Annotated in this window: 41 protein-coding genes, 3 pseudogenes and 1 CRISPR repeat array; of the genes and pseudogenes, 21 read left to right on the top strand and 23 right to left on the bottom strand. The window is 61.9% G+C overall.

The window, feature by feature from the left end:
- Positions 1 to 102: 102 nt before the first annotated feature.
- From J2W40_RS18495 to J2W40_RS18485, 3 genes are all read right to left on the bottom strand, one after another.
- Positions 103 to 1,014: an SDR family NAD(P)-dependent oxidoreductase gene (locus tag J2W40_RS18495; protein ID WP_310227429.1), complete on the bottom strand. Its 912-nt coding sequence runs from the start codon at positions 1,012 to 1,014 to the stop codon at positions 103 to 105.
- A 113-nt stretch (positions 1,015 to 1,127) separates the two neighbouring features.
- Positions 1,128 to 2,276 (bottom strand): FAS1-like dehydratase domain-containing protein, encoded by a 1,149-nt coding sequence (locus J2W40_RS18490; protein WP_310227428.1) that lies wholly within the window; start codon positions 2,274 to 2,276, stop codon positions 1,128 to 1,130.
- 17 nt (positions 2,277 to 2,293) lie between these two features.
- The gene (locus J2W40_RS18485; protein ID WP_310227434.1) at positions 2,294 to 3,859 is read right to left on the bottom strand and encodes an acetate--CoA ligase; all 1,566 of its coding nucleotides are present in this window, start codon (positions 3,857 to 3,859) and stop codon (positions 2,294 to 2,296) included.
- A gap of 152 nt (positions 3,860 to 4,011) precedes the next feature.
- Here J2W40_RS18485 and J2W40_RS18480 point away from each other — a divergent pair, with 152 nt between their 5' ends.
- Positions 4,012 to 4,824, top strand: a complete 813-nt coding sequence (locus J2W40_RS18480; RefSeq protein ID WP_310227427.1) for an IclR family transcriptional regulator — start codon at positions 4,012 to 4,014, stop codon at positions 4,822 to 4,824.
- Positions 4,825 to 4,902: 78 nt separating this feature from the next.
- Here the strand turns inward: J2W40_RS18480 and J2W40_RS18475 are convergent, their stop codons facing one another.
- The 5 genes from J2W40_RS18475 to J2W40_RS18455 form a co-directional block, all read right to left on the bottom strand.
- Positions 4,903 to 6,492 carry a Vgb family protein gene (locus tag J2W40_RS18475; protein WP_310227426.1) on the bottom strand — a complete coding sequence of 530 codons (1,590 nt, stop codon included), beginning with the start codon at positions 6,490 to 6,492 and terminating at the stop codon, positions 4,903 to 4,905.
- 1 nt (position 6,493) lies between these two features.
- Positions 6,494 to 7,909, bottom strand: coding sequence for an aldehyde dehydrogenase family protein (locus tag J2W40_RS18470; RefSeq protein ID WP_310227432.1), 1,416 nt, complete (start codon positions 7,907 to 7,909; stop codon positions 6,494 to 6,496).
- 149 nt (positions 7,910 to 8,058) lie between these two features.
- Entirely contained in the window at positions 8,059 to 9,843 is a 1,785-nt protein-coding gene (locus J2W40_RS18465) for a thiamine pyrophosphate-binding protein (RefSeq protein WP_310227425.1), read from the bottom strand.
- A complete protein-coding gene (locus tag J2W40_RS18460) occupies positions 9,840 to 11,216 on the bottom strand; it encodes an aromatic ring-hydroxylating oxygenase subunit alpha (protein ID WP_310227424.1) in 1,377 nt (458 codons plus the stop codon). The genes J2W40_RS18465 and J2W40_RS18460 overlap by 4 nt, the downstream gene beginning before the upstream one ends.
- Before the next feature lie 100 nt (positions 11,217 to 11,316).
- A complete protein-coding gene (locus J2W40_RS18455; RefSeq protein WP_310227423.1) occupies positions 11,317 to 13,146 on the bottom strand; it encodes a flavin-containing monooxygenase in 1,830 nt (609 codons plus the stop codon).
- Between the two features lie 169 nt (positions 13,147 to 13,315).
- Here J2W40_RS18455 and J2W40_RS18450 point away from each other — a divergent pair, with 169 nt between their 5' ends.
- From J2W40_RS18450 to J2W40_RS18410, 9 genes are all read left to right on the top strand, one after another.
- On the top strand, positions 13,316 to 14,161 hold the full coding sequence (locus J2W40_RS18450) for an SDR family NAD(P)-dependent oxidoreductase (RefSeq protein WP_310227422.1): 846 nt from the start codon (positions 13,316 to 13,318) through the stop codon (positions 14,159 to 14,161).
- Positions 14,162 to 14,163: 2 nt separating this feature from the next.
- The gene (locus J2W40_RS18445) at positions 14,164 to 15,039 is read left to right on the top strand and encodes an alpha/beta fold hydrolase (RefSeq protein WP_310227421.1); all 876 of its coding nucleotides are present in this window, start codon (positions 14,164 to 14,166) and stop codon (positions 15,037 to 15,039) included.
- Between the two features lie 248 nt (positions 15,040 to 15,287).
- Positions 15,288 to 18,716, top strand: coding sequence for a type II CRISPR RNA-guided endonuclease Cas9 (cas9, locus tag J2W40_RS18440; RefSeq protein ID WP_310227420.1), 3,429 nt, complete (start codon positions 15,288 to 15,290; stop codon positions 18,714 to 18,716).
- Between the two features lie 18 nt (positions 18,717 to 18,734).
- Entirely contained in the window at positions 18,735 to 19,658 is a 924-nt protein-coding gene (cas1, locus tag J2W40_RS18435) for a type II CRISPR-associated endonuclease Cas1 (RefSeq protein WP_310227419.1), read from the top strand.
- A 29-nt stretch (positions 19,659 to 19,687) separates the two neighbouring features.
- Positions 19,688 to 19,993, top strand: coding sequence for a CRISPR-associated endonuclease Cas2 (cas2, locus tag J2W40_RS18430; protein WP_310227418.1), 306 nt, complete (start codon positions 19,688 to 19,690; stop codon positions 19,991 to 19,993).
- A 72-nt stretch (positions 19,994 to 20,065) separates the two neighbouring features.
- Positions 20,066 to 20,563: a CRISPR direct-repeat array (repeat unit 36 nt; unit sequence ATTATAACCGCTCAGAGATCGCGGTCCAGCGGCAAC).
- A 487-nt stretch (positions 20,564 to 21,050) separates the two neighbouring features.
- The gene (locus tag J2W40_RS18425) at positions 21,051 to 23,726 is read left to right on the top strand and encodes a TonB-dependent receptor (RefSeq protein WP_310227417.1); all 2,676 of its coding nucleotides are present in this window, start codon (positions 21,051 to 21,053) and stop codon (positions 23,724 to 23,726) included.
- Between the two features lie 108 nt (positions 23,727 to 23,834).
- Positions 23,835 to 24,521, top strand: coding sequence for a DUF6250 domain-containing protein (locus tag J2W40_RS18420; RefSeq protein WP_310227416.1), 687 nt, complete (start codon positions 23,835 to 23,837; stop codon positions 24,519 to 24,521).
- Between the two features lie 19 nt (positions 24,522 to 24,540).
- Positions 24,541 to 27,258, top strand: a complete 2,718-nt coding sequence (locus J2W40_RS18415; protein ID WP_310227415.1) for an exo-rhamnogalacturonan lyase family protein — start codon at positions 24,541 to 24,543, stop codon at positions 27,256 to 27,258.
- A 2-nt stretch (positions 27,259 to 27,260) separates the two neighbouring features.
- Positions 27,261 to 28,583 carry an oligogalacturonate lyase family protein gene (locus J2W40_RS18410; protein WP_409050404.1) on the top strand — a complete coding sequence of 441 codons (1,323 nt, stop codon included), beginning with the start codon at positions 27,261 to 27,263 and terminating at the stop codon, positions 28,581 to 28,583.
- 81 nt (positions 28,584 to 28,664) lie between these two features.
- Here the strand turns inward: J2W40_RS18410 and J2W40_RS18405 are convergent, their stop codons facing one another.
- From J2W40_RS18405 to J2W40_RS18395, 3 genes are all read right to left on the bottom strand, one after another.
- Complete coding sequence (locus J2W40_RS18405; protein WP_310227414.1) at positions 28,665 to 29,444, bottom strand: SDR family NAD(P)-dependent oxidoreductase; 780 nt, start codon at positions 29,442 to 29,444, stop codon at positions 28,665 to 28,667.
- Between the two features lie 520 nt (positions 29,445 to 29,964).
- Complete coding sequence (locus tag J2W40_RS18400) at positions 29,965 to 30,336, bottom strand: hypothetical protein (protein WP_310227413.1); 372 nt, start codon at positions 30,334 to 30,336, stop codon at positions 29,965 to 29,967.
- The gene (locus J2W40_RS18395; RefSeq protein ID WP_310227412.1) at positions 30,333 to 30,998 is read right to left on the bottom strand and encodes an EI24 domain-containing protein; all 666 of its coding nucleotides are present in this window, start codon (positions 30,996 to 30,998) and stop codon (positions 30,333 to 30,335) included. Before J2W40_RS18395 ends, J2W40_RS18400 begins: the two co-directional genes overlap by 4 nt.
- Positions 30,999 to 31,138: 140 nt before the next feature.
- Here J2W40_RS18395 and J2W40_RS18390 point away from each other — a divergent pair, with 140 nt between their 5' ends.
- Entirely contained in the window at positions 31,139 to 32,140 is a 1,002-nt protein-coding gene (locus tag J2W40_RS18390; RefSeq protein WP_310227411.1) for an adenosine kinase, read from the top strand.
- A 39-nt stretch (positions 32,141 to 32,179) separates the two neighbouring features.
- Here the strand turns inward: J2W40_RS18390 and J2W40_RS18385 are convergent, their stop codons facing one another.
- Genes J2W40_RS18385 through tsaD form a run of 3 tightly spaced genes read right to left on the bottom strand, consistent with a single transcriptional unit; the run spans position 32,180 to position 35,741 of the window.
- A complete protein-coding gene (locus tag J2W40_RS18385; RefSeq protein WP_310227410.1) occupies positions 32,180 to 33,700 on the bottom strand; it encodes a lipopolysaccharide biosynthesis protein in 1,521 nt (506 codons plus the stop codon).
- 21 nt (positions 33,701 to 33,721) lie between these two features.
- Positions 33,722 to 34,693, bottom strand: a complete 972-nt coding sequence (locus J2W40_RS18380) for an NAD(P)H-dependent glycerol-3-phosphate dehydrogenase (protein WP_310227409.1) — start codon at positions 34,691 to 34,693, stop codon at positions 33,722 to 33,724.
- 13 nt (positions 34,694 to 34,706) lie between these two features.
- Positions 34,707 to 35,741, bottom strand: coding sequence for a tRNA (adenosine(37)-N6)-threonylcarbamoyltransferase complex transferase subunit TsaD (gene tsaD / locus J2W40_RS18375; protein ID WP_310227408.1), 1,035 nt, complete (start codon positions 35,739 to 35,741; stop codon positions 34,707 to 34,709).
- A gap of 44 nt (positions 35,742 to 35,785) precedes the next feature.
- Here tsaD and hemC point away from each other — a divergent pair, with 44 nt between their 5' ends.
- The 4 genes from hemC to J2W40_RS18355 all read left to right on the top strand — a co-directional run bounded on the left by hemC (position 35,786) and on the right by J2W40_RS18355 (position 39,152).
- Positions 35,786 to 36,712 carry a hydroxymethylbilane synthase gene (hemC, locus tag J2W40_RS18370; RefSeq protein ID WP_310227407.1) on the top strand — a complete coding sequence of 309 codons (927 nt, stop codon included), beginning with the start codon at positions 35,786 to 35,788 and terminating at the stop codon, positions 36,710 to 36,712.
- Positions 36,713 to 36,723: 11 nt separating this feature from the next.
- Positions 36,724 to 37,395 (top strand): uroporphyrinogen-III synthase, encoded by a 672-nt coding sequence (locus J2W40_RS18365; RefSeq protein ID WP_310227406.1) that lies wholly within the window; start codon positions 36,724 to 36,726, stop codon positions 37,393 to 37,395.
- A gap of 28 nt (positions 37,396 to 37,423) precedes the next feature.
- Positions 37,424 to 38,293, top strand: coding sequence for a hypothetical protein (locus J2W40_RS18360; RefSeq protein WP_409050403.1), 870 nt, complete (start codon positions 37,424 to 37,426; stop codon positions 38,291 to 38,293).
- A gap of 109 nt (positions 38,294 to 38,402) precedes the next feature.
- Entirely contained in the window at positions 38,403 to 39,152 is a 750-nt protein-coding gene (locus J2W40_RS18355; protein WP_310227404.1) for an esterase/lipase family protein, read from the top strand.
- 153 nt (positions 39,153 to 39,305) lie between these two features.
- On the opposite strand, the pseudogene J2W40_RS18350 reads toward J2W40_RS18355, so the two are convergent.
- Together J2W40_RS18350 and J2W40_RS18345 are read right to left on the bottom strand one after the other, a co-directional pair.
- A pseudogene (locus J2W40_RS18350) lies at positions 39,306 to 39,551 on the bottom strand (transposase); the annotation flags it as partial.
- Between the two features lie 58 nt (positions 39,552 to 39,609).
- The gene (locus J2W40_RS18345) at positions 39,610 to 40,389 is read right to left on the bottom strand and encodes an SDR family oxidoreductase (RefSeq protein ID WP_310227403.1); all 780 of its coding nucleotides are present in this window, start codon (positions 40,387 to 40,389) and stop codon (positions 39,610 to 39,612) included.
- 264 nt (positions 40,390 to 40,653) lie between these two features.
- On the opposite strand from J2W40_RS18345, the gene J2W40_RS18340 reads away from it, so the two are divergent.
- A complete protein-coding gene (locus tag J2W40_RS18340) occupies positions 40,654 to 41,214 on the top strand; it encodes an NADPH-dependent FMN reductase (RefSeq protein WP_310227402.1) in 561 nt (186 codons plus the stop codon).
- A 77-nt stretch (positions 41,215 to 41,291) separates the two neighbouring features.
- Here the strand turns inward: J2W40_RS18340 and J2W40_RS18335 are convergent, their stop codons facing one another.
- From J2W40_RS18335 to J2W40_RS18320, 4 genes and pseudogenes are all read right to left on the bottom strand, one after another.
- On the bottom strand, positions 41,292 to 42,065 hold the full coding sequence (locus J2W40_RS18335) for an enoyl-CoA hydratase-related protein (protein ID WP_310227401.1): 774 nt from the start codon (positions 42,063 to 42,065) through the stop codon (positions 41,292 to 41,294).
- Positions 42,066 to 42,074: 9 nt separating this feature from the next.
- Positions 42,075 to 42,849 (bottom strand): annotated as a pseudogene (locus tag J2W40_RS18330) (acetyl-CoA C-acyltransferase); the annotation flags it as partial.
- A gap of 159 nt (positions 42,850 to 43,008) precedes the next feature.
- Entirely contained in the window at positions 43,009 to 43,851 is an 843-nt protein-coding gene (locus J2W40_RS18325; protein WP_310227400.1) for an SDR family oxidoreductase, read from the bottom strand.
- A 20-nt stretch (positions 43,852 to 43,871) separates the two neighbouring features.
- Positions 43,872 to 45,683, bottom strand: a complete 1,812-nt coding sequence (locus J2W40_RS18320; RefSeq protein ID WP_310227399.1) for an acyl-CoA dehydrogenase family protein — start codon at positions 45,681 to 45,683, stop codon at positions 43,872 to 43,874.
- Between the two features lie 185 nt (positions 45,684 to 45,868).
- On the opposite strand from J2W40_RS18320, the gene J2W40_RS18315 reads away from it, so the two are divergent.
- The 5 genes from J2W40_RS18315 (at position 45,869) to J2W40_RS18295 (ending at position 50,439) form a co-directional block, all read left to right on the top strand.
- Positions 45,869 to 47,179 carry an acyl-CoA dehydrogenase family protein gene (locus tag J2W40_RS18315; protein ID WP_310227430.1) on the top strand — a complete coding sequence of 437 codons (1,311 nt, stop codon included), beginning with the start codon at positions 45,869 to 45,871 and terminating at the stop codon, positions 47,177 to 47,179.
- Complete coding sequence (locus J2W40_RS18310; protein ID WP_310227398.1) at positions 47,176 to 47,952, top strand: SDR family oxidoreductase; 777 nt, start codon at positions 47,176 to 47,178, stop codon at positions 47,950 to 47,952. Before J2W40_RS18315 ends, J2W40_RS18310 begins: the two co-directional genes overlap by 4 nt.
- 10 nt (positions 47,953 to 47,962) lie before the next feature.
- On the top strand, positions 47,963 to 48,745 hold the full coding sequence (locus J2W40_RS18305; protein ID WP_310227397.1) for an SDR family oxidoreductase: 783 nt from the start codon (positions 47,963 to 47,965) through the stop codon (positions 48,743 to 48,745).
- Between the two features lie 26 nt (positions 48,746 to 48,771).
- Positions 48,772 to 49,632 carry a 3-hydroxyacyl-CoA dehydrogenase family protein gene (locus J2W40_RS18300; protein WP_310227395.1) on the top strand — a complete coding sequence of 287 codons (861 nt, stop codon included), beginning with the start codon at positions 48,772 to 48,774 and terminating at the stop codon, positions 49,630 to 49,632.
- Between the two features lie 123 nt (positions 49,633 to 49,755).
- Positions 49,756 to 50,439 carry a GntR family transcriptional regulator gene (locus J2W40_RS18295; RefSeq protein ID WP_310227394.1) on the top strand — a complete coding sequence of 228 codons (684 nt, stop codon included), beginning with the start codon at positions 49,756 to 49,758 and terminating at the stop codon, positions 50,437 to 50,439.
- Positions 50,440 to 50,476: 37 nt separating this feature from the next.
- Here the strand turns inward: J2W40_RS18295 and J2W40_RS18290 are convergent, their stop codons facing one another.
- From J2W40_RS18290 to J2W40_RS18280, 3 genes and pseudogenes are all read right to left on the bottom strand, one after another.
- Positions 50,477 to 51,106: a cytochrome P450 gene (locus J2W40_RS18290; RefSeq protein ID WP_310227393.1), complete on the bottom strand. Its 630-nt coding sequence runs from the start codon at positions 51,104 to 51,106 to the stop codon at positions 50,477 to 50,479.
- Positions 51,058 to 51,531, bottom strand: coding sequence for a cytochrome P450 family protein (locus tag J2W40_RS18285; RefSeq protein WP_310227392.1), 474 nt, complete (start codon positions 51,529 to 51,531; stop codon positions 51,058 to 51,060). The genes J2W40_RS18290 and J2W40_RS18285 overlap by 49 nt, the downstream gene beginning before the upstream one ends.
- A 455-nt stretch (positions 51,532 to 51,986) precedes the next feature.
- Positions 51,987 to 52,091 (bottom strand): annotated as a pseudogene (locus J2W40_RS18280) (IS5/IS1182 family transposase); the annotation flags it as partial.
- Between the last annotated feature and the right edge of the window lie 149 nt (positions 52,092 to 52,240).

The following is a 52,240-nucleotide window of genomic DNA, read 5'->3' as shown; positions in this document are numbered from 1 at the left end:
ATCAAAGGCAAAATCAAACGAGCAGGGTGGAACGATGCATTCCTTCTCTCAATGCTTGGTCATATGCGATAGCCCTGCCCTACAAGGGGAGGATGAAGGGTTTTACCCCGCTCGCGCCATGGCGAAACAATAGCGGAGATGGTCCATATGGCCGTCCGGCACTGGCGCGAAGTGGAGGGCGTTGTTGGGGGCCCGGATGGTGTCGAGATTTTCGGCGACCTGTTCGATGGTCCAGTCGGGGCGGAACATGCCTTTGGTTTCCATCGTATAGGCGCGGGCGACGCGGCCGGCCATGGCGATGAGCATTTCGCCGGTCACCGCGCAATCCTCATGCGTCAGATAGCCGACGGTGGGGGCGACGAGGTCCGGGTCCATTGGTGGGTAAGCGCTGGTATCGAGGCCGTCGGCCATGCGGGTCACGGCGCCCGGCAGGATGATGTTGCTTTTGATATTATGCGCTGCGCCTTCGATCGCGGCGACGTTGGACAGGCCGGTCATCGCGGCCTTGGCCATTGAATAATTGACCACGCCCGCATTGCCATACAGCCCGTTGAGGGAGCCGGTCAGGACGATGCGGCCATAATTGGCGGCGGTCATGTGCGGGAAGGCGGCGCGCACGACATGGAAGGCACCGCGCAGATGGACGTCGAGGACCGTCTCGAAATCGGCGTAGCTCAGCTCATTGAGCGAGCCGCGCCGGACGATGCCCGCATTGTGGATAAGGATGTCGATGCGGCCATAATGGGTGATGGCGGTGTCGATGATTGCCTGGCCGCCCTGCGGCGTTGCGACGCTGTCGGTCGAGGCGACGGCTTGCCCACCGGCGGCGCGGATTTCTTCGACCAGCGCCTGGGCTGGCGCGGTGTCGGTGCCCTCCCCCTGCATCGATACGCCCGGATCATTGACGATGATCGTTGCGCCGCGCGCTGCCAGCAGTAGCGCATAGGCGCGGCCAAGCCCCCGGCCTGCCCCGGTGATGACGGCGACCCGGCCGTCGAAGCGCATCTCGTCCATTTTGCGGTCCTCTCTTATCGTTCCGCCCGATCCTAGCGGCGGGCGCGCAACGCAAAAGGGCCGCCGCTGCATATCGCTGCGGCGGCAGCCCCCTCTCCTACCCCCTCAAGGGATCAGGCGGGCTTGCTGGGCAATTCGGCGATTGAGGTGCCGAAGGCGGAGACTTCGCCGCGATGGGTGGTCGCCTGCTGTTGGATTTCGACATATTTCTTGCCGTCTTCCTCGAACTTGCGGATCACGCTGCCGTCGATGTAGATCGCGTCGCCATCGGGATTGTGGCGGCGAATCTGGCACTTGCTGCGCGTGAGGAAGCCATCGTCACCGATCCAGTTGGTGATGTGGTGGGTCAGCCAGCTGCACCGTTCCGGGCCATAATCATAGGCGCCAGGCGCGCCGACTTCGAGCGCGAAGGCTTCGTCCCAGTGAACGCGCTCAGGGCAGTCTGGCACGTTGAAGCGGTTGCGGATGCCAAGGCCGGGATGTGCCTGCTGCATCTGGTTGGCGAGCTTGTTGGCGCGGATATAGAGGCCGCCCCAGCCCTGCGCGTAGCAGATGAAGCCTGTGACCGTCATCGGTCCCTTCATCATGCGCGGCAGTTCGTCGCCGACTTGCACATCTTCCCAATAGCGGGGATTGGCGCCGCGAATTTCTTCCTCCTCATAGAGGCGGGTAAATTCGGCCAGTTCCTCTTCGGTATATTGCTCCACGCGGCCACGCGCTTCGGTATATTTGGTGCCGCGTTCGCGCGCTTCGTCGCGGTCGGTGCGGAAGACCCAGCTGTCGCCTTCGGCAACCTTGTCGCCCGACTGGTTGAAGAAATCGACATGGTAGATCTGCTGGAAGGAACGCCCGGCGAACTTGGTATTATGTTCGACCAGATCCTTCAAATAGGCTTCGGTGCGGATCGTGTCGTTGCGCAGCACTGGCTTGTGCCAGGTCCAGTCGGCCCCCGCCCACATGGCATGGACACCCGACAGGCCGCCGCAATAGCCCGAAATGATCCGGCTGGTGGTGAACAGGAAACTGGGTAACGCGACGACCGAGCCGTACTTTGTCTTTTCGGCATAGGCCGGATCGCACCACAGCGGGTTATCATCGCCAATGCCATGGGCATAGTGGCGGATCGCGTCACGGGTCGCTTCATAATTCCATGGTTCGACCGTGTTTTCGATCTTGACGCCGATGCGCTTACGCAGGTCGTCCAGACCTTCTTCGGTGATCTTGGGGAATTTATTGGTGGGGGCTTCCGCCAATGTTGCCATGTCTTTTCTCCTAATGGTCAGTTGACGAGATCGGCGGCTTTTGCGGCCTCGCGGTCTCGAAGGATTTTGCGGTGGACCTTGCCGGCCGGGGTCTTGGGAAGGTCGGTGACGAATTCCACGACGCGGGGAAATTCATGCTGGGCGAGTTTTTCGCGGGTGAAGGTCTGGAGTTCCTTCACCAAGGCGTCGCTGCCATCGACATTGGCGATGACGAACGCCTTGACCACCTGGCCGCGCTGCGGATCGGGGACGCCGATCACGGCACATTCCAGCACCACGGGATGTTTGAGCAGCGTGTTTTCGATCTCGACCGCGCTCATTGTCCAGCCGGCCGAAATGATGACGTCGTCGGCCCGGCCGCAATGATAGAAATAGCCGTCTTCGTCGATCTTCGCGCGGTCCTTGGTAGTTTCCCACTTGTCGCGCCGCCACAGCATCAGTTCGCCAATTTCGCCGGGGGCGGACGGCGTGCTGTCGGGGCGCTGGACTTGTAGTTTTTGGCCGGGCACCGCTTTGCCGAGCGCGCCAGGCTTGACCGTGAAATCGTCCGCGCCCGGATAATTGACCAGCACCACGCCGATTTCGGTCGTGCCGTACATGGAGCAGGCGGGCACCTTGAAATAGGTTTCGATGAAGTCGAGCGTCGCCGGGTCGATCGGTTCGCCGGTGTAGGATAGCTTCTTGAAGTGGAAGGCAAAGTCCTCCGCCTTGCCGCTATTCTTCATCATGCGATAATGGGTCGCGGCGGCCGACATGTTGGTGATCTGGTAATCGTCCAGCGCTTGCATGAGGCGGACGGGATCGAAGCGGCCGGCGAAGGTGCCGGTGGTCACGCCCAGCCCCAGAGGGGCGAGCGTGCCATGCCACAAGCCATGACCCCAGGCGGGCGAGGAGGGGCAGAAAAATTCGTCGCCCGGCCGGATGCCGGTGCCGTAGAGCGCGGCGAACATCAGCGTCACCAGCGCGCGGTGGCTGTGCCTGACCGCTTCGGGCAGTTCGCGGGTGGTGCCGGACGTATATTGGAATACCGCCAGGTCATTCGCCCTGGTCTTTGACGTGTAAGTCGCGGGATATTTTTCGATTTCGTCGAGCAGGCCGTCATCGGCAACGACGACGCGCGGGCCGTTCATGCTGCGGGCGAGGTCTGCCTTTTCGCTGTTGGTGATCAGGATGGTCGGCTTGCAGTCGTCGACGCGCAGGCGCAGCGCATCGGGACCGAACAGGGTGAAGAGCGGCACCGAGATCGCACCGGTCTGCATCGCGCCGAACAGGCAGACATAGAAGGGCAAAGAGGGTTCGAGCATGAAGGCGATGCGTTCGCCCGGTTGAATGCCCTCCGCATCGAGCCAATGGGCAAAGCGCGCGGCACCGGCGGCGATCGTGTCGAAGCTGAGAATTTCATCGCGGCCATCGGCGTGGGCGATGCGGACGGCGGCGCGGCCGCTGCCATCGGCGTGGCGGGTGATGCATTCATGCGCGATGTTCAGATGATCGCGGTCGCCGTCGAACAGATCCCAGGGCGCGTCGGACGTCGCACGCGCCTGCGCATCGGCATAACTGCTATAGTCGGTGAGTTTGGCCATCCGTCCCGTCCATTCACTCTGTCGAATGGCGGAAGAGCCGCCTTCGTCATGATGGCCCTGCATGTCATGGCGGATCATGCATTGTAAATCGCGAACGATGTTCTATATATTGAACACTCTGCTCCATCGCCGGAGCGATGGAGGCCTGTTGCATGAGTGACCCGATCCGCGCGCGTTCCCCCTCCCCCGTCCGCAAGGTCGCGGCGGCGGTGAAGGATAGTAAGGCCCCCGCCATAACCCGCGCGGCGGCGATCTTGCGGTTATTGGGACGGAGCGACCGGCCTTTGGGCGTGCAGGCGATCGCCAAGGAATTGGGGCTGGTCCCGTCCACCTGCCTCTATGTTCTGCGCGCGCTGGCGGAGGAGGAACTGGTGTCGTTCGACCCGGACACCAAACGCTATGCGCTGGAGGCGGGGGTGCTGACGCTAGCGCGGCATTGGTTGCGGCGCGATCCGTTCAACGATCTGGCGCAACCGCTGCTCGACCGGCTGGCGCAGCGTTTTGGGCTGACCATGTTGGGCGTGCAGGCCGTGGGCCTCGACCATATGATCGTCGTCGCCATGGCGCAGTCGGGCAGCGGGTTTCAGCTCAGCACCCAGGTCGGCAGCCGCTTTCCCGCGCTGATCAGCGCGACGGGGCGCTGCATCGCGGCGTTCGGCGATTATCCTGAGACGGTGTTGAAGGCGCGGTTCGACCAGTTACGCTGGGACGATCCGCCTGCCTTTGACGATTGGATGGCGCAGTTGCGCCAGACCCGCGCGCAGGGTTTTGCGGTGGATGAGGGGCAGTATATTGCAGGCGTGACGGTCGTGTCCGCGCCGGTGTGGAAGGGCGCGGGGCGGCCGGTTCATGCGCTGGTGGCGATCGGGATTGGTGCGGCACTGGGGCGGGAATTGGGGGCGTTGCAGGACGCGCTGGTGGAGGCGGCGGGGGCTTTGTCCGGGCAGTTGGGTGGTGGGGCGTAACACATATCCGTTCGTTTCGAGCGAAGTCGAGAAACGGAGCGCGCAGGTTTCTCGACTTCGCTCGAAACGAACGGAGGTTTATGCAATCGGCCTTAGGGCCAGGACGCTGCCTTCGGCGTCGCCCGACAGGTAGAGCGTGCCGTCCGGTCCTGCGGTCAGGCCACAGAAATTGATCATCGGTCCGGCCATGTCGCCGATGGGGCCGAGATATTTGGGGGTGATGCCGACAGGGGCGCCCACTGGCAGATGGGTTGCGATGACGGTCTGCGCACCGCTGGCGGGATCGAATGCGATTAGCGATTTCGTCTGAGTATCGACGACATAGAGGCTGCCGTTGCTGATCGTGATGCCTTCGGGGCGACCCAGCCCTTCGGCGACCGTCGTCGGCTTGCTGCCCTGTCGCAGCCGAACGATACGCCCCTTGCCCGCTTCGGCGACATAGGCGGTATCGCCATCCACCGCGACACCCATTGGCTGGTCGAGGCCGTTGGCGATTACGCGCACTGCGCCATGTTCGGCGACATGGACCTGACCCCTGCCCTGTTCGGCAAACACGATAGCGCCGCTGGCATTGACCGCGATGCCCATCAGCCGGTCATGGCCGTGGGAGAGGAAGTCGCTGGCCCCCTCACCCGGCCGATAGCGTGCGACGTCACCGGTGCCGGTGGTGAGGATCCATTCGCCCGGTTGCGCGCCGGGTGCTAAGCCGCGCATATAGCCGGGGCAGCCGGGGTAGAAGATCATGCCCGCTAGTTGCGGCGCACCGCCGGGGCGGAGCGTGTAGCCGAACGTGCCGTCCGCGACGAACAGCGCGCCATCCGCGCCCATGGCGAGGCCGAGCGGCCATTGCAGCGCGCGGGGGACGACCGGGCGGACTTTGCCGTCACCCAGCAACTCTGTGATCTCGCCGGGGATGCTGGAGACGAAGATGCGGTCGCCAATGAAGCTGACATTGTCGAGGCCGGGACCAAGATCGGCAAGGATTTCGCGGGTGCCGCTGACCGGGTCGATGCGCAGCACCTGGCCGCTGGCGACCTGGGTGGTGACGATGCGCCCCTTGCTGTCGAACTTGACCGAGTCCGGCACGCCAAGGTCGCCTGCGACGACGTCATGCGCGCCAGTTTCCAAGTCCACGCGCCAGATTTCATTGGCGCCCATGACGGGGACATAGAGTTTGCCGTCCGGGCCGACCTGAAAGGCGTTGGCCATGGGGATATTGTCGAGGATCAGGCGGGGCGCGCCGCCGTCGAGGGACAGTTCCATGATCCGCGCGCCCATGCGGCATTCGCCAGCGATCAGACGGCCCTGATGGTAGGTGATGGGGTTGGCGACGGGCATGTCGCCGTAGATGACGCGCGCTTCCCCGCCGGGCGTGAGCATGGACACGCGGCCTTCGGTGATTTCGGTGAGGTAGAGATTGCCCGCTTCATCGAACACTAGGTCGTCGGGCGCGACGATCGCGCCGCCCATCGGGCTGACGGTCGAGATGGTGCCTGTATCGACGTCGATCGCGCTGACCTGGCTGCCGCCGACCTGCGCGACATAGAGGCGGCCGTCCGGGCCGGTGGCGAGGCCGTTCGCGCCGTAGAGGCGGCTGGGGGGGGTGAGGCGTTCGAGGTGCCACCCCTCCGCAGCGGTCATGCCGCTGGGCGCGATGCGGCTATCCATATCAGGCGTAGCCGAGCATGGATTTGACTTCGAGATATTCGTGGAAGCCATACTCCCCCCACTCGCGCCCGTTGCCGCTGCGCTTGTAGCCGCCGAAGGGCGCGTGGAAATCGAAGCCGCCATTCATGCTGACCCAGCCGGTGCGCAGGCGGCGGGCGACGGCGTGGACCTGGGCGGTGTCCAGGCCGTTGACGTACCCCGCGAGGCCGAAGGGGCTGTCATTGGCGATGGCGACGGCATGGTCGATGTCGTCATAGGGGATGATGACCAGCACGGGGCCGAAAATCTCTTCGCGGGCGATGACCATGTCGTTGGTACCAAGGAAGACAGTGGGGCGGACGAACCAGCCCTTCTCGATGCCTTCGGGGCGACCGGGGCCGCCTGCGACGAGGGTCGCGCCTTCCGCTACGCCCTGGGCGATATAGTCCTGAATGATATTATATTGCGCTTTCGACACGACCGGCCCCATGGCGACGTCGCCTGCCGGGTCGCCAACGGTGACGGCTTGCGCGGCAGCCTTGGCGGCGGCGAGCGCTTCGTCGAGGCGGGATGCGGGGACAAGCAGGCGCGATCCGGCGCTGCAGGTCTGGCCACTATTGCCCATCATGCCCGTGGTCGCGCCGGTGACGTTTTCGGCCAGCGCTGTATCGTCCAGCACGATGAAAGCACTCTTGCCGCCGAGTTCTAGGCCGACGCGCTTGATTGTGGTGGCGGCGTCCTTTTGGATCTGAACGCCAACGGGTTCGGAGCCGGTGAAGCTGATCATGTCGACATCTTCGTGGGTCGAAAGTGCGGTGCCGATGACGCTGCCCTGCCCCTGAATCATGTTGAACACGCCCGCAGGCACCCCCGCCGCGTCGATGATTTCGGCGAGGATCTGCGCGGAGAAAGGCGCGAGCTGCGGCGGTTTGAGGATCATGGTGCAGCCGGTGGCGAGCGCGGGGAAGACCTTGACGCAGGTCTGGTTCATCGGCCAGTTCCAAGGCGTGATGAGGCCGCAGACGCCGATGGGTTCGCGGCGGATCAGCGTGGGTCCGCGCAATTCCTCGAACGGGAATGTCTCCAGCAATTCGATGGCGGTCTGGAGATGGCCTGCGCCGAGGCCGACATGGAAGCCGTTGGCGAGGCCGGATGGTGCGCCCATTTCCTCACGGATCGCCTCGCCCAAGTCCGCCATGCGGCGCTGATATTCGGCCTGGATGGCTTTGAGCAGATCGAGCCGTTGTTCGCGGGTGGTTTCCGACCAGGTGGGGAAAGCACGGCGGGCGGCGGCGACGGCCTTGTCCACGTCCGCCGCAGAGCCAAGCGCGATATGGCCTGCGACAGCTTCGGTGGCAGGGTTGATGACTTCGGCGGTCTTGGGCGCGACCGGGTCTACCCACTGGCCGTCAATGTAGAAGTGCAGATGGTCGCGCATGATTGTCTCCGTCATTCGATCCTCCCCCGGCGGGGGAGGTGGCTGGCCGCAGGCCAGACGGAGGGGTGTCGCGCTATCGAGAGGGTGACACCCCTCCACCACCGCTACTCGGCGGTCCCCCTCCCCTTACAGGGGAGGATTTTTACCTCTTATTGCGTGCCTTCCGCGTACCAGGTGCGGAATTCGGCATATTTGGGCATTTCTTCCGAATTGGCCTTGGGGTCGATGACGACATGGACGACGCCGACCTTGCCGCTGGCATAGGCGCGTTCGATGGCGGGTTTGATGTCCTCGGCGCGGGTCACATATTCGCCGTGGCAGCCAAAGCCTTCGCCGATCTTGTCGAAACGGACGTCCTTGCTCCAGTGGGTGCCGGTTTCTTCGGTACCCTGGCCGAAGGTGCGCTTGTAGACGCCCACTTCCAGACCCCAGGCATTGTCGACGCCGACGACGCAGACCAGCGGCAGCTTGCAGCGGGCGGCGACTTCCAGTTCGCCGATATGGAAGAGGAAGCTACTGTCCGAGGTCAGCAGCATGGCCGGACGCGATACGCCGGTTGCCGCCTTGTCCGCCAGCATCGCGCCGGTCGCATAGGGGATGCCCGTGCCGATATGCCCGAAATTCTGGTTCCAGATCACGTCATGCGGTTTGCACTGCGAATAGGTCCATTGGAAGATGACGCCCGCGCCGCCATCGCGGATCATTATGCCGTCCTTGGGGAAGGCCTGCGTCGCTTCGACCGCGAGGCGCGCCGGATGGATCGCCACGTCGCCAGTGCCATCGCTCTTGGTCAGCGATTCCGCGGCCAGTTCGTCCAGTTCGGCCTGACCGTCGCGCATGAAGGTTTCCAGCATCGGGGCCGGTGCGCGCGGCGTGTCCTTGAGCGCGGCGACAAGCTGCGGGACGACGCCGCGCAGGTCGCCGACCATGGGCACGTCGATCGGGCGGTTGACGCCGATGGCCGAGGCATCCTGTTCGACATAGATCCATTTGCGGATCGCTTCATTCTTCTGCCAGTAGCGCCATTTGCCGAAATGGACCGGCTCGCCCAGTTCAGTGCCGAGCGCAAGCACGAGGTCGGACTCGGTGACGGCCTCGATCGACGCCTTGGAGAAGACATATTGGAAGGTGCGGTCTTCCAGACCCTTGATATAGCTGGTGCCGCCCGACGTCTGGATGACGGGGCAGTTCATCAGATCGGCCAGTTGCTTGACCGCTGCGCCGGTGCGTGACGTGTGGACGCCATGGCCAACAAGAAGGATCGGGTTCTTGGCTTCGCGGATCAATTTGGCGGCTTCGTGGACCCGGTCGATGTCCGCGCCCTGATTGACCAGGCGATAACGCTCCGGCACCAGCGGCGCTGGCAGGTCCAGCTCTTCCAGAATGATGTGGCTGGGATATTCGATATAGACCGGGCCAGGGGTGCCGCCCATCGCCTTGCGGATGCCTTCGCGGATCACTTCGTCGGTCTGGTCGGCATATTCGATGGAAGCGGCATATTTCACCGAATTTTCGAATAGCGGCATCTGCTTGACGAACTGGATGCGGCCACGGCGGACGCGCTGTTCGGTGACGCGCGCGCGCTGGCCCGACAGGAAGATGACGGGCGAATGTTCGACCAGCGCGCATTGAATCGCGGGCGCCATATTGGCGATGCCCGGCCCCAACGTGCCGACAGCGACAGCAGGCTTCCCGGTGATGCGCGAGGCGGCTTCGGCCATGAAGCCTGCGGCGGCTTCATGATGGGGGGCGACCACGGTCCAGCCGCGCCGTTCGGCCTCCAGGAACATATGGACGAAGTTCGGGTCGGGAATGCCGAACAGGGTGTTGATGCCTTCGGCCTCGAATAGGTCGAGGACGCGCTTGTAGACTGGCGTGCCTTGCTTGTCCGATGCGGTTGCAGCGGTGGCAGGCTTGGGATCGTCGTAGCTCATTTCAATAGCCTCGGTGCGCCCGTACCCATGTACGCGGCGAGGTTGCGGTGGAAATTGGTGATCTTGCGTTCCTGGTGCGGATTGGGCAGCGGCCCGCGAAAGCCGCGCGACTTCATCCCTTTCTGCACCCATTTCATGTTCGAGAAGTCCTGGGCCAGAACAGCGCCCCATCCTTCGGCCGTCGGTTCGGCATGTTCCCATTCCGTCACGGGTTCTTCGCCTTCGGGGAACCGCTCGATCGCGTAGGATTCGAAGATGCACATGTTGGGATCGTCGCCGAAGGGGCGCGCGCGATAGCAGAGCGCGAAGGTGATCCCCTGCAACACCGACATGTTAGGGAAGACATGCCAGGCGAGGCCCGCTTCGGCCATGACGTCGGGCGGAATATCTGGCCAGAAGACGCCGCGTGCGGCGTCGTCCGCCCGCGCCGATTTCAGCCAATGGGCAATAACATCGGCGGCCGCCGTGCCTTCGGGCAGTTCATCGACCAGACGACTGGCGGCGTTCACAAGTGTTTCCGTGGACGCGGCATAATTGAGCGTCTCGTAATTTTCGCGGATCAGCTCATAGGTCGAGCGGCGCGGGTCATCGCCCTTGCCTGCGCGGGTGACGCTGCTGCTCTGGCTCATGGCGAAGGCGGGATCGCGCTGGTCGAAGCCACTGACGCCGTGCAGGCCATAGGCCGCGCTATAGGCATAATAGTCGCCATAGGCGAGCAACTGGCTATGCGTGCCCGCGACATGATAGGGTTCCATGAAGGCTTCGAGCGCGGTCTTCCAGTTGGACGGGTAGACCACCCATTTGCGCCATTTGTAGCGCATCTTGTCCATTTCGAAATAGGACAGGATACGCCCCGCGTCGCCCAGGAAATCGGCCACGGGTTCAGCCTCCAGATCCATATGCACCCAGATCCAGCCGCCCCACAGATCGACCTTCACTTCGGAAAGATGCGTACAATCCGGCGTCAGCGCGCCCTGCCAGTCCTGCGGATCGAGAATATAGCTGTTATTGCCCTCTATATCGAAGGTCCAGCCGTGGAAGCCGCAGATGAAATTGCGGCGCTTGTTGCCCTTGGCCGAGTGCGCGCCTTCGGGCACATCCACCAGCTGCCGCCCGCGATGCGGACAGACATTATGATAGGCCTTGAGCCGATCGGGCGCGCCGCGGATGACGATGATGCTGTCGTCGCAAATATCGTAGGTCAGCCAGTCGCCGACTTCCGGCAATTCTTCGACCCGTGCGGCGACCTGCCACACTTTGGGCCAGAGCTTTTCCTTTTCGGCGAGCGCATAGTCGCGCGACAGGAAGGCCTCGACCGGATAGGTCAGCGGCTTGGTCAGATCCTCGATGGCGATGGTGGTCGGGCTGTTCATGCCATGCTCCCGCAGCCTGTTCCCAGCCGTCCGATTATTGCGAACGACGGGGCGATCCCAAACGAAGGCCGGTGGCCGGGCGGCGTCCTCCCCTCGGCGATCATGACCGCAACTCCATGCCCGCAAGGTCACCGCGCGCGCGCCAGTCCTGCAACAATGTCTGGAACGCGCCCCAGCCGGGACCGTAGCTGCGGAACAGCGCCCAAGGCGCCTTTACCTGACCTTCGTTGGTGAAATAGCTTGGCGTACATTCGATCTGGAAGGCGGAGGTGTCATATTCCACGTCGTGGAAATGCTGGACATAGGCGTCCTGCGCGTCCGCCGTGGTTTCGACCGAGACCGCGCCTTTTGCCATCGTCGCATGGATGATATGGGCGATATGTTCCGCCTGCCGCCCGAACTGTTCGGTGACGCTGGCGTTAAGGCCGCCCTGAATATAGCCGATGAAGAATTGGTTGGGGAAACCATGGGTCATCGTGCCGTGCAGGGTCTTGGGTCCGTTCGCCCAATGGTCGTAGATGGAGACGCCATTGCGGCCCTCCACCACGTCGATGCCCCAGCGGCGCTTGAGGTCGCTGGTGACTTCAAAGCCGCTGGCGAAAATCATGCAATCGACATCATAATTGACGCCGTTCGAGACGAAGCCCGTCTCCGTCATCCGCTCCAGCCCTTTCGCGTCGGACACGTCGACCAGTTGCACATTCGGCTGATTGAAGGCGGCGTAGAAGTCGTTGCTGGAGAGCGGGCGCTTGCACAGGAAACGATACCAGGGCTTGAGTGACGCGGCGGTCGCCGCGTCCTTGACCATCTCATCGACGCGGGCGCGAAGCCGTTCCATGACGCGATAATCCACCACTTCACGGCGGGCCATGAATTCTTCGGGCGACAGTTCCGGCCAGCCTTCGGCTTCTAGTTCGGCGTGGAGGTTGCGCGCGATTTCGGTCCAGATATCGCAGATCAGATCCTGCTCACCGGGCAGGAAAAATTCCATGGCGGCGCGATGGAAATTGGCTTGGCGTTCGGCCTGCCAGCCCGGTTGCAGCGATTCCGCCCAATCAGGATCGGTCGGCGGATTGGGCCGTTCGTCCACGGTCGATGGCGTGCGCTGAATGACGTAGAGATGCTGCGCATAGCGGGCGAGATGCGGCACGGCCTGGATCGCGGTGGCCCCGGTGCCCAGGATCGCGACGCGCTTGTCGGCCAGCCTGTCCAGCACCGGATTTTCGTAGCTGCCGCCGGTATAGCCATAGTCCCAGCGGGCGGTGTGGAAGATCTTGCCCTGATAGCGGTCTATCCCCTCGATCCCCGGCAGCTTGGGCATGTTGAGGACGCCGCAACCCATGATGACGAAGCGGGCGCGAAAATGATCGCCACGGCTGGTTTCGACATGCCAGCGCTGGAGTGTATCGTCCCATCTGAGCGCGGTGACGAGCGTGTGGAACAGGGCGCGGTCGTGGAAGCCGAAGCGCTGAGCGATCTGTTTGATATAGGCCTGAATCTCCGCGCCGTCGGCGAATTTCTTCGACGGCATGAAGCCCGTTTCTTCGAGCAGCGGCAGATAGCAATAGGCGTCATTGTCGCACTGGATGCCGGGATAGCGGTTCCAGTACCAGACCCCGCCAAAATCGCCGGCATGGTCGATATTGCGGAAATCGGTGACGCCCTGCTTGGTCAGATGATAGCCCGCCAACACCCCGGCAAAGCCTCCGCCCAGCACCAGCACGTCGAGTTCCTCGACCAGTGGGTCGCGCGGGGTGACGGCCATGTGCGGGTCGACATCATAGCTGTGCGTCATGTCGTCGGTGGTCGGTTGATACTGCGCCTGCCCGTCACCGCGCAGACGCTTGTCGCGCTCCTCGCGATATTTTGCGCGCAGCGTCGGGATATCGAATGTATCGGGCGCTGGCGTCCGGGTGGGAGTGCAGCTCATATCCGCTCCATGGAAGCTTGTTCTTTCCAGCAACTAATCAACAACCCTGTTCATTTGCAATGCGGCCTGCGTGGTTAGCGCGGGAGCGATGTTTCGCTACGCCCCCTGTTTAGGGCTTGGCCGCGCGGGCTAGGTTGAGCGCGTAAAAAGCGGGATGAGGATGTCGGACATGGCGCAGCAATTGATGGATTTCGCGGGCCGGACGATCATCGTCACCGGCGCGGCGGGCGGCGGCATCGGCACCGCGACGACGAAGATGCTGGCGCAGGCGGGCGCGACCGTGATTGCCGCCGGACGAACGCAGGCCAAGTTCGACGCGCATATCGCGCCGCTGATTACGCAAGGGTTGGCGATCGTGCCGGTGATCGCCGATGTGGGCACGGACGAAGGCGTGGCGAAGGTGATGGAGGCGGCAGTGGCGGCCCCCGGCACGCTCCATGGCCTGGCCAATGTGGCGGGCGGGGCCGCGCCGCAGACGTGGATGCGAGCCGAGCGGGTGACGCGGGCGGACTGGCGCGCGTTGTTCGAGCAGAATCTGGAGACGATGTTCTTCATGAGCCAGGCGGTGGCGCGGGAATTGCGGGCACGGGGCAATCCGGGTGCGATCGTGGGGGTTTCGTCGATCAGCGGGCTGAACAGCGCGCCCTATCATATCGCCTATGGCACGGCGAAAGCGGCGATCGTCGCGGCGACCCGCACGCTGGCGACCGAATTGGCGCTGGATAATATCCGCGTCAATACCGTTGCGCCGGGCATGACGATCACGCCGGGATCGGGCGCCTATATTGACGAGGACATGGCGCGGGACCAGGCGGCGATCGCCATGGGGCGGCGCGCCGAGCCGGAGGAACAAGCGGGCGCCATCGCCTTTCTGCTGTCCGACCTGTCGAGCTATATCACCGGGCAGACGATATTGGTGGATGGCGGGTTGAACCTCAAATGGACGCATCTGGGCGCGGACAATACGTCGCTGTTCCTGAAGAATGAGGATTTCCGTGCGGCGATAAAGGCGTAACAATGAGCGGCATGAGTGCAATCGAGAGACAGGCCCTGCGGGGCGCCGGCGTTGATCTGGCCGCCGACGTGACCGGGCCGGTGGATGGCCAGCCCATCCTGTTCCTGCATGGCAGCGGGCAGACGCGGCAAAGCTGGGGCAAAGCGCTGATCGAGGCGGCGCGCCATGGGTTTCGCGCGCTGTCCATGGATTTGCGCGGGCATGGCGACAGCGGATGGTCGCCCGATGGACGCTATGACCTGACCGTCTTTGCCGATGATCTGCGCGCGGTGCTGGCGCAAATGGACCGGCCGCCGGTGGTGGTGGGTGCGTCGCTGGGCGGGATCGTCGGCATGATCGTGGCGGCCGCCGATCCCGCCGCGATCCGCGCGCTGGTGCTGGTGGACATTACCGCGACCGTGGACATGGAGGGCGCGAACGAGGTGATCGCCTTCATGAACGCCGGGTCGGACGGCTTTGCCTCGATCGAGGAGGCGGCAGCGGCGGTTTCGGCCTATCTGCCCCATCGTGACAAGCCACAGAGCAGCCAAGGGCTGGCGAAGAATTTGCGGCAGCGCGGCGCGCGCTGGTATTGGCATTGGGACCCGGCCTTTATGACGATGGGCGTGGATGCCAAACAGGAGGCGGAAGGACCGACCGTGCTGGAGACAGCGGCGCGCGGGCTGACCATCCCCACTTTGCTGATCCGGGGCGGGCGCAGCCGGATCGTGACCGAGGAAGGGGCGCGCGTCTTTCTGGAGATGGTGCCGCATGCCGACTATGTGCATATCGACGGCGCGCATCATATGGTGGCGGGCGACGCCAATGATGCGTTCAACGATGCGGTGTTCCGATTTGCCGATCGTCAGGTGGAGGGATCAGCGCAGGATGACGGTTGACGCGCACAAAAAAGGCGACGCCGGAGCGTCGCCCTTATCTGGTGCGTACTGACACTTGTTAACTGCCAGACCGCGATCTCTGAGAATTTAAGGTCGCACAAGATTCCATCGTCGTCAATAGTGACAATAGTCGACAGACCCATTTCGGCGCAGGATTTGCCTTGACCTTAATCAAGTAACTTGGCCCATTGGATTTTCTCTTCTGGGGGTGGATGGTCATGACAGGCAAAGGGCATAGATATTGGCGCTTGGGCGCTGACCTTGGGGCCAATTCGCTGGGCTGGGCCGCGATCGAGCTTGATCCGTTGGACGATGGCAAGCCGAAGGGCATCCTCGCTGCCGGTTCCCGTATTTTCAGCGATGGCCGCGATCCCAAGTCGGGCGCATCGCTCGCGGTGGATCGGCGCGATGCGCGGGCGATGCGGCGGCGGCGGGATCGCTTTCAGCAGCGGCAGCGGGCCTTGCTGAAATATCTCGTAGCTGACGGGTTGTTTCCTGAGGGCGAAGCCGAACGCAAGGCGCTGGCGGCGCTCGACCCCTATGCGCTCCGCGCGCGGGCGCTGGATGAGGCGCTGTCGCTGCATGAATTGGGCCGGGCCTTGTTCCACCTCAACCAACGGCGCGGTTTCAAGTCGAACCGCAAGGCCGATCGGAAGGCGGATGATGATCCCGGCAAGATCGCGGACGGCATAGAAAATTTGAAGACTAAAATCCGTGAGGCGGAAGCGGAAGCCGGCGCTGAGCCGGAAAGCTGGACTTTTGGTAAATGGCTGCATGAGCGCCGTGCTCATGCGCCTGATCAGAATTGCATCCCTCGTGTTCGCACTCGCCTTGGTCCTCAAGGAGAAGATGCGAAAGATGGCTATGATTTTTATCCTAGCCGTCTTTTGCTCGAACAGGAGTTTACCGCAATCTGGGAGGCGCAAGCGCCGCATCATCCCGATGTGCTGACTGACGACGTGTATAATCGCCTGTTCGAGATCGTCTTTCATCAGCGCTCATTGAAGGCGCCGCGCATCGGCAAGTGTACCTTGATTCCGGGTGATGAACGCCTGCCTAAGGCCCATCCCCTGTTCCAACGCCGTCGCTTGCTGGAGGAACTCAATGCGCTAATGATTGTGCGAACAGGTGAGGTAGCGCAGAGATTGACGCATGAAGAACGGAATCACCTTTTATTGCTGCCGCCTAACTCGAAAGGACAAATCACTTTCGACAATATGCGCAAGGCGCTTAAGACTGATGCGCTGTTCAATAAAGAAAGCGAAAATAGAAGCTTTATTCTGGGCGATGAGATCGTCGCACAGATGGCGAGTAAGAAGCGATTCCACACGCTCTGGCACCATCTGTCCGTTGATCAGCAATGCGATATTATCAACAAGCTGCGCTCCATCCAAAGTGAGTCTGATGATACTGCCTTCTGTGAATGGCTGGATAGAAACTACGATCTCACACCTGAACAGATTCGTACCATTGCCAACACCTCACTGCCTGAGGGCTTTGGTCGTTTCGGACGTGCGGCTACTGAACGGCTAATTGAAGCGCTGACAAATGGTATAACACCAGAAGGTCGCAAGCCTGAAGCGCCCTCAATCGCTGCGGGGCGAGTTATCGTTTACAGCGAAGCCATCGTGAAAGCCGGCTTCGCACACCATAGTGACCTGCCATCCGGTGCAGAATTGGAATGGAAAGGAGAAAAACCACCAAAGCCTTGGCAAGTCCCATTGCCCTATTATGGCGTGGCGCTGGAGCGGCACATCATGCCCGGCACGGCAGAATTATCCGATTCGGAGGAAATGCGCGTCGGTCGATTGACCAATCCCACCGTGCACATCGGTCTCAATCAGTTGCGCCGCGTATGCAACATACTCATCCGCAAATATGGCCCGCCCGCCGAAATCGCGATCGAACTGGCGCGCGAATTGAAGCTGACGTATGAACAGAAGCGGGAAGAGCAGAAGAAGAACAATAAAAATCGCCTAGACGCAGAACAGCGTTCACAGAAACTTCTGGGTCAGGATCGAGATGGGAACCAAATCGGTCAACCGATTGCGCGAGATACGGGCGCGAATCGCGTGCTACTGAAACTCTGGGAAGAGTTGAATCTCGACAATTGCCTGGATCGTTGCTGTCCCTATAGTGGCGAACGCATTACTATCGAAATGCTCTTTTCTGCGAATGGCCTTGTCGAAGTTGATCACATATTGCCTTTCTCGGCCACGTTGGATGACAGTAACGCGAACAAAACCGTTTGCCTCCGTTCAGCGAACCAGGTCAAGCGCAAACGAAGCCCATATGATGCGCGCGACGACCTTAGAAACCGTTTTGGTACAAAAGCGGATTGGGAAGCCATTGCTGCCCGTGCGGCCCATATGCCCAAGAACAAGCGCTGGCGTTTTGAGCCTGATGCTATGGAGAAGTTTGAGAATGAAAGTGGCTTTCTGGCGCGTCATCTGAAGGATACCCAGTATCTCTCGCGGCTTTCGCTTGAATATCTCGGAACCCTCTACCCCGAAAAGGGTGAAGGGACCGGCCATATCTGGGTTTCGCCCGGCCGCTTGACCGAGATGGTGCGGCGCAAGTTGGGCCTCAATGACCTGTTGCCCGATCATAATTTCGGCGGCGGGGCGGATCAGGCGAAGAACCGGCTTGACCACCGCCACCACGCGATCGATGCAGTTGTAGTGGCGATCGTGGATCGCCGGATGCTGACGGCAATGGCCACGGCATCCGGCCAGGAGGGCGCGGAAGGGCGTGAGCGGATCAAAATCGATCCGCCATGGACAGGATTTCGCGACGATCTGCGCACGGCCGTCAATGCCATTACCGTCAGCCATCGTACCGATCACGGCACGGCGTCGAAGGCGGGCCTGCCCAAGGGCAAGGACGCGACCGCCGGGCGGCTGCATAATGACACCGCCTATGGCTTTACCGGGGAAACAGATGCCAAGGGCAACAGCATCGTGGTGCGCCGGGTGCCGCTATCAAGCTTCAAGAAGTTGGCCGATCTCGACCGTATTCGCGACCCTGAACTGCGGGTTGCGCTCTATCAGCATCTCGATGGGCTAGAGGGCAAGGCGTTCGAAAAGGCGATCAGTGAATTTGGCAGTCGTGAATGGCACCCTTATGGCGGCGTTCGCCGTGTGCGTGTGACCGAACCGCTGAGCGTCATTCCCATTCGTGACCGAAATGGACATATCTACAAAGGCTATAAAGGCGATTCCAACTACAGATATGATGTGTGGGAATTGCCGGGAGGCAAGTGGGTGACGAGTTGGAACGACATAGATGGGACGGCGCTGTCGAGTGTCGTTTCCACTTTTGATGCGCATCAGTCTGATGTCCAGCCGAAGCCCCATCCCGCAGCGCGCAAGGTTCTGAGCCTTCATCAAAATGATCTGGTGGCGATTGAACGAGACGGGGAGGAGCGAAAGCTGATGCGTGTCGTGAAATTTGGCCAGAATGGTCAGATTACATTAGCGGAGCCGCAACAGGCGGGCGATTTGAAACGTCGCGATGCCGCATCCAATGATGATGATCCGTTCAAATATTTCTCCCCCACATGTGGGGGCTTGAAGAAGGCCAAGGCGCGCCAGGTGCGGATCGACGAGTTGGGCCGTGTGCTTGACCCCGGCTTTCCCCCGCGCAAGAAGCAGCGCAAGACGCGCAAGCCGAGCTGAGCGGACACGGCGACAGGCATGGACCGGATCGTCGATATCGCGACCGACGGCCGTCATCTGTCGGCCTATCGTGGTTTCCTGATTGTGTCGCAGGATCGGGAAGAAGTCGGCCGGATACCGCTGGACGATGTCGCCGCCGTGATCGTCCATGCCCATGGCATAAGCTGGTCCACCAACCTGATCGTCGCGCTGGCGCAGCGGGGCGCGATCATGCTGTTGTGTGGCAGTAATCATGCGCCGGCCGCCGTCTGCCTGCCACTCGACGGGCATCATGCCCAAAATAGCCGCATCCGCGCGCAATGGGAGGCGGGCAAACCGCTGTCCAAACAGCTTTGGCGGCGGATCGTCATTGCCAAGATCCGCTGGCAGGCGGCGATTTTGGAGGCCAATGGCGTGTCGGCATCCGCATTCGACCTGCTGGCGCGCCGTGTCGGGTCGGGCGACCCGGACAATGTCGAGGCGCAGGCCGCCCGCCGCTATTGGCCGCTGCTGATGGGCGAGAGTTTTCGTCGCGACCGCGATGCGGAGGATATCAATGCGCTACTCAACTATGGCTATACAGTGCTGCGGTCACTGTGCGCGCGCGCCGTGGTTGCATCCGGTCTGCACCCTTCGATCGGGGTGCATCATGCCAACCGGACCAATGCCTTTGCCCTGGCGGACGATCTGATCGAGCCTTTTCGGCCGCTTGTCGATGGACTGGCGGTGCGGATGGCGGCGCGCGGTATTGACAGGGTGACGCCCGAAGCCAAGCGCGCCTTCGCCGGGCTGATCGCGCTCGACCTGGCTGGGGCGGACGGCACGACGACGGTGGCGGGTGCCGCCAATCGCGCCGCCCAAAGCCTGGCGCGCGCGTTTCAAAGCGGGCTGGCAAGCGACATCATTCTTCCGGTCCCGCCTTCTGCCCTGGAACTGGCCGGGCTCGACGCGCTGCTCCCGTGAGCGCGAGCCAACTGAGCGGATATCGCCTGATGTGGATTTTCGTGATGTTCGACCTGCCGGTGGGTACCAAGGAGCAAGCTCGTGCCGCCACAAAATTTCGCGAGTTCCTGCTGGACGAAGGCTTTGAGAAAAGCCAGTTTTCCGTCTATGCTCGTTTCTGCAACGGCAAGGAACAGTTTGAAACCTACATGCGGCGAGTCGAAGCAAAGCTCCCCGATAATGGTGACGTCCACATCCTCAGTTTCACGGACCGGCAATATGAGAATATCGTGCGATTTTCAGGGCAGCGGCGCAGGCGGCAAAAGAAAAATCCCGACCAATTGGCTTTGTTTTAGCGATTCGGGTCGTTTTGAAGGCGGCCGATCCGTCGTTATCGCTTTGGTTTTCAATGCGATAACGACGGATCTATTATAACCGCTCAGAGATCGCGGTCCAGCGGCAACGCGCCACAAGGGCGACCGGATTGGGGGGAGATTATAACCGCTCAGAGATCGCGGTCCAGCGGCAACTACGCATATGTGTCCGCGCCATGACCGACGATTATAACCGCTCAGAGATCGCGGTCCAGCGGCAACTCTATTCGGCCCTGAGCGCTGCATGTTCGTATTATAACCGCTCAGAGATCGCGGTCCAGCGGCAACCCCTATGGCTACGCACCGGATATCGCCGAGATTATAACCGCTCAGAGATCGCGGTCCAGCGGCAACCATGAGGCACCGCCGACCACGGGTATCCTGATTATAACCGCTCAGAGATCGCGGTCCAGCGGCAACATTTTGAAGCGGCTCTTATCCGCCAGCCAGATTATAACCGCTCAGAGATCGCGGTCCAGCGGCAACCGCACCGTCAACAGGTCGTTGGATGTCGCCATTATAACCGCTCAGAGATCGCGGTCCAGCGGCAACGCCTTATCAGCGTTCCCAAGTTGCGCGTGATCATAACCGCTCAGACATCTTTAATAATCCGCTGACGGTGAGGGCAGCAAAAGTTTGCTGCATATCGGCGTGCGATGAGAGTGGCGGATGATCCACCTAACCGTTGCACACAGCCCTATTCAAAACGTCGTGGTTCCTCTGTCCCTCGCGAAACTCGCCCGGCCATTCCCGTACATCGTTCCCGTGATTGCCAGAGGCAGGCCCTGATTGTCGGGCAATCCACCCACATAAACGGCTCGTCGCGCAAATACTTCGATTTGCCGCAAAATTTCCCCGCCGTAAAAACTCCATATATAGATACGTGAGTCCAATATATGGAACATAACGACATTGTGGCGAATGAGGCGGCGGTTCAAGTCGCTCATTGCTCCAACGCGCAACCACTTGTGTGTATTGATTATGGGGAGGAAGGTTGATGAAGTTTTCTGGGAATTGCGCTTGGGTTTCGCGCACCGCCGTGGCAGTTTCTCTGCTTGCTGCCGGCCCGGCAATCGCGCAGCAACAGGAGGCGGCCAGCGATAGCGACATCGTCGTTACGGGTATTCGCAGCAGTCTGCAGGGCGCGTTGAACGCCAAGCGCAATGCGCCGCAGGTGCTGGACGCGATTTCCGCCGAAGATATCGGCAAATTCCCTGACAAGAATATCGGCGAGGCGCTTCAGCGTGTGACCGGCGTGCAGATTTCGCGTGCCGATGGCGAAGGCGCTGGCGTGACCATTCGCGGTGCCGACCCGTCGCTCAATCGCGTCGAGATCAATGGCACGACCGCCCTGTCCACCACGGTAGGCGGCGGCCGCGATGTCGATTTCCGCGACCTGCCCTCCGAATTCGTCAACCGGCTCGAAGTCGTCAAGTCCGCTACCGCCGACATGACGGAAGGTGGCGTCGGTGGCACCGTGCGCGTCATTACCCGGCGCCCATTCGACAATGGCGGCAAAACCTATGTCGCGGGATCGGCCCAGGCGATCTATTCCGACATTGCCGACTATATGGACCCGCGCGTCGCCCTGATTGCCAGCGACACCTTTGCCGACGGCAAACTCGGCATATTGGTGTCGGGCACGTTTGAAAACCGCAATGTGGAAAGCCATCAGGCCCGCACCACCGGCTGGGTTCGGTTGGACAGCGACCCGACGACGCCGGGCTTGCAGGCTTATGATTTGAACAATGACGGCGCGGCCGACTTTTTCCCCGACATTCCCCGGTACGTCATCAACCGCCTCGAAACGCGGCGCTATGCGCTGAACGGCATATTGGAATGGCGGCCGAGCGACGATCTGACCGCCTATGTGGAGGGCAATTGGACCCGGTCCAACCAGTCGGTCACATCGCAATTCTTGCAAACAGGGACCAGTGGTGGATTGGTTGATGTCGCCAATACCGTCATCGGGCCGGACAATACCGTCACCCATCTTGAAATGATCAACAATCCCGCCCTGGCGCAGACCAGCCAATTGGGCGTATCCTATCGCAACATATTGGGCGACATCCGGCGCACCACCTATAATCTCGCCGTGGGTGCGGATTGGACCAGCGGCAACCTGAAGCTCAGCCCCAAAATCTCCTATTCCAAGGCGCAGGCCTATAATAACGAGATTAATGCCACGGCGGCTGTGACGGGCATGTCCAGCCTGATCGTTGATTATAATAACCCGCAGCAAGCACCCCAGATCATTTTGCCCAATGATCCGACGACGATCGCCGGGATCAACCAGCTGACCGTGCTGCGTCGCCCGCGTTATGACGATCAGGCGGAAAAAATGGCGAAGCTCGACGCCGAATATACGTTCGACACCGGCTTCCTCACGTCGATCAAGGTGGGTGGTCAATATCGCGACCTGACCGTCAAGAGCCGCTTCTACAGCCGGACGACGACGCTGAACGGCTTTAGCAATCCTGCGGTGCAGAGCCAGATCAGCGCGATCGTTGCCGGTAATGCAGGCCTTGGCACGTCGCCCTTCTTCAACACCGGAAATCTGGGCTTCGATGGCGGCTATACCGGCTGGCTGAACATGACCCAGGCGGTCGCGGATGCGGTCGGCGTGCCCGATCCGTTCGCGCCAGGCGGTTGCCCCGCCAATGCGGATGGCACTTGCCAGGTCTTCACCGACACATGGGAAGTCGGCGAGCGCAACATTGCGGGCTATGCTCAGGCGGCTTTCGCCTTTGATGTCGGATCGGTAGCGGTCAGCGGCGTTGCCGGTGCGCGTGTCGTCAATACGCAGGTCGATACGTCCGGTTTCCTGCGGACGGCGCAGCCAGGCGGTCAGCCCGCGCTGATCAGCCCCGTTGCCTATGACAGCAAGAACACCGAGTTCCTGCCATCCATAAACCTGAAAGCCGAACTGATCCCGAACACGCTGATGGCGCGTTTGACCGCCAGCGAAGTGATGGCCCGCCCACTGCCACAACAATTGGCCCCGCGCTTTACGCTGGACGTTGTGGGCTTGTCGGGCTCACGCGGCAATCCCGCGCTCCAGCCGTTCCGGGCACGCCAATATGATGCGGGTCTGGAATATTATATCAACAAGACGAGCTTTGCCTCGGTGACCTATTTCCGCAAGGAAATCGGTTCCTTCATCCAGAATACGACGGAGCCGTTCACGGACGCCAATGGTGTCACCTATGCGATCACGGTGCCGAGCAACGGAACGCAAAAGGTGACGATCAACGGCATCGAAGCGGGCGCACAGGTCGCGTTCGATTTCATCAACGTGCCTGTGGTCAAACATATGGGCGTGATCGCGAACTTCACTTACTCGAAGGATAGCGGTTATGAAGGCAAGGACTTCTTCACCGGCGATTCCCTGCCGTTCCAGGGTCTGTCGCGCAAAAGCTACAATATTTCGGCCTATTATGAGGATGATGTCTTCAGCATCCGTGGCGCCTATAATTGGCGCTCGAAATATCTGATCACGGCGGTCGGGCGTGGCAACAACCCCGAATTCGGCGAAGCCTATGGCCAGCTGGATGCGTCGCTCAACCTCAATCTGATGAAGGATGTCTCGCTGTTCCTGGAAGGCGTCAACTTGCTCGATGCCACGCGCAAGGAGAATGCCAACAGCATCTATCGCCGCACGATCATCGAAACCTTCGGGCGTCGTGTCTATGGCGGCATTCGGTTCAAGCTCTGATCCGCTCCCCCGTGGTTCCCCTTCTGGACCACGGCTCTTGCTGCGGGATCTCCCCCTTCTCCCGATCCCGCAGCATTTCTTCGTTCAGCCTGAACCGGGAATAGCGCCATGTTCAACCGCCGCACGATGCTGATGTCGCTGATGCTGGCACCGGTCGCCGCACGCGCGGATGGCGGACGGACCGTGTCGGGCGATGACTTTCGCGGCGGCCTCGAACAATGGCGGATGGAAGCGATCGGCGATGCCCGCGTCTCGGCGCGGAATGGCATTTTGGACATCGACGCTCCCGCCGGTGCCACGCTCTGGTTTCTGCCCGCCCTCGTGGCTCCCGTCGCGATCCGCTATGAGGTACGGGCGGTGGCCCAAGGCGGACCCCATGATGCGGTCAGCGACGTCAACGCCTTCTGGATGGCGACCGACCCTGCCGTTCCCGATGGGTCGGTGCTGGGGCGGCGGCGTAGCGGCGCGTTCGAGGATTATGATAGGCTGAAGACCTATTATGTCGGCATCGGCGGCAACCGCAACAGCACGACGCGGATGCGCCGCTATGTCGGCCGGGTGAGAGAGCGACCGTTGCTGCCCGACCATGACCGACTGGCAAAGGCGGACATGCTGACACCCAACGCCTGGTTCGCCATTGGCCTGATCGCCGACGGCCATCATATCGCGGTCGAGCGCGATGGCGCGCCCTTGTTCGAGATGGACGATCCAGCCCCCTATCGCCGTGGTCATTTCGGGCTGCGCACCACGCAGAGCCACATTCAGGTACGCAACCTGACCATCACCCATGGCTGACAAAAGGAGTGGAACGCCGATGAAGACCGGGATCATAGTCAGCCGCAGGGACAGCCTGAGGCTTGGCCTGCTGACCGGCGCTTCGGCGCTCCTGCCTGCCGCTGCACGGGCCGCGCGTGTGCGTGGGGACAGCTTGCCGTCGACGCCTGTGCGCTGGATCGACGATGCCGCGCCCCCGCTTTCGCTTGGCCAGACCTTTGGCGTGCCATGGCCGCAAGGGGCATTGCGCGCCGGAAACGCCCTGTCCGTCAACGACGCCGAGGGCAAGGCCGTGCCATCGCAGCATTGGCCCTTGGCCACCTGGCCGGATGGATCGCTCAAATGGACCGCCCATGCGTTGCCAGCCGAAAATACCCCGTCGGCAAGCATGACGGTCGTCCAGGGCAAGCCCGTCGCGCCCCGCGCGCCGGTCCTGTTGCGCGAAACCGCCGACCGGATCGTGATCACCGTCGGCTCGGTCCAGTGGACGATCGGCAAGTCCGGCAATTCGATCATCCAGTCGGCAAAAGCAGGCCAGCGGACCGTCATGGGATCGCTGGCGCTGATCGCCAGTGTGGACAGCGTACCGCAAGGCGGCGAGCGCAGCCATTTCACCGGCAGGATCGACAAGGCGACGGTCGAACAAAAAGGGCCGGTGCGCGCCGTCGTGAAACTGGAAGGGATGCATGAGGGGCAGGGGCGCGCCTGGCTGCCGTTCGTCCTGCGCCTTTATGCCTATGCAGGGGCCGATCATCTGCGGGTCGTGCATAGTTTCATCTTCGACGGCGATCCGGCCAGGGATTTCATCAGCGGCCTCGGCCTGCAGGCGCAGGTGCCGATGGATGCTGCCCCGCACGACCGTCATGTGCGGATCAGCACGGGCGCGGACGGATTGTTCAGCGAAGCGGTCCGGCCGCTGACGGGCCTTCGCCGCGATCCGGGTGCGGCCGCGCGCAAGGCGCAGATTGCGGGGCAGGCCGTGGCCATGGACGATATGGCACCTGCGGTCCGCAATCTGCTCGACCGCATCCCGACCTGGGGCGATTTCACGCTGAGCCAGCTCTCCGCCGACGGCTTTGCCATCACCAAGCGAACCAAGGCCGGGCAGGCGTGGATTGATGCGACGTCGGGAACGCGCTCGCAAGGCCTTGGCTATGTCGGATCGCCCACCGGCGGCGTCGCGATCGCGGCGCGCTATTTCTGGCAGCGGCATCCCGCACAGATCGACATTCGCGGGGCCGACACCGACCAGGCGTCGCTCACCGCCTGGCTCTGGTCCCCCAACGCACAGCCGATGGACATGCGCCCTTACCGGGACGTCATGGGCATGGAAGCCTATGCCGCCCAGAATGAAGGCCTCGACATCACCTATGAGGATTATGAGCCCGGCTGGGATGACGCGACCGGCGCGGCCCGCACCAGTGAACTGACCCTCTGGGCCTGCGCGGCAACGCCCGGCGCGGCGCGTCTGGCGGCGATGGCGCAGGCCAATGCGACGCCGCCGCAACTGATGGTGACGCCCGAACGCATCCGTGCAGCCGATGTGCTGGGCATCTGGAACCTGCCCGACCGATCCAGCCCGTTGAAGGCGCGGATCGAGGATCAACTGGTCAATCTGGTCGATTTCTATGCCGATGAGGTCGACCGGCGCGGCTGGTATGGCTTCTGGAACCATGGCGACGTCATGCACACTTATGACGAGGATCGGCACGTCTGGCGCTATGATATTGGCGGCTATGCCTGGGCCAATAGCGAATTGTCGCCTGACCTGTGGCTTTGGTATGACGTGCTGCGCAGCGGCCGGGCGCGCGCATTCCGCCTGGCCGAAGCGATGACCCGCCATACCGGCGAGGTCGATGTCTATCATCTTGGCCGCTTTGCGGGCCTTGGTACGCGGCATGGCGTCCAGCATTGGAGCGACAGCTCCAAACAGCCGCGCGTGAGCAACGCGGCCTATCGTCGCATCTTCTATTATCTAACTGGCGACGAACGGGTGGGCGACCTGATGCGCGCTTTGGTCCCCTCGGACCAGGCGCTGACCCATGTCGAGATCGGCCGCAAGGTGCCCGGTGCTGAGCGCAAGACTCTCCCCGAAGGCGTCGTGGATTTCAGCTTCGGCACCGTATGGGGGTCGCTCGCGGCGGCCTGGCTGACAGAATGGGAACGGACGGGCGACGTGCGGTGGCGGGACCGGCTGATCGCCGGCATGGATAGTATCGGGCGATTGAAATATGGCTGGCTGGCGGGCAGCGCGCCCTATGATCTCAAATCCGGGCGCTTCATCGGGCCGGGCGACAAAATATCCATATCGCATCTCAACGCCGTATTCGGGGCGTTTGAAGTGAATGCCGAATTGCTCCAACTGATCGACGTGCCGCGCTATCGGGCGGCATGGCTGGATTATTGCCGCTGGTTCAACGCCTTGCCGCAGGAATGGGACGCGCATTTTTCTCTGCCCTTCGGCAAGCGGAACCTGAAGGACGGACATTCCCGCCTGACGGCCTATGTCGCGCGGGAAACCGGCGATGCCGTGCTGTCCACACGCGCCGCGCGGGAGTTTTTGGGAGGCGAGGCCGGATTGGGACTGTCGGATGGCGACCCACGGATCGCCCATAGCGGCCCCGATTTTGTCGGCCCGACCGTCGAGTGGCCGGGGGTCTCCACCAACGCCGCATCGCAATGGGGATTGGCGGCGATTCAGAATCTGGCGCTCATTCCCGACGCACTGGAATGGGCCGCCGCAGAAAAGAGGAATTGAGGATGCGCAAAGCGATGATCGGATGGGCCGCGATGGCGGCGGTGGGCCTCGCCGGGGCCGCGCAGGCAAAGCCCGCCGCCGAATGGATCGACCAGACGACCGGCCACCGTGTCCTGCGGCTGACCGACCAGCCGGGCAGCGCCAGCCTCTATTTCCATCAGAACAGCTATACGCCCCAGGGCGACAAGATGGTGATATCGACGCCCGACGGCATCGCGGTGATGACGCTGGCCGACTGGACCATCAAGCCGCTGGTCAAGGGCAAGGATCTGCAATTGCTGTTCACCGGGCGCAAGACCCGCACGGCCTATTATGCCAGCCGCAAGCGCGATGACGGGGCGGGGGGCACCAGCATCTTCGTGGCGGATATCGACAGCGGCAAGACCCGCAAAATCGCGACGGTCAATGGCGGGTCGATAGGGTCGATCAATGCCGACGAGACGCTGCTGCTTGGCCAATGGGCCGCCAGCGACAAGCCGCTTCAACCCGACGGCACGCAAAAGGCCGGGACGCCGGAGATCAAGCAGACCTTCGGCCAGGCCCATTATGCCGCCAACGGCCCTGACGGAAAGCCGCTCAGCTTTGCCGAAGCCAAGGAAGTGCGCCTGAACGAACGGCTGGAAGCAAAAATCCCGATGGAGATCTTCACCATCGACATCCGCACGGGCGAGCGGAAGGTCGTCGTCGCCTCGACGGATTGGCTCAACCATATCCAGTTTTCGCCGACCGATCCCGGCCTCATCATGTATTGCCATGAAGGGCCGTGGCACAAGGTCGACCGGATCTGGACGATCCGCACCGACGGCAGTGGCAAGCAACTGATCCACAAGCGGATCATGAACATGGAAATTGCGGGCCATGAGTTCTTTTCGCCCGATGGCGCCTGGATCTGGTATGATCTGCAGACGCCACGCGGGGAAGTCTTCTGGCTGGCGGGCTATGAGATCGCCACCGGGCGGCGGCAATGGTATCATGTCGATCGCAACCAGTGGTCGGTCCATTATAACCAGGCACCCGACATGCGCCATTTTTCAGGCGATGGCGGCGACAGCGAGATGGTCGCCCACGCGCCCGATGGCAAATATCTCTACCTCTTCACCCCGCGCGCCATACCAGATGTCGCGGGCATTCATGCGGACAACGCCGCCGACCTGATCGCGCCGGGCACGTTCGGGGTCGAAAAGATCGTGGACATGCGCAAGCATGATTACAGGCTGGAACCCAACATCACCTTCACGCCCGACGGCAAATGGATGATCTTCCGCTCCAATATGGACGGCGCGCCGCACATCTATGCCGCTGAGATAAGCAAAAGCGACGAGTGACAGGCGGATATATGGCAGTCGCGAACACACTGTCGCAGACGATGGCGGCGTAGGTTGAGCCATATATATTTCGGCTGAACGCTATATGCCCCCGACAGTAACGGTAGCACCGCCATCTACAACAATGGCTTGCCCCGTAATGTAGCGCGATGCGTCGGAGGCCAGGAAGACGGCCGTACCAGCGATATCGTCAGGCTCGCCGATGCGTCCCATGGGCGTTCCCGAAAGGGCCGTCGCCAGATTATCCGAATCTTCCCAAAGGGCGCGCGCAAAATCGGTACGGATCAAGCCGGGCGCGATGCAGTTCACCCGAACGCCGGCCGGGCCATATTCCACCGCCAGATTGCGCGCCAACTGGAAATCGGCCGCCTTGGAAATATTATAGGCACCGATCACAGGCGATCCGCGCAAACCGCCTATCGACCCGATCAGGATGATCGACCCATGGCCCCTCTCCGCCATGCGGGGACCGATCATCGACGCCAGCCAGTGATTGGCAAGAACATTGTTCCGCAATATCTTTTCGAACTGGTCGTCGCTGATCCCCGCCATCGGGCCATAATAGGGGTTGCTAGCCGCATTGCAGACCAGAATGTCGATTGCGCCCAGCCTGTCGGTCGACCGCGCAACCAAATTTTCGAGAGCGGCCTTATCGCCGATGTTGGCGGCAATCGCCGTGGCGTGCCCACCACTCAGAGCGTTGATCTCCTCCGCGACCAGGTCACAAGCGTCCTGATTACGCGACGACACGATCACATCGGCCCCTTGTGCCGCCAGTCCATGCGCAATGGCGCGGCCGATGCCACGCGATGATCCGGTAATGATGGCTCCGCGGCCAGTCAGATTGAATGGGTTGGTCATTGTGATCTCACATTGCTGAAATACCGCAGTCGAGCTTCCTCACCGTTGCGATCGGTTAACAACACTTGGGCACCTTCGCACGCAAACAATCTCGCGGTCGCGGTGCGCAGACCTTGCGCAGCGCCCTTCACCGAAGCGATCGCCACCGGGCCGACACGGCTCACGCCCACTTAAAGCCAATGCGCTGCATCGTCGGCCGCATTGTCGCAGGCGCGATCCGCTCATGCGGTCATGCCTCTAAATCCTATTGCCCTTCCAAAGTAGGATTTCCTCTGATCTATCCTTGGCGATGGACCTGCACGCCTTCCGCCTTCGCCACCCGCTGCCGATACTTGCCGCGCCGTTGCGCATCTGTGACCCATTTGGCGCGTCGGCGACGCATGAGCGGCGCGTGGCTGTGACCTTGCAGCGCCTTCGCTGTCGCGTCGGCGGTACGTCACCATGGCGATTGCGCCCAAAACCCCCGAAAAACCTACCCCTGCAACGGCGTGAACTTCAACCCTGTGACCCTGTCGATCGGTTATTTGGTCCGCAGCGCGGTCGCACAAGCCGCCGGATCGACATCCGATCCCGTCGGCGTCCGCGCGTCCACATGCGTTACCACCGGCTCTTTCCCCGGTGCGGGCGCGTAAAGATAGGCGTCCAGCACGCAACGGCCATTGGCGAATTGCAGTTTGCGCACCGTGGTTTCGCGAATGTCGAGCCGGGGGGTACCGAACAGTCGGGTCAGTGCGCCCGCATCCGATCCCATCAGCGGGCCTTGTTTGGAAAAAGCGCTGGCCGGGGGACCAACGGGTGGCATTGTGCCGGTGCGCGGCACCACCGTGCCCGCGCCACAGGCGGCAAGCGGCAGCGACAGCAGTGCCGCCACAAGGGGACGCAGGGATGTCATGCGGATTTCCTTTGGCCATGCAGCATATGCACCGCCATAGCCGCGCTCCAGATCGGTGCAAGCAGGTTGACCAGCGGCAGCAGGAAGGCGATCGCCGACAACAGCCCCATCAGCCAGCGGCTGCCCCCTCCGATCGGCGGCAGCGCGGGATGACGCGGCTCGACCATATCGGCCATGTCGCGCCCCAGCAGATAGGCGTTGAGCGCCAGGAACAGAGCGATCGTTCCCACCCCGGTCACCAACAGGAACAGATAGGCGGGCAGCGCCAGCAAATTCCACCCCAGCGTGCGGCGCACCGAGGCCAGCGCATAGCGTCCGCTCCGCGCCCAGCCGACCGAGCGCGCCGTGGCCGCAGCTTCGGGATAGGACTGGCGCTCGACCGCCTCGATGATGTCGTCGGCAAACAGGCCCATCACCGCCATCGCCGTCGCCCGGAACAGCAGCCAGCCAAGCGCCACCACCGCCAGCGCGGTCACCGTCGCTTCGGCCAAACCGCCCCCACCCCAGCCATAATGGAGCCGCAGCGCATGAAAGCCCGCCCATATGCCCCCGCCCAGCGCGACGAAGATCAGCAGCGTCAGCGTCAGCGTCTTGAGCAGCAGCCGCAACGCCGCACCATGGAAGAGGGAGGGGAAAGCGCGCAGCGCAGCGGTCAGGATCATGGGGCCGACTATCCGCGCCATGGCCATCGCCGTCAATCGCCCTGTCCTGTCGCTCCCGCCATGAGCGCCGGTTGCACCGCGCGGGCCGCGCCTATAGAGACGGCGGGATTTTTCTTTCTTCTCTGGCCCAAGGAATTTGTGTGACCTCTCCCGCCCCCACATTGGATGTCGTTGCGATCGGCAACGCCATTGTCGACGTTCTGGCCCGTAGCGACGACGCCTTCCTCGCCGAACATGCGCTGACCAAGGGCGGCATGCAGTTGATCGACGCCGACATGGCGGAAAGCCTTTATGCCGACATGGGCCAGGCCAAGGAAATCAGCGGCGGATCGGCCGCCAACACGCTGGCGGGCCTTGCCGCGCTGGGAAAAAGCTGCGGCTTCATCGGTCAGGTCAATGACGACCAATTGGGCGACGTGTTCGCCCATGACGTCCGCGCGCTCGGCATCCGTTTCGACACCCCCGCCGCCACCGGCGATATCCCGACCGCGCGCTGCCTGATCCTGGTGACGCCCGATGCGCAGCGGACGATGAACACCTTTCTGGGTGCCTCGCAATTCCTGCCCGAAGCCGCGCTCGACCTCGACCTCATCCGCTCGGCGGGCATCCTCTATCTCGAAGGCTATCTCTGGGACCCCGAACAGCCACGCGCCGCGATGCGCGCCGCGATCGACGCCGCACGCGGCGCGGGGCGCAAGGTCGCCTTCACCCTGTCCGACAATTTCGTGATCGACCGCCATCGCGCCGATTTCCTCGACCTGATCGACAATGGCCAGATCGACATCCTCTTTTCGAACGAGGGCGAAATCCAGTCACTCGCCGCCGTCGAGGGCTTCGACAAGGCGCTGGCCCTGTTCGCCGGCAAGGTGCCGGTGCTGGTGTCCACTCGTAGTGAAAAGGGCGCGGTCGCGATCGTCGATGGCGTCCGCTACGAAGCGCCCGCCGCTCCGGTAACCGAAATCATCGACACGACGGGCGCGGGCGACTTGTTCGCTGCAGGCTTCCTTGCCGCCCATATCGACGGGCGCGGCGTCGAAGACTGCCTGGCGCTGGGTGCCGCCGCCGCCGCCGAAGTCATCTCCCACTGGGGCGCTCGCCCCGAAGCCGATCTCGGCATCATCCGCGACAAGCTCTTCGCCTGACCAAACAGAAAAACGGAGGGGTGCTACCCCTCCGTCCGTTCAATCCACCTTCTTCTTGCGAAACAGCGCCCGGTCTTCGGAGCCAAAGCCCCAGCGCCAGATGACGAAGCCATAGGCCCCCAATATCGCCCAGATTCCGACCGCCAGTTCGACCCATTCGAACCGGGGTGGCAGGGCGACGAAGCCCGCCCCGACCAAGCTGGCAACCGCCGCCGCGCTCAGCAGCGACCAGCGCCAGGCATTGATCGGCGCACCCAGCAAGCGCGAGAGCAACCGTGCCTTGACGAACGCCCCGATGCCCAGCGACAGGCACAGCGCCAGCGCCGGTGCCGCCGCCACCCACATGGGCGGCAATTCTATCGCGCGCGCGCCCAGGATCAGCGCGAAACTGAACGCCGCCTGGCACCCGATCATCCCCAGCGAGATCATCAGATTGCGATGCCGGGCAATATAGACCAGAGCCGATTCGCTGACGACCGCCGTCGCCGCAATGACTTCGGCGAGCAGCAGGAAGCCCAGCGCCCCGGTGCCCGCGACGAAATTGGGACCGACCAGCCCCATCACTGCTTCGCCCGGAATGGCGAGCGCCAGCGCAATCCCCGCCTGCGCCGCGATGATCCAGAAACCCACCTGGCTCACCTGTCGCGCAATGCCCGCAAGGTTGTTTTCGGCCAGGTTGCGGGTGATGACCGGCCCAAGGATCGGGTCGAAACTGGTCTTGAGCTTTTGCGGCAGCGACGCGACCTGCTGAGCGACATAATAGACGCCGATCACCGCCGGGCTGACGAACAGGCCCAATATCGCCATGTCCAACCGCCGCGATCCCCATTCGACGCCATCGGCCGCCGCCAGCGGCAGGTTGCGCCGGGCCATCCGCCACAGTCGCGGAAAATTAGGCCGCCAGCCCGTCGGCATGCCATAATGGCGCACCATCGGGATCAGCGACGCGATCAATGCCGCGCTCATCGCCATAGCATAGGCCATGATCAGGCCGTCCCGCCGGGAGTAGAAGGAAAAGGCAAAGACCGCGATGCTGATCGTCCACGGCTCGATGATCGCCCGCGCCCGCACTGTCGCGCCGACATCGAAGCGATAGGCGCAGGCCGCCAACGCCACGTCCGACCCCGCAACCGCGATCACGATGAAGGCCAGCAGCCGGTCGAGGCCATTAATGCCGCTATTGGGGAACATCGCCTGTGGAAAGACGAGCAACAGCGCCGCCCCTAGCAGCGATGCGGTCAGCGTCAGCACCATCGCATCGGTCACGACATGATTATGCGGCCGCTCGGTCTGACTGAGCGCGCCTGCCAGCCCGCGCTTCAGCCCCAGCGTGGCGAGTTGCGCAACGAACTCCACCACCAGCACCGCATAGGCGAAGCGGCCCAGCGCTTCGGCACCATAGACGCGCCCGGCGATGAACAGGAAAGGCAGCCGCGCGGCGAGCCGCAGCAGGAAGCCGAAAATATTGGTCCGCCCGCCCTTGGCCAGGGCAGCGATATCATCCTGATCGCTCTGCGCAACCGCAGCGGCCGACGGGCTCGTGGGATTATCTGTAGACAAATGGATGCTGCGGCGCGGCGGCTATTCGGGACGCAACGGGCGCGCCAGCAGCGCGTCGATGACCTGGGCGAGCGGCACGGCGTCGGCCAGCAGAGCACACACCGCGTCCACCACCGGCATTTCGACCCCTGCCGACAGCGCAGCCGCGCGCAGCACCGGCGCGGTGAACGCGCCTTCGGCCACGGTGCGGCGGTTGGCGAGCAGGTCGGCAGCTGCCTGCCCCTCGCCCAGCCCCTTGCCCAGCGAGAAATTGCGCGAATTGGTGGACGAGCAGGTAAGGACGAGATCGCCCAGTCCCGACAGCCCGCCCAGCGTCTCGGCCCGCGCCCCGCGCGCCAGGCCAAAGCGCGTCATTTCGGCAAAACCGCGACTGATCAGCGCCGCCCGCGCATTGAGGCCCAGCCCCGCGCCCTCGGCAACGCCGCACGCGATCGCCAGCACATTCTTGACCGCGCCGCCAATCTCCGCGCCGATCACATCGTCGGACAGATAGGGGCGGAAAGCCGGTCGAGCGATCCGTTCAGCAAGCCGCTGGCCAAGCGCCGCATCCTCGCAGGCCAGAGTGATCGCGGTCGGCAGGCCGCGCGCCACTTCATGCGCAAAGGTCGGGCCGGACAGGACGGCGATCGGCGATCGCGGCTGCGCCTGTTGCGCGACCTCCGACATCAGCAAGCTGGTTCCCGCCTCGATCCCCTTGGAACAGAGTAGCAGCGGGACGCCCGCGGGTGCCTGCGCCACGACGCTGCGCAGATGCTGGGCGGGGCTGACCACCAGCAACAGGTCGCAATCGGCCATATCCGCCATCGCGCCGGTCGCGGCGATCGAGGGCGAGAGCGGGATGCCCGGCAGATAGAGCGGATTTTCCTGCGACCCATTGACCGCGTCGACCACCTCGGCCTCAAGCGCCCACAGCCGCACCGCCTGTCCATCGGCGGCCAGCAATTGCGCCAGCGCCGTGCCCCAGGCCCCTGCTCCGATAACGCCCGCCTTCATGCCTTCACACTCTTCATGCTTTGACTCCGGCGCCGCGCGCCTTTTCCGCTGCCGGGTCGAGCGGCCAGCGCGGCCGGGCGGGGAAGGTCAGATCGTCAACCAGCCCCACGGCATAGCGCTCCGCCCCGGCCCAGGCGATCATCGCCGCATTGTCGGTACAAAGCCACAGCGGCGGCGCGACGAAGGGCAGGTCATGCTCCGCCGCCAGCGCTTCGAGCGCGCCGCGAATCGCCTGGTTGGCGGCGACGCCCCCGGCGACGACCAGCGCCGTCGCAGGCTCGTCCGACCCAAGCGCGCGGCGGGTGCGGTCGATCAGGCAGTCGATCACTGCCTGCTGAAAGCTCGCGGCGATATCCTGCGTCGAATAATGCCCTGACTGGACCGCGCGCATCACTGCGCTTTTGAGGCCTGCGAAGGAAAAATGCGGCTCGGCGGTGCCGACCAGCGGGCGGGGTAGCGGTACAGCCTTGGCATTACCCTGCGCCGCCGCCTTTTCGACCAGCGGACCGCCTGGATAGCCCAGACCCAGCAGCTTGGCGGTCTTGTCGAACGCCTCGCCCGCCGCATCGTCGATCGTCGTCGCCAGCCGCGCATAATCGCCCGGCCCGCGCACCAACAAAATCTGGCAATGGCCGCCCGATACCAGCAGCAGCATATAGGGGAATTGTAGCGTCCGGTCGGCGAGGCGCGGCGACAGCGCATGGCCCTCCAGATGATTGACCGCGATCAAGGGCTTATCCGCCGCATGGGCCAGTGCCTTGCCGGTGACCAGGCCCACCATAACCCCGCCGATCAGCCCCGGCCCGGCGGTCGCGGCGATCACATCGACGTCGGCCAATGTCATTTCCGCATCCGCCAGCGCCGCCGCGATCAGGGGCGTGAGCGCCTCCACATGCGCGCGCGCGGCGATTTCGGGCACGACCCCGCCATAGGGGCGATGCGCTTCTTCCTGCGTCGCCAGGCGATGGGCCAATATCCGCCCGTCGGCCGTCACCAGCGCCGCTGCGGTTTCATCGCAGCTCGATTCCAGGCCAAGGATGATTGTCATTGCCGCTTCCATCTAAAGCCCGTGGTCATTAGAGCAAGCCGCATATGTATTTGTCCGATCAACCGTTGCGCCTCGGCACCAGAGGCTCCCCGCTTGCGCTGGCCCAGGCGCACATGACCGCCCATGCCCTGATTGCCGCCCATGGCTGGGCGCAGGACGCGATTGAGATCGTTATCGTCCAGACCAGCGGCGACCGCATCCAGGATCGCGCACTCGCTGATATCGGCGGCAAGGCGCTCTGGACCAAGGAGCTGGAACGCGCATTGGTCGCACAGGAGATCGACTTCGCCGTCCACAGCATGAAGGACGTCGAAACGATTCGCCCCGCCATTTTCCAGATCGGCGCGATGCTGCCGCGCGCCGATGTGCGCGACAAGCTGGTGGGGGTGGAAAGTTTCGATGCGCTGCCCGCCAACCCGGTCGTCGGCACCAGTTCGCCGCGCCGCGCCGCGCAGGTCATGCGGCTGCGCCCCGACGCCACCATCACTCTGTTCCGCGGCAATGTCGCCACCCGCCTTGCCAAACTGGCAGCGGGCGAGGTCCATGCTACATTATTGGCGGCGGCGGGGCTTGACCGGCTTGACCAGAGCCATGTCGGCGTGAGCATTCCAATCGACACCATGTTGCCTGCCCCATCGCAGGGTGCAGTGGGGATTGAGGCATTGGCCGACAATGCGCCGCTGCTCGATGCGCTAGCCGCCATAAATGATGCCGACGCGAACGATGCTGTTGCCGCCGAACGCGCGGTCCTCAAGGCGCTGGGCGGCACCTGCCATTCGCCGATCGCGGCGTTGGCGGTGGTGGATGGTGAGGGGCTATATCTGCGCGCCGAGATCATCAGCCCCGATGGGCAGGAAACGGTGGCCCAGGAAACATGGCTAGCGCGCAGCGATGATCTAGTGGCGCAGGCGGTCGGCCGCGCTTTGCTGGAGCAGGCCAGCCCAGCGCTGCGGGCCCTGTTTGAAGGATGAGGGGTCGAAGGGTGAGGCGGCTCCTGATCCTGCGCCCCGAACCGGCGGCGGGCAGGACGGCGGACAAGGCCGCTCGCCGGGGGTTCGACGTGCTGCGCCATCCGCTGTTCGCGCCTTTGCCGCTCGACTGGTCCGCGCCTCCGGCCGACGGATTCGACGCGCTGCTGCTGACCAGCGCCAATGCGGTGCGCCTCGCCGGACCGGGACTGGCCGACTATCGCGCGCTCCCGACCTATGCTGTCGGCGCGGCGACGGCAGCGGCGTTGCACGAAGGGGGCTTTGCCGAGGTGATCTGTGGCGAGGGCGACGCCAGCGCCATTGCCGCGCGGATCGCGGCGGATGGCCATCGCGCCGTCCTCCATCTGGCGGGCACCACGGTCGCGCCGATGGAGGCCGGGCCGCTCCGTCTGACCCGAATCGCGGTTTATACGATGGCCTGCCTGCCGTCGGACCCAGCGCTGCTGCGTGATGCCACCCCCGGCGCCATTCTGCTGATCCATTCGCCGCGCGCGGGCGAGCGGCTGGCCGAATGCATCCCTCTCGACGGTCGTAGCGCGCTGCATATCGTAGCGATCAGCCAAGCCGCGCTGGCCGCTTGCGGCAGCGGCTGGGCCAGCCTTTCCGCGCCGCACAAGCCGGTCGATGACGACATGCTGGCCCTCGCCCTTTCTTTGTGCGAATGACGGGACGATGACAGGCGAAAGGGTCAGCATGCAAGACGCGGACGGCGATAGGAGTATCCCCGTGACCCCGCCCCCTGTCCGTCGGCGCAGCACCCTGCCGCTGGTGACGTTGATGCTGCTCGCCTTCCTGATCGGCGTCGCGCTGACCGCCTGGGCCTGGCCCCAGATCCAGAAGCGCTGGAACCCGCAACCGGCCCAGCCCGTCGCCGCCGTGCCGCAGACGGGCGCGCCTTCCGCTTCCATTACGCCAAGCACGCTCAGCGCCAACAGCGCCCAAATGCTTGACGCCCGTGTGGTCGCGCTCGACGAACGGCTTACCCGCATCACCGTCGAGGCGCAGGCCGCTTCGGGTAATGCCGCTCGTGCCGAAGGGCTGCTGATCGCCTTCGCCGCGCGTCGCGCGCTCGATAATGGCGCACCGCTAGGCTATATCGAGGCGCAGTTGCGCTTGCGCTTCGGTCAGGCACAGCCGCGCGCCGTCGCTACCATCATCAATGCCGCGCGCGAGCCTGTGACTCTGGCTGATCTGCGCGTCGGCCTTACCGACCTCAGCGATCGATTGACCACGCCGCCCGTGGAAAGCGACTGGTGGGATGCCATTGCCCATGAGGCCCGCGAACTGGTGACGATTCGCAAGGCATCGGCACCCTCCCCCCGGCCCCAGGCCGCGCTGGAGCGGGCCGTGCGCTATCTTGACGGCGGTCGCGTCAGCGCCGCCCTGGCGGAAGTAGAGCGGATGCCTGGCCGCGCGGCCGCCGACCGCTGGCTTCAATTCGCCCGCCGCTATCTGGAGGCGCGCCGCGCGCTCGATCTCATCGAAACCGCCGCGATCCTGGAACCACGGCCCTTGCGTCCTGTGGACCCTGCCCCACTCAGCCCGACCCTACCCACACCCTAAGCCTTTCAGCGACGAACCGTTCGTCGCATAGGACGAAACCAATGGACGGACGCGGCGTTTGTCACGATAACGTCATCTTTGCCCGATCGGGCTTGGGATTTTTGTTTTCGTGCCACCTCATGTTCAAGCCGTCAGCAGTTTTTGGAAAGATCGTTTTGCGCCAGGGCCAGCCGCCCCGTCGCGGCCGCCTTTGTCGCATCTGATCGGCAATCTGTCGCTCCCCCGCGACCTCGCTCGCACCCAAGCGCAGGCCGACTCGCTGGCGCAGCAGATCAAGGGCGATGGTCGTTCGGTCCTGTTGATCCCCGGCTTGCTCGCATCGGAACGGCGGATGGATGCCATGCGCCAGATATTGGCGGCGGCGGGCTATGCCGCGCATGATTGGGCAATGGGCCGCAATTATGGCCCGAAGCCTGACAGCCTCGACCAGATCGACCGGTGCGTCGATGCCATTCGGCGCGCAGGCGGCGGCCCGGTGACGCTTGTCGGATGGAGCCTCGGCGGCCTGTATGCCCGCGAATATGCCAAATATGCCACGCATAAGGTCGGCGGCGTGGTGACGCTGGGCACGCCCTTTTCCGGCGACCCGCGCGCCAACCATGCCTGGCGTCTCTATCAGCTCGTATCGGGTTTTCCGGTCGACAAGCCCCCCTTCCCCTGCACCCGCGAAATCAAACCGCCGGTGCCAACTATTGCGTTGTGGTCGCAGCGCGACGGCGTGATCCTGCCTGAATGCGCCAAGGGGCGCGGTGGTGAGCGCGACAAGGCAATCGAAGTCGATTGCACCCATATGGGCTTTGCCGCAGCCCCCGAAGGCATATTGGCCGTCGGCAACGCGCTGGAATTGATGCGCGCATAAAACGGCCAGCCGTCCAAATGCTATCGGCAGGGGCACAGCAGTAAAATTCACACCGTTGCAGGCGTGCTTTTCCGCCCTTTTTTGGCGCGACAGCTATCCTGACGCGCGCGCCACATAGTAGAACGCAAAAACCTGCCTTAGACTCGGATGACATCAGCTTGATCTGTATTCTGAGTTGAACAGGTAATTGCGGCATTCTGAGGGACTGAAGGTGTCGAGCAAGGAGCCGGTGCGCCGCCAAGTTGCTTCATGGGTACGCTCGGCTGTTTTGCGCATCAGGTGTTTGAGCTTGGCGAAGACCTGCTCGATCGGATTGAGATCGGGACTGTACGGCGGCAGGAACAGGAGCCTGGCGCCAGCGCTGCGGATCGCCTTGCCGATGGCGGGTCGTTTGTGGCTGCATCCCGCTCTAGTGATTACGCTCTAGAGCGCTATTCGTAATCGCTGTGTCATGGTTCTAGCTGTGGCGTGGGGACCACGAGACGTAGTGCCGGACTGTCAAACGAATCCGATCGCAAAGAGCGTTCAGCATAGGCCTCAAATGAGGTCGGGGGGGCGATCGAGCAGCCACGTCAGTACATTGGGATTTCCACCAGATGGGCAGGTGAGGGGCCGCATCTTGGCGAATTTCGCGCACATTTCTTCTAGCAGAGAGACTGTCGGCCGCCGACAGATCATAGGCGGCATATTGATGTCCCGGCTCCATAATGACTTTTGCGACAACAGAACCTACATCAGCGAGATCGACATGACCAAGCCGCGATGTCGTGTCGTAGGGCACCCGATAAAGTCCAGATTGCGCGATCGCCGCAGCGTCCACATTCTGCATCAGGTGCTGCGGACGTATGATCGTCCATGCCAGATCAGTGGCTATCAGGTGCGCCTCGACGTCTAGTTTCGCCTTGTGATTAAGCCAATCGTCGATTTGCGGATGAATGACCGAGATAAAGACAGAGCGACAGACTCCAGCCGCGACGGCTGCGTCGATCATGCCGGTACCGAGAGCGGTTTCGCGCGGATGGAAGGGAGGGCCGTAATAAATGACGGCGTCGATGCCCTCCACTGCATTCGCTCGGTCTACGGGATTTTCAAGATCCCCCTTACGAAACTCGACATGATCGATGCACGGATCGTTCCTGCTAAAACCAATGATGTCACAATGCTCATGATGCGCCTGCAATGCTGCAATGACATGCCGACCTGTTCGACCACCGGGACCAACCATCAGAATTCGCACTATAATATCCTATCGGCATGGTCTGATCGTACCCACAGTCCGATCTTGGTTTGCCTGTTTGATAAAGGTCAATCTTACCTGGTCAACAGATATAGTCCATATGAGCAATATAATTCGATTGATCGGATAAACGGTCATGGGCTAACGCTGCTGCGGGCTGCTTGCGAGCTTATCCGCGCCATTCAGCCACTGCGCCTAGTTCGCCGTGGGGAATGGTGATCGGACGTCCGATGCAACCCAGATCTTTGTGAAAGGACATTCTGCGTGAAGCCCCCTTACCGCCTTCTTGGAATCTCAGGCAGTCTGCGCGCCAATTCCTTCTCGTCTGCGCTTCTCGCTGCGCTTGTCGAGGCGACCGCAGAGCGCGCCATCTTTGACTATTCCGATATTGGAGCCGTACCGCATTTCAACCAGGATCTTTACGTCGATCCGCTGCCGCCAAGCGTGCAGAAACTGCGCGATCAAATCCTGGAGGCAGATGGATTGGTGGTCGTCTCCTCTGAATATAATCACGGCATCCCTGGAACGTTAAAAAATGCCCTCGACTGGGCGTCCCGCCCTCACAACCAATCGCCACTCAAGAACAAGCCGGCACTCATCATCACCTCATCTGTGGCGGTAACAGGCGGGGTGCGCGCCCAATATCAGATTCGCGAAACCCTGATCTCAGCACTTGCGCGCCCCGTAAGCACGCCCGAGATTGTGGTCGGCAACATTGCCGCTAAGATTGTCGGCTCCCGCTTTGAGGATCCCAGCGTGATCGCATTCGCATTGGCAGGCATAGCAGAAATGTTCAACGAAGTAGATCGACTGGTCGGCAGATAGGCATCTCACGTCGGTGGCGGACTTCAGGGCATCCTTCCGGCGTTATGCGACCGTTTCATGCCGCCCGCATTCAGCGCCTAGCGTCCCTTCCATCGCGGCGCCCGCTTTTCGATAAAGGCTAGCGGTCCCTCAACGAAATCCTCGGTCGCCATCACTCGATCCTGCGCATCGAGTCCCAGAGCGAACAATGCATTGTCGTCCAGGTCGTAAGCGCGGCGCGCCACCTGGAGGCTTTCGTGCACCGCGACCGGCGCATTGGAAGCGATTTGCACGGCGAGTTCGAGCGCGCCCGTCACAGCCCCGCCATGCGGAGTCAATCGGTTGACCAGACCGAACTCAGCCGCACGTGTCGCTGGCAGGCATTCTCCGGTAGCAAGCATCTCCATTGCGATTGCACGCGGCAGAGCGCGCGCCAATCGGTACATGCCCCCGGCCGCCGCGATCAGTCCACGCATCACTTCCGGCAGCGCAAACGTCGAAGTTTCCGAAGCGACGATCATGTCGCATGCCAGCGCGATTTCGCACCCGCCTGCCATCGCAAACCCCTCGACCGCCGCAATCCACACCTTATCGCGCGGATGTTTGACGAAACCGGCAAACTGCCCATCCGGCGTAAAGAGTTCCGACAGCCGCCCGGCGGAGACCTCTTTAAGGTCGGCACCAGCACAAAATGCGACGCCCCCCTCGCCCGTCAGGACTGCGACCCAGAGGTCAGGGTCGCTCTCGATCTGCTTGACTGCCCGGTCGAGCGCTTGCGCCACGAAACCGTTTATAGCGTTTCGGGCTTCGGGCCGACGAATGGTGACGAGTGCGACATGAGGCGCGGCGATTTCGACCGTGACAACATTCATCTGATTTCCTCAATAAATCTCAAACAGCCCGGCGGCACCCATTCCACCGCCTACGCACATGGTGACCACGCCATATTTCGCCTTGCGACGGCGCCCTTCGAGCAAAATATGACCGGTACAGCGGGCGCCGGTCATGCCATAGGGATGCCCGATCGCAATTGCGCCGCCCGATACGTTGAGGCGCTCGTTAGGAATGCCAATCGTGTCGCGGCTATAGATCACCTGACTGGCGAACGCTTCGTTCAGTTCCCAGAGGTCGATATCGTCGACCTTCTTTCCGTGCGCTTTCAGCAATTTTGGAACAGCAAATACCGGGCCTATACCCATCTCATCGGGGTCACATCCTGCTACCGCCATGCCACGACAGGCGCCGAACGGCGTCAGCCCTCGCCTGGACGCTTCCGATGCGCTCATCAGCACCAGTGCGGCCGCGCCATCCGACAATTGGCTGTTGTTGCCTGCCGTCACCGTGCCGCCCGGTTCGAGCGCCTGGCCACCCTTATAGGCTGCAGGCAGCGTGGCGATCGACTCCGCCGTAGTGCCGGGGCGCATACCCTCGTCCTGGGTTAACGTCGTCTCGCGCTGCTCAGTCTCGCCAGTTGCCTTGTCGGTCACGAGCATCTGCGTGCGTAGCGGGACAATTTCATCTGCAAATATACCTGCAGCGACGGCAGCGGCTGCGCGCTGATGCGACTGGGCACCAAGGACATCCCGCTTCCTCCCGACTTACGCCATAGCGGCGCGCAACCATCTCGGCGGTCTCCAGCATGCCCATATAAAGGTCTGGCCGCTGCCCGGCTGAGGGCTTGCGCAATGGCATGGCCAGCCAAGGTCTGGGGCTGCGTATCGTTGAACGCGCCGCGATATGCTTTGCCAATCGGCGTACGTGCGACGGATAAGATGACGGCTTCTCGTTTTGACATGTGCGCTTTAGATGCCGGGTTCAGGGGATCGGGTTGACGTCAGGCTCCACGAAGATGTCGATCTCCAGTACTGAGGTCGGATCATAACGGTACGGCGCAAAGTCGGTAACGCCTTCCTCACGCAGCACGTCATCGTCGATCACGAAGTTGCCAGTGAATATCCGCGAGTCGCGCAGGAAAATGGCATGGGCAGCATCCGCCATGATTTCGGGTCGGCGTGAACGACGCATCAGGTTTTCGCCGCCCAGTGCAAACTCCACCGCCGCCGTTGCGATCGTCGTTCGCGGCCACAATGCGTTGAATGCGATCCCCTCTGAACGGAATTCTTCAGCCATGCCGAAGGTGACCATCGACATGCCATATTTGCTGATCGTGTAGGGCAGATGCTGCGCGAACCAGTCCGCCCGCATGTCCAGCGGCGGTGACAAGGTCAGAACATGTCCGTTCGCGCTGTTGCGCAGATGCGGAACGCAGGCGCGCGAGACAAGGAAGGTGCCGCGCATATTGATCTGCTGGATCAAGTCGAAGCGCTTCACGTCGATGTCCTCCGATTTCACCAGATTGATTGCCGACGCATTGTTCACACAAATGTCGATTCCACCGAAATGCTGTGCGGCCTGAGTGACTGCGGCTTGGACCGCATCGGCATCGCGTACGTCGAGCAGCAGCGGAAGCGCTTTGCCACCAGCCCGCTCGATCGCCTCCGCGGCGGTGTAGATCGTCCCCACCAGCTTAGGATGAGGATCACCCGTCTTTGCGGCGATGACCACGTTCGCGCCATCGCGTGCAGCCCGTTCAGCGATTGCCAGGCCGATCCCCCGACTTCCACCGGTGATGAACAGCGTCTTGCTCGCCAATGTCATGTTAGCTCTCCAACCATTTTTTAGAATTCATCGATTGGTGCTGCGAAGATCAGGTCAGATCTTGCCAGGACGGGCACCAGCCAAGTTTTCATCTGTGGCAGTTCCGCTTCCGCGAAATAGCGACAGGCGCGGATACGTCCGTTCAGGAACGCTGTATCGAACCTTCGGTCTTGGATGGCGAGTAGCGCTTCCGCCAAAATCGCCTGATCTAACCACAGCCAACCCACGACAAGATGCCCGAACGCCGCCAATACGGGTGAGCCATGCGCCAACGCTACGGCATCCTCAGCCTCGGCGAGCAGTATCGCGACTGCTTGTTCAAATTCGGACAGCGCATCCCCCACAGCCAACGCAACGGCGCTTAGGGAGGAGCCTACACCGACCTTCGCTATCGTCGCGCGAATTCGTTCGGCCAGCGCGGCAAATGCAATCCCGCCGTCACGGCGCAGCTTTCTGCTGATCAGGTCCAGACCCTGGATACCAGTCGTGCCTTCATGAATCGGGTTCAGCCGATTGTCGCGATAAAGTTGTTCGATCTCGAAGTCCTGCGAATAGCCCGCCCCTCCGTAGACCTGAAGCGCCAAATGGAGCGAATGCTGCGCCCATTCGGAAGGCCATGTCTTGGTCGCGGGTGTCAACAGGGCCAATAGCGACGCAGCAGCAGCCCGGTCCTCTGCGGTTGTCGCCGTCTTTTCATCGTCAAGCAGTCGCGCTGAAAATAGGACTAGAGCCAAAGCGCCCTGCCCGATCGCCTTTTGCGCCAGGAGCATACGGCGGACATCGGCATGTTCGATGATTGGTACTTGCGCCCCAACGGCTGCGCCAATGCGCCGGCCCTGGGTCCGTTCCAGCGCATAGTCGCGCGACATCTGATAGCCGCGATTGGCGAGCATTGCGCCAGCAAGTCCCACCGAAATCCGGGCTTCGTTCATCATCTGAAACATTTGCGGAAGCCCTTGACCGACCTCCCCTACCCGCCAACCGATAGCGCCGGCCTCTCCCCCCGGCATCGATTTACCCTCGCCAAAATTGAGCGCACAGTTGGGCAAGGCGCGATATCCCATCTTGTGATTGAGGCCGGCCACGGCGACGTCATTGATGGTGCCATCAGGAAGTATCTTAGGCACGATAAACAGCGAGATGCCGCGGGTACCTTGGGCGACGTGTCCGTCTGGCGCGGGGACTTTGGCAAGCACGAGATGAACGATGTTGTCGGTAACATCATGGTCGCCCGCAGAAATCCACATCTTGCTGCCGGTCAGGCGATAGCGCGCGCCATATCGGTCCTCGCCCTCCAGCACGGCGCGCGCAAGAATGTCACCAAGGGAAGAACCCGCATGCGGCTCCGACAGGCGCATAGTACCCATGGCCACCCCGGCGATTTGCGGCTCCGCAAAGGTCGCGATTTGAGCCGGACTGGCATAGTTGGCGAGCAGGCGCGCATTGCCTACGGTCAGCAAGGTGAAAGAGGCCGTCCCAAGGTTGCCGGCCATCAATATGCCGAGAGCGCTGACATAGACAAGATGCGGGAGTTGCAAACCGCCATGCGTCTCGTCGAACACCATCGCGAAGATCCCCGCCTCGGCAATCTTGCGGACGCCCCCGGCCACTGACGGCAATACCGTCACATTGCCGTCGAGATCGAGCTGCGGCTCGCTTGAGTCCCAAGCGCGCAAATGCGGGGCCAAATCATTTTCGCCTAGGCGCGTCGCGAGTTCGATGACTGCGTTGACCACTTCACGGTCGTGCGAGGCGAAGCGCTGTCGGGACAGCAATCCATCCATATCCAACCACTGGAACAGAAATTCGAAGTCGCGCTTATCGACAATCATTCAATAAAACCCGCATAATCGTCCTATCATTTGGCATGATCTTCGTGCTGCGTCAATCTATTTAGTTGGTTTGTCGCAAGGTTCGCTGTGCTGGTGATCTGCGGCCCGGAGTTGACGCAGGCATAGCACGTCTTGATATCTTCATACTATTACGTATGACGATCTATGTATATGGAGAGCGATATATGATGGAACCTAGCACCCGTAGCGATGATCTCGCCAAACGGCTCAAAACGTTCATGGCGGAAGAAATCTATCCCAATGAACGGCGCTATTATCTTGAGGCGGAACGGTTGGGACCATGGTCGGTCTATCCGATTGTCGAGGAACTGAAGCCAAGGGCGCGCGCCGCAGGACTGTGCAACCTGTTCTTGCCCGCCGCGCACCATGCCGACGGCCTTTCCAACGTCGATTATGCGCCGCTCTGTGAAATCATGGGCCGCAGCCTGTTCGCCCCTGAGGTGTTCAATTGCTCCGCCCCTGACACCGGGAACATGGAAACGATCCTGCGCTACGGAACCCACGAGCAGCGTGATCGCTGGCTGACCCCATTGCTGGACGGCGAAATCCGCTCGGCTTTCGCGATGACGGAGCCTGAAGTTGCATCATCGGACGCCACGAATATCGGCAGTTCCATTGCGCGCGACGGCGACGAATATATAGTCAACGGACGCAAATGGTACACGACCAATGCAACCAGTCCGGCGTGCAAGATCATCATCTTCATGGGCAAGAACCAGCCGGAAGGCGATGATCCCTATCGTCGTCAATCGATGATTCTGATCCCACGCGAAACGCCGGGCGTCCGGGTCATTCGTTCTCTACCGGTGTTTGGGTTCTACGGCGTTCCGGACCGCGCTGCGGAGGTGCTCTTCGACAATGTCCGGGTTCCGGCTTCCAATATGTTGTTGGGCGAAGGGCGCGGGTTTGAAATCGCGCAAGGGCGCTTGGGGCCGGGGCGCATCCACCATTGTATGCGCCTGATCGGCCTGTGCGAGCGCATCCTGGAACGGATGTGCCGACGCGCCGAACTGCGACAGCCCTTTGGCAAGACCCTGGCCGAGCAAACCGTGACGCTAGAACGGATTGCGAATGCGAGAATTCAAATCGAGCAGGCCCGCCTACTCACCATGAAGGCGGCATGGATGATGGACACGGTCGGCAGTAAGAATGCCCGGCGCGAGATTGCAATGATTAAGGTTACCGCGCCCCTGATGGCACAGGAGATCATTGATACAGCCATGCAGATGTTCGGCGGCGGCGGCACCAGCAACGATCATCTGCTATCCGCAGCGTTCGCCACAGCGCGCCTGCTGCGCCTGGCAGACGGGCCGGACGAGGTGCATCGCAACCAGATCGCGCGACTCGAACTCAAGCGATGGCGCGGTACCGATCCGGCGTTCACGGGCGGCAGTGCAGATGTGCTAACCCTCGAAGAAGCGGAGAAGATGGCTAGCGAAGGCTTATGGCCTAAACCGTCGGACTTCGACGCATGAGCGCGCGACTTACCGGCAAAAAAGCGCTCATTACCGGCGCGGCGCAGGGATTGGGCGCTGCCGCCGCTTTCGCCATGGCACGACAGTGCGCGCGCGTGTTGTTGACCGACCGCAACGAGGAGGCCGTGATCGCCACCGCGCAGGCTATCAATGCTGAGCTCGGTGCCGGTACCGCCTATGCCGCGCGGCACGATGTGGTCAGCGAAAGCGACTGGGGGGACGTAATCGCGCTTGCTTCGGAGACGCTTGGCGGCCTGTCGGTGCTCGTCAACAACGCCGGAATCGTGCTGACCGGATCGGTCGAGGATTTCACATTGGCGGAATGGCAGCATGGCACTGCGGTCAATGTCGATAGCGTCTTTCTCGGCGCTAAGCTGGCGCTGCCACTTCTGCGCGAGCATCAGCCGGCATCGATCATCAACCTGTCCTCAATCGCGGGCCTGATCGCCTCGCACAATTTTGCGAACTACAATGCCACCAAGGCTGCGGTCTGGATGCTCAGCAAATCGATCGCGCTGCACTGCGCACGCAGCGGGTGGGACATTCGCTGCAATTCCGTGCATCCCACGTTTATACGAACCCCGATCCTCCAGGATATCGTGGGCGATCGGGACGAAGCAACCGTGATGGCGAAGCTCGCGAAGCAAGTGCCATTGGGCCGCCTTGGTGAGCCAGAGGAGGTCGCCCATGCGATCGTGTATCTCGCATCCGACGAAAGCCGTTTCATGACTGGCGCCGAACTCAAACTCGACGGCGGCATTTCCGCAATGTGAGGCCCCTTTTATGAACGCTTCAATCTTCGATCTCTCCGGCAAGGGCGCGATTGTCACGGGTTCTTCACGCGGTATCGGCCGCGCCATCGCGGAAGCCTTGGCAGCGCATGGCGCGAATGTCATCATTTCTTCACGCAAGCTGGCTGCCTGTGCAAAGGTTGCGGCAGCCATCAACGCGCGCGACGGTGGGCAGGCGACTGCAATCGCTGCCAACATCGGGAATAAAGCCGATATCGAGCGGTTGGTCGAGGAAGGAGGCGCAGCGCTGGGCAGCATCGACATCATGGTCTGCAATGCCGCGTCTAATCCTTATTATGGTCCAATGGCCGGGATCACTGACGAACAGTTCGATAAAATTCTGCGTAACAACCTGATGTCCAGCCACTGGCTTGCTGCCCTCGTCTCACCCGCAATGATTGCGCGTAAGGCGGGTTCGATCATTCTCGTTTCCTCAATGGGTGGCCTGCGAGGATCACCCGTCATCGGTGCCTATAATATTTCGAAAGCCGCTGATTTCCAACTCGCCCGAAATCTGGCTGTCGAATATGGGGCCAGCGGCGTGCGTGCGAACTGTATCGCGCCCGGCCTCATTCGTACCGAATTTGCCCGCGCCCTGTGGGAGGACGAGGTTAACCTTGCCAAGGCATTGTCCGGCACCCCCCTCGGTCGGATCGGCGAACCCGACGACATTGCGGGCGCGGCGGTTTTCTTGGCATCGGATGCTTCGCGCTATGTCTCCGGACAAACCATTGTCATTGATGGCGGCGCGACCGTTACCGTTGGGGGCGTCTGAATAATTACGATAGCAGGAGACACACAGTGGATCAAAAGATCGGAGTAGTCGGCGCTGGCCTTATGGGCGCGGAAATCGCGCTCGTATTCGCGCTGGCCGACCATGACGTCCTGTTGAACGATCGCGACCAGCAAAGCTTGGGCCGTGCGCTCGCTCGACTTCGCACTCTGATGGAAAAGGGCGTCGCGCGCGGGTTTTACGAGCAAGGTCAAATTGACGCTGTTCTTGCGCGCATTCGTCCGGTGAGCGACCTATCTACCTTTCATGATCGCGACATCGTGACCGAAGCGGTGTTCGAAGCCGTGGAAGTCAAATCGGCGGTGCTCAAAGCGCTCGATGAGATCTGCAAACCCGATTGCCTGATAACGTCAAACACCTCCACCATCCCGATCTCAACTCTTGCTGCTGCACTCCCGATCGAGCGCCGCCCTCACTTCATCGGAACACATTACTTCTCGCCGGTCTCGCGTATGAATTTGGTCGAAGTGATACCCGGATTTGACACCACTGGCACCACACTCGAAGAGGTTATGGCGACCATAATCTCGATCGGTAAAACACCGATCCATGTCAAAGATGTTGCTGGCTTTGCCGTTAATCGCATGTTGCATATGTTCATGATCGAGGCTGTTAAACTGGTTGAGGAAGGGGTTGCCACACCCGAAGATCTGGATACTGCTTGTCGTCTGGGCTTGGGGCATCCGATCGGTCCCTTTGCCCTGATGGATGCTGTGACGTCGAGCCTTTGCGTGCAGGCTCAGGAAATCATGCAGGAAGCCTATGGCGAACGATTTCGGCCACCTCCCCTGCTCAAGCAGCGTGTCCGGGCCGGCTATGCCGGGGGCAAAGGCCAACCGGGCTGGATCACACCCGCCGTTTCGGGCTAGGCACGCGAAGGCACGTGCGACCATCGTTTAAATCGCGGCCGCATATTGGGGAACCTAATCCCGCTCTCTCAAGCGGCGATCGGGTGAAAGAAGGTCTGAGGCTCTGAGCGACGGTATGACAATATGACAGATGACAATACGGTACCCACGTCCGCGCGAACACCGTTCGAACAGGTTCACCGTGGCATCTTGCGCGCGCTCTATGAAGGTCGGTTTGTCCCCGGCCAACGCCTCGCGGCACCCGACCTCATGCGGGAGTTTGGGGTTGGACGCGGAACGGTCAGGGAAGTTTTACAGCGCCTGGCATCGACAGGGGTCGTTACCGTCGCATTGAACAAGGGTGCGCAGGTACGACGCCTTTCGCGCAGCGAAGTCCGGGGCATCCTTGATGTTGTCGAGGTCCTGTTGGGCCTCGCTGCGCGAGGGGCAGCGCAAGCGATCCAGGTTTCCACTGTCCGAATGGCGTTTCAAAAGCGCTACACTGCGATGGCTAGTATGGTGCCGGAAACGGACTTCAACCGGTTTCTGGCTGCGCGCGAGGACTATTATCGCTTTCTCGTTGCGGCTTCGCGCAATGAAGAGTTGCAAAGGGTTTTCCCAGCTATCCAAGTCCAAATCATGCGAATTCAGTTTCGCTCTTTTGACCGTGCAGCCGATTCCACCGATCTTTCCGACTACACCGAACTGACACAGGCGGTCCTGTCCGGTAACGCCGAGCAGGCAGAAACCGCTGGTCGCGGTCATGTTCGCAAAACGCTGGATCGCGTTCTCGCCCTACCCTCTCGCGCTTTTGAGGCCGAGCGCTGAGTCCCAAGCCTACTACCAATGGAATACCAGCCGGCGCTCAGTCGGGATGAAGCGTGAGCGGCAGTTGGGCAAATCCTTGCAGGCCATTGTTCACTAGACGTGTCGGCTCCCCCGCCGATATGCGCGCCACCGATGCGAGGATCGCGCGCAACAGCGCTTCCATCTCCAGCCGCGCCAGGTGCATTCCTGCGCACAGATGGACGCCAGCACCCCATCCAAGATGATCGCGCGGATTGCGCCTCACATCGAACCGGTCGGGGTCGGAATAATGGCGCTCATCGCGATTGGCCGATGCATTGAGCAACAGGATGCGCGATCCTGCAGGCAGGGTCGTTTCAGACATCTGGAACGGCTCGATGGCATAGCGAGTAAAACCGCGGATCGGTGTGGCCATCCGAACCGACTCGTACACTACGGATGGGACCAGTTCGGGATGTGCCCGGAGAGTATCATAGGCGCCATCAACCGAGGCCAGTCGCCACAACATCTCGCCGATTGATGCGATCGTGGTGTCGAGGGAGGGTGTGGCATAGTCAAAGATCATCAGTCGGGCAGTGTCGAGCGAAATCTCACCCCGGTCGGCAGCGTCGAACAGCCCCTCGGCCCAACCGCCACGCATCACCTTGTCGCGGGATAAAGTGCGCGCAAAATTGATATACTCGCCCAAAATGGGGCCAGTGGCTTTTCGGGCGGCCCGAAGCTGTTGAACGCTGTAGCCGCCCAATGCAGCAACTGCTCGCCACCTACGCTGTTGAGGCCGACCAATTCCGCGACGACTGTGACGGGCAGGTGGGAAGCGATCGTGGCCATCCCTTCCACTTCCTTACCGATGCAGAAACGCCGCACCACTTCTTTTGCTTCAGCCTCCACCCTGTCTTTGATGGTTTGGAGCGCCTTTGGGATAAGCGGCTTCATCAGCAGCCGCTTGATCTGGGCACGCTCCTCTCCATCCATCGTGATGACACCGGTCGGGCCGTTGCGGATGCCGTCGTCAAGTTGAAAGCGGTTGGTGGTGACACCCCGACTGCTGATGAGCTTGGTGTTGGCGCGCAGCCCTTTTTGCACGTCTTCGAAGCGACCGGCCGCGAACATTCCAAGGCAATCAAGCCACACGATGTCGCCAAGTTCACGAATCCGGCGAAAGCTTGGAAAGGAATCGGCGAGATTCTCCGGGGCGTAGAGATCATCTTCGAATATCGGGAAATCTTGGGGGGGGGCGGAGCGCGATTGGGGCTGAACTCATGATCCGCATTCTCCTTCATTTTGTTCTGTCGGCGTCTCGCACCATCTTATGTAATAAATTATCCATCTGAAAAGATTAGTCAAGTGCGTGCGATGCACGGAAGCACCACATGCCGGAATGAATACTATATTATCCTAGTGAACAGGATAATATTATGGTGTAGATTGTCGGCTTGAGACTGCCGCAATGACGAGTGTCGATCTTTCGGCGCCGCGCTGCCTTATCGACACCGCAGCGAGCCCAGCAGTGAAGCTACTGCCGCGTATGGAGGAGATAATCAGGAAAATCGCACTAGGGTCAGGACTCATTGATTGAGCCAGAAGATGACGGTTGCGGCGATACAGATGGCGGACATGAAGATGTGGGCGCATCGATCGTAGCGGGTATGGATGCGTCGCCAGTCCTTTAGAGTCCTCCATGAGGAGAAACCCCTCCGACTTCAGTCGGATACTGGCTTCAGCCGCGGACTCGGCCAGTAGCCTGCTATCCTCGGAAAAAATGAACAGCCCGAAGGGCGAGAGTTCATTTTTTCCGAGGATAGCAGGCTATGGGCTACAG

This window comes from Sphingobium xenophagum (genome assembly GCF_031457465.1).
In the GTDB taxonomy this organism is placed as follows: domain Bacteria; phylum Pseudomonadota; class Alphaproteobacteria; order Sphingomonadales; family Sphingomonadaceae; genus Sphingobium; species Sphingobium xenophagum_A.
This window is presented reverse-complemented; position numbering and strand designations above follow the sequence as displayed.

Bases quoted from the DNA above. Each gene is read 5' to 3' on its own strand.
- J2W40_RS18495 (WP_310227429.1), bottom strand. From the start codon at position 1,014: ATGGACGAGATGCGCTTCGACGGCCGGGTCGCCGTCATCACCGGGGCA.
- J2W40_RS18490 (WP_310227428.1), bottom strand. From the start codon at position 2,276: ATGGCAACATTGGCGGAAGCCCCCACCAATAAATTCCCCAAGATCACC.
- J2W40_RS18485 (WP_310227434.1), bottom strand. From the start codon at position 3,859: ATGGCCAAACTCACCGACTATAGCAGTTATGCCGATGCGCAGGCGCGT.
- J2W40_RS18480 (WP_310227427.1), top strand. From the start codon at position 4,012: ATGAGTGACCCGATCCGCGCGCGTTCCCCCTCCCCCGTCCGCAAGGTC.
- J2W40_RS18475 (WP_310227426.1), bottom strand. From the start codon at position 6,492: ATGGATAGCCGCATCGCGCCCAGCGGCATGACCGCTGCGGAGGGGTGG.
- J2W40_RS18470 (WP_310227432.1), bottom strand. From the start codon at position 7,909: ATGCGCGACCATCTGCACTTCTACATTGACGGCCAGTGGGTAGACCCG.
- J2W40_RS18465 (WP_310227425.1), bottom strand. From the start codon at position 9,843: ATGAGCTACGACGATCCCAAGCCTGCCACCGCTGCAACCGCATCGGAC.
- J2W40_RS18460 (WP_310227424.1), bottom strand. From the start codon at position 11,216: ATGAACAGCCCGACCACCATCGCCATCGAGGATCTGACCAAGCCGCTG.
- J2W40_RS18455 (WP_310227423.1), bottom strand. From the start codon at position 13,146: ATGAGCTGCACTCCCACCCGGACGCCAGCGCCCGATACATTCGATATC.
- J2W40_RS18450 (WP_310227422.1), top strand. From the start codon at position 13,316: ATGGCGCAGCAATTGATGGATTTCGCGGGCCGGACGATCATCGTCACC.
- J2W40_RS18445 (WP_310227421.1), top strand. From the start codon at position 14,164: ATGAGCGGCATGAGTGCAATCGAGAGACAGGCCCTGCGGGGCGCCGGC.
- cas1 (WP_310227419.1), top strand. From the start codon at position 18,735: ATGGACCGGATCGTCGATATCGCGACCGACGGCCGTCATCTGTCGGCC.
- cas2 (WP_310227418.1), top strand. From the start codon at position 19,688: ATGTGGATTTTCGTGATGTTCGACCTGCCGGTGGGTACCAAGGAGCAA.
- J2W40_RS18420 (WP_310227416.1), top strand. From the start codon at position 23,835: ATGTTCAACCGCCGCACGATGCTGATGTCGCTGATGCTGGCACCGGTC.
- J2W40_RS18415 (WP_310227415.1), top strand. From the start codon at position 24,541: ATGAAGACCGGGATCATAGTCAGCCGCAGGGACAGCCTGAGGCTTGGC.
- J2W40_RS18410 (WP_409050404.1), top strand. From the start codon at position 27,261: ATGCGCAAAGCGATGATCGGATGGGCCGCGATGGCGGCGGTGGGCCTC.
- J2W40_RS18405 (WP_310227414.1), bottom strand. From the start codon at position 29,444: ATGACCAACCCATTCAATCTGACTGGCCGCGGAGCCATCATTACCGGA.
- J2W40_RS18400 (WP_310227413.1), bottom strand. From the start codon at position 30,336: ATGACATCCCTGCGTCCCCTTGTGGCGGCACTGCTGTCGCTGCCGCTT.
- J2W40_RS18395 (WP_310227412.1), bottom strand. From the start codon at position 30,998: ATGATCCTGACCGCTGCGCTGCGCGCTTTCCCCTCCCTCTTCCATGGT.
- J2W40_RS18380 (WP_310227409.1), bottom strand. From the start codon at position 34,693: ATGAAGGCGGGCGTTATCGGAGCAGGGGCCTGGGGCACGGCGCTGGCG.
- tsaD (WP_310227408.1), bottom strand. From the start codon at position 35,741: ATGACAATCATCCTTGGCCTGGAATCGAGCTGCGATGAAACCGCAGCG.
- hemC (WP_310227407.1), top strand. From the start codon at position 35,786: ATGTATTTGTCCGATCAACCGTTGCGCCTCGGCACCAGAGGCTCCCCG.
- J2W40_RS18360 (WP_409050403.1), top strand. From the start codon at position 37,424: ATGCAAGACGCGGACGGCGATAGGAGTATCCCCGTGACCCCGCCCCCT.
- J2W40_RS18335 (WP_310227401.1), bottom strand. From the start codon at position 42,065: ATGAATGTTGTCACGGTCGAAATCGCCGCGCCTCATGTCGCACTCGTC.
- J2W40_RS18325 (WP_310227400.1), bottom strand. From the start codon at position 43,851: ATGACATTGGCGAGCAAGACGCTGTTCATCACCGGTGGAAGTCGGGGG.
- J2W40_RS18320 (WP_310227399.1), bottom strand. From the start codon at position 45,683: ATGATTGTCGATAAGCGCGACTTCGAATTTCTGTTCCAGTGGTTGGAT.
- J2W40_RS18315 (WP_310227430.1), top strand. From the start codon at position 45,869: ATGATGGAACCTAGCACCCGTAGCGATGATCTCGCCAAACGGCTCAAA.
- J2W40_RS18310 (WP_310227398.1), top strand. From the start codon at position 47,176: ATGAGCGCGCGACTTACCGGCAAAAAAGCGCTCATTACCGGCGCGGCG.
- J2W40_RS18305 (WP_310227397.1), top strand. From the start codon at position 47,963: ATGAACGCTTCAATCTTCGATCTCTCCGGCAAGGGCGCGATTGTCACG.
- J2W40_RS18295 (WP_310227394.1), top strand. From the start codon at position 49,756: ATGACAGATGACAATACGGTACCCACGTCCGCGCGAACACCGTTCGAA.
- J2W40_RS18285 (WP_310227392.1), bottom strand. From the start codon at position 51,531: ATGTTCGCGGCCGGTCGCTTCGAAGACGTGCAAAAAGGGCTGCGCGCC.